51 protein-coding genes (1 of these 51 running past the window's edge) are annotated in these 56,927 nt (G+C 65.5%); 22 read left to right on the forward strand and 29 right to left on the reverse strand.

The genetic code is table 11. The features are described from left to right. From EPD80_RS11315 to EPD80_RS03145, 4 genes are all read left to right on the forward strand, one after another. Window positions 1-348 (forward strand): DUF6537 domain-containing protein (locus EPD80_RS11315; protein ID WP_185957689.1); only part of this gene is annotated, 348 nt, incomplete at its 5' end. A 43-nt stretch (window positions 349-391) separates the two neighbouring features. Then, a complete protein-coding gene (locus EPD80_RS03135; protein ID WP_142809388.1) occupies window positions 392-1,153 on the forward strand; it encodes a class I SAM-dependent methyltransferase in 762 nt (253 codons plus the stop codon). Window positions 1,154-1,243: 90 nt separating this feature from the next. Then, the gene (locus tag EPD80_RS03140) at window positions 1,244-1,939 is read left to right on the forward strand and encodes a nucleotide-binding protein (RefSeq protein WP_142809391.1); all 696 of its coding nucleotides are present in this window, start codon (window positions 1,244-1,246) and stop codon (window positions 1,937-1,939) included. A 72-nt stretch (window positions 1,940-2,011) separates the two neighbouring features. Further along, a complete protein-coding gene (locus tag EPD80_RS03145) occupies window positions 2,012-2,590 on the forward strand; it encodes a PhaM family polyhydroxyalkanoate granule multifunctional regulatory protein (protein WP_142809393.1) in 579 nt (192 codons plus the stop codon). Here the strand turns inward: EPD80_RS03145 and EPD80_RS03150 are convergent. From EPD80_RS03150 to EPD80_RS03185, 8 genes are all read right to left on the reverse strand, one after another. After that, window positions 2,587-3,669, reverse strand: coding sequence for a CaiB/BaiF CoA transferase family protein (locus tag EPD80_RS03150; RefSeq protein WP_221928809.1), 1,083 nt, complete (start codon window positions 3,667-3,669; stop codon window positions 2,587-2,589). The genes EPD80_RS03145 and EPD80_RS03150 overlap by 4 nt on opposite strands. Continuing rightward, window positions 3,662-4,924, reverse strand: a complete 1,263-nt coding sequence (locus tag EPD80_RS03155; protein ID WP_221928810.1) for a phenylacetate--CoA ligase family protein — start codon at window positions 4,922-4,924, stop codon at window positions 3,662-3,664. Before EPD80_RS03155 ends, EPD80_RS03150 begins: the two co-directional genes overlap by 8 nt. Before the next feature lie 22 nt (window positions 4,925-4,946). Next, window positions 4,947-5,780 (reverse strand): ABC transporter ATP-binding protein, encoded by an 834-nt coding sequence (locus EPD80_RS03160; RefSeq protein WP_142803882.1) that lies wholly within the window; start codon window positions 5,778-5,780, stop codon window positions 4,947-4,949. A 71-nt stretch (window positions 5,781-5,851) separates the two neighbouring features. Next, complete coding sequence (locus EPD80_RS03165; protein WP_142809395.1) at window positions 5,852-7,183, reverse strand: ABC transporter substrate-binding protein; 1,332 nt, start codon at window positions 7,181-7,183, stop codon at window positions 5,852-5,854. Between the two features lie 51 nt (window positions 7,184-7,234). Next, a complete protein-coding gene (locus tag EPD80_RS03170; RefSeq protein WP_142809397.1) occupies window positions 7,235-8,302 on the reverse strand; it encodes a branched-chain amino acid ABC transporter permease in 1,068 nt (355 codons plus the stop codon). 21 nt (window positions 8,303-8,323) lie between these two features. Continuing rightward, window positions 8,324-9,250, reverse strand: a complete 927-nt coding sequence (locus tag EPD80_RS03175; protein WP_142803885.1) for a branched-chain amino acid ABC transporter permease — start codon at window positions 9,248-9,250, stop codon at window positions 8,324-8,326. A gap of 13 nt (window positions 9,251-9,263) precedes the next feature. Further along, window positions 9,264-10,049, reverse strand: coding sequence for an ABC transporter ATP-binding protein (locus tag EPD80_RS03180; RefSeq protein ID WP_142803886.1), 786 nt, complete (start codon window positions 10,047-10,049; stop codon window positions 9,264-9,266). Between the two features lie 11 nt (window positions 10,050-10,060). After that, a complete protein-coding gene (locus EPD80_RS03185) occupies window positions 10,061-12,040 on the reverse strand; it encodes an AMP-dependent synthetase/ligase (protein ID WP_142803887.1) in 1,980 nt (659 codons plus the stop codon). A 247-nt stretch (window positions 12,041-12,287) separates the two neighbouring features. Between EPD80_RS03185 and EPD80_RS03190 the strand changes: the two genes are divergently transcribed. Genes EPD80_RS03190 through EPD80_RS03215 form a run of 6 tightly spaced genes read left to right on the forward strand, consistent with a single transcriptional unit; the run spans window position 12,288 to window position 18,130 of the window. Continuing rightward, window positions 12,288-12,989 carry an energy transducer TonB gene (locus EPD80_RS03190; RefSeq protein ID WP_142803888.1) on the forward strand — a complete coding sequence of 234 codons (702 nt, stop codon included), beginning with the start codon at window positions 12,288-12,290 and terminating at the stop codon, window positions 12,987-12,989. A 19-nt stretch (window positions 12,990-13,008) separates the two neighbouring features. Next, window positions 13,009-13,776, forward strand: coding sequence for a MotA/TolQ/ExbB proton channel family protein (locus EPD80_RS03195; protein WP_142803889.1), 768 nt, complete (start codon window positions 13,009-13,011; stop codon window positions 13,774-13,776). A 12-nt stretch (window positions 13,777-13,788) separates the two neighbouring features. Further along, complete coding sequence (locus EPD80_RS03200; RefSeq protein ID WP_142803890.1) at window positions 13,789-14,211, forward strand: ExbD/TolR family protein; 423 nt, start codon at window positions 13,789-13,791, stop codon at window positions 14,209-14,211. A 40-nt stretch (window positions 14,212-14,251) separates the two neighbouring features. Further along, on the forward strand, window positions 14,252-16,444 hold the full coding sequence (locus EPD80_RS03205) for a TonB-dependent receptor (RefSeq protein WP_142809399.1): 2,193 nt from the start codon (window positions 14,252-14,254) through the stop codon (window positions 16,442-16,444). Window positions 16,445-16,487: 43 nt separating this feature from the next. Beyond that, the gene (locus EPD80_RS03210) at window positions 16,488-17,168 is read left to right on the forward strand and encodes a Fe2+-dependent dioxygenase (protein ID WP_142809400.1); all 681 of its coding nucleotides are present in this window, start codon (window positions 16,488-16,490) and stop codon (window positions 17,166-17,168) included. A 2-nt stretch (window positions 17,169-17,170) separates the two neighbouring features. Next, on the forward strand, window positions 17,171-18,130 hold the full coding sequence (locus tag EPD80_RS03215; protein ID WP_185957690.1) for an alpha-hydroxy acid oxidase: 960 nt from the start codon (window positions 17,171-17,173) through the stop codon (window positions 18,128-18,130). A 132-nt stretch (window positions 18,131-18,262) separates the two neighbouring features. Here EPD80_RS03215 and EPD80_RS03225 read toward each other — a convergent pair whose 3' ends face one another. After that, complete coding sequence (locus EPD80_RS03225) at window positions 18,263-19,078, reverse strand: DUF2334 domain-containing protein (protein WP_142809404.1); 816 nt, start codon at window positions 19,076-19,078, stop codon at window positions 18,263-18,265. After that, window positions 19,075-20,226 carry a glycosyltransferase family 4 protein gene (locus tag EPD80_RS03230; protein WP_142809836.1) on the reverse strand — a complete coding sequence of 384 codons (1,152 nt, stop codon included), beginning with the start codon at window positions 20,224-20,226 and terminating at the stop codon, window positions 19,075-19,077. The genes EPD80_RS03225 and EPD80_RS03230 overlap by 4 nt, the downstream gene beginning before the upstream one ends. Before the next feature lie 201 nt (window positions 20,227-20,427). Here EPD80_RS03230 and EPD80_RS03235 point away from each other — a divergent pair, with 201 nt between their 5' ends. Further along, a complete protein-coding gene (locus tag EPD80_RS03235) occupies window positions 20,428-21,000 on the forward strand; it encodes a lipid-binding SYLF domain-containing protein (RefSeq protein WP_221928812.1) in 573 nt (190 codons plus the stop codon). A gap of 78 nt (window positions 21,001-21,078) precedes the next feature. Continuing rightward, a complete protein-coding gene (locus EPD80_RS03240; RefSeq protein ID WP_142809406.1) occupies window positions 21,079-21,294 on the forward strand; it encodes a glycine zipper 2TM domain-containing protein in 216 nt (71 codons plus the stop codon). Between the two features lie 16 nt (window positions 21,295-21,310). Here the strand turns inward: EPD80_RS03240 and EPD80_RS03245 are convergent, their stop codons facing one another. Beyond that, complete coding sequence (locus tag EPD80_RS03245) at window positions 21,311-22,624, reverse strand: hemolysin family protein (RefSeq protein ID WP_142809408.1); 1,314 nt, start codon at window positions 22,622-22,624, stop codon at window positions 21,311-21,313. Window positions 22,625-22,721: 97 nt separating this feature from the next. Here EPD80_RS03245 and cutA point away from each other — a divergent pair, with 97 nt between their 5' ends. Both cutA and dsbD read left to right on the forward strand, forming a co-directional pair. Next, a complete protein-coding gene (cutA, locus tag EPD80_RS03250; protein WP_142809410.1) occupies window positions 22,722-23,060 on the forward strand; it encodes a divalent-cation tolerance protein CutA in 339 nt (112 codons plus the stop codon). Continuing rightward, a complete protein-coding gene (gene dsbD / locus EPD80_RS03255; RefSeq protein ID WP_142809412.1) occupies window positions 23,057-24,901 on the forward strand; it encodes a protein-disulfide reductase DsbD in 1,845 nt (614 codons plus the stop codon). Before cutA ends, dsbD begins: the two co-directional genes overlap by 4 nt. On the opposite strand, the gene EPD80_RS03260 is transcribed toward dsbD, so the two are convergent. Next, window positions 24,898-26,892 (reverse strand): UvrD-helicase domain-containing protein, encoded by a 1,995-nt coding sequence (locus tag EPD80_RS03260; protein WP_221928813.1) that lies wholly within the window; start codon window positions 26,890-26,892, stop codon window positions 24,898-24,900. The two genes, dsbD and EPD80_RS03260, sit on opposite strands and share 4 nt — an antisense overlap. A 590-nt stretch (window positions 26,893-27,482) precedes the next feature. Between EPD80_RS03260 and EPD80_RS03265 the strand changes: the two genes are divergently transcribed. Then, the gene (locus EPD80_RS03265) at window positions 27,483-28,892 is read left to right on the forward strand and encodes an MFS transporter (RefSeq protein ID WP_142809414.1); all 1,410 of its coding nucleotides are present in this window, start codon (window positions 27,483-27,485) and stop codon (window positions 28,890-28,892) included. Window positions 28,893-28,925: 33 nt separating this feature from the next. On the opposite strand, the gene lipA is transcribed toward EPD80_RS03265, so the two are convergent. From lipA to EPD80_RS03310, 9 genes are read right to left on the reverse strand one after another with little or no spacing between them, the layout of a single operon-like run. Beyond that, entirely contained in the window at window positions 28,926-29,882 is a 957-nt protein-coding gene (gene lipA, locus EPD80_RS03270; RefSeq protein WP_142809416.1) for a lipoyl synthase, read from the reverse strand. Between the two features lie 12 nt (window positions 29,883-29,894). Further along, a complete protein-coding gene (lipB, locus tag EPD80_RS03275; RefSeq protein WP_221928814.1) occupies window positions 29,895-30,560 on the reverse strand; it encodes a lipoyl(octanoyl) transferase LipB in 666 nt (221 codons plus the stop codon). Continuing rightward, entirely contained in the window at window positions 30,557-31,699 is a 1,143-nt protein-coding gene (locus EPD80_RS03280) for a D-alanyl-D-alanine carboxypeptidase family protein (protein ID WP_221928815.1), read from the reverse strand. Before EPD80_RS03280 ends, lipB begins: the two co-directional genes overlap by 4 nt. 49 nt (window positions 31,700-31,748) lie before the next feature. After that, on the reverse strand, window positions 31,749-32,741 hold the full coding sequence (locus tag EPD80_RS03285) for a septal ring lytic transglycosylase RlpA family protein (protein WP_185957691.1): 993 nt from the start codon (window positions 32,739-32,741) through the stop codon (window positions 31,749-31,751). A 20-nt stretch (window positions 32,742-32,761) separates the two neighbouring features. Further along, the gene (gene rodA / locus EPD80_RS03290; RefSeq protein WP_142809844.1) at window positions 32,762-33,922 is read right to left on the reverse strand and encodes a rod shape-determining protein RodA; all 1,161 of its coding nucleotides are present in this window, start codon (window positions 33,920-33,922) and stop codon (window positions 32,762-32,764) included. Then, window positions 33,922-35,781, reverse strand: a complete 1,860-nt coding sequence (gene mrdA, locus EPD80_RS03295) for a penicillin-binding protein 2 (RefSeq protein WP_185957692.1) — start codon at window positions 35,779-35,781, stop codon at window positions 33,922-33,924. Before mrdA ends, rodA begins: the two co-directional genes overlap by 1 nt. Window positions 35,782-35,788: 7 nt before the next feature. After that, window positions 35,789-36,313, reverse strand: a complete 525-nt coding sequence (mreD, locus tag EPD80_RS03300; RefSeq protein ID WP_142803905.1) for a rod shape-determining protein MreD — start codon at window positions 36,311-36,313, stop codon at window positions 35,789-35,791. Beyond that, the gene (gene mreC / locus EPD80_RS03305) at window positions 36,313-37,179 is read right to left on the reverse strand and encodes a rod shape-determining protein MreC (RefSeq protein WP_142809424.1); all 867 of its coding nucleotides are present in this window, start codon (window positions 37,177-37,179) and stop codon (window positions 36,313-36,315) included. Before mreC ends, mreD begins: the two co-directional genes overlap by 1 nt. Window positions 37,180-37,201: 22 nt before the next feature. Continuing rightward, the gene (locus EPD80_RS03310) at window positions 37,202-38,242 is read right to left on the reverse strand and encodes a rod shape-determining protein (protein ID WP_142803907.1); all 1,041 of its coding nucleotides are present in this window, start codon (window positions 38,240-38,242) and stop codon (window positions 37,202-37,204) included. A gap of 332 nt (window positions 38,243-38,574) precedes the next feature. On the opposite strand from EPD80_RS03310, the gene gatC reads away from it, so the two are divergent. The 4 genes from gatC to EPD80_RS03330 all read left to right on the forward strand — a co-directional run bounded on the left by gatC (window position 38,575) and on the right by EPD80_RS03330 (window position 43,438). Continuing rightward, window positions 38,575-38,856, forward strand: coding sequence for an Asp-tRNA(Asn)/Glu-tRNA(Gln) amidotransferase subunit GatC (gene gatC, locus EPD80_RS03315; RefSeq protein ID WP_142809426.1), 282 nt, complete (start codon window positions 38,575-38,577; stop codon window positions 38,854-38,856). Beyond that, complete coding sequence (gene gatA, locus EPD80_RS03320) at window positions 38,853-40,331, forward strand: Asp-tRNA(Asn)/Glu-tRNA(Gln) amidotransferase subunit GatA (protein WP_142809428.1); 1,479 nt, start codon at window positions 38,853-38,855, stop codon at window positions 40,329-40,331. The genes gatC and gatA overlap by 4 nt, the downstream gene beginning before the upstream one ends. A gap of 14 nt (window positions 40,332-40,345) precedes the next feature. Then, the gene (gene gatB / locus EPD80_RS03325) at window positions 40,346-41,806 is read left to right on the forward strand and encodes an Asp-tRNA(Asn)/Glu-tRNA(Gln) amidotransferase subunit GatB (RefSeq protein ID WP_142809430.1); all 1,461 of its coding nucleotides are present in this window, start codon (window positions 40,346-40,348) and stop codon (window positions 41,804-41,806) included. Window positions 41,807-41,893: 87 nt separating this feature from the next. Beyond that, window positions 41,894-43,438 carry a hypothetical protein gene (locus EPD80_RS03330; RefSeq protein ID WP_142809432.1) on the forward strand — a complete coding sequence of 515 codons (1,545 nt, stop codon included), beginning with the start codon at window positions 41,894-41,896 and terminating at the stop codon, window positions 43,436-43,438. Here EPD80_RS03330 and EPD80_RS03335 read toward each other — a convergent pair. Together EPD80_RS03335 and phoB are read right to left on the reverse strand one after the other, a co-directional pair. Next, a complete protein-coding gene (locus EPD80_RS03335; RefSeq protein ID WP_142809434.1) occupies window positions 43,406-44,758 on the reverse strand; it encodes an ATP-binding protein in 1,353 nt (450 codons plus the stop codon). The two genes, EPD80_RS03330 and EPD80_RS03335, sit on opposite strands and share 33 nt — an antisense overlap. Further along, window positions 44,755-45,456: a phosphate regulon transcriptional regulator PhoB gene (gene phoB, locus EPD80_RS03340; protein ID WP_142803913.1), complete on the reverse strand. Its 702-nt coding sequence runs from the start codon at window positions 45,454-45,456 to the stop codon at window positions 44,755-44,757. The genes EPD80_RS03335 and phoB overlap by 4 nt, the downstream gene beginning before the upstream one ends. Window positions 45,457-46,163: 707 nt before the next feature. On the opposite strand from phoB, the gene EPD80_RS03350 reads away from it, so the two are divergent. Both EPD80_RS03350 and EPD80_RS03355 read left to right on the forward strand, forming a co-directional pair. Then, window positions 46,164-46,928: a TorF family putative porin gene (locus EPD80_RS03350; RefSeq protein ID WP_142809436.1), complete on the forward strand. Its 765-nt coding sequence runs from the start codon at window positions 46,164-46,166 to the stop codon at window positions 46,926-46,928. Between the two features lie 87 nt (window positions 46,929-47,015). Beyond that, on the forward strand, window positions 47,016-47,336 hold the full coding sequence (locus EPD80_RS03355) for a hypothetical protein (RefSeq protein WP_142809438.1): 321 nt from the start codon (window positions 47,016-47,018) through the stop codon (window positions 47,334-47,336). A 158-nt stretch (window positions 47,337-47,494) separates the two neighbouring features. Here the strand turns inward: EPD80_RS03355 and EPD80_RS03360 are convergent, their stop codons facing one another. Together EPD80_RS03360 and EPD80_RS03365 are read right to left on the reverse strand one after the other, a co-directional pair. Then, complete coding sequence (locus EPD80_RS03360) at window positions 47,495-49,624, reverse strand: methyl-accepting chemotaxis protein (protein WP_142809440.1); 2,130 nt, start codon at window positions 49,622-49,624, stop codon at window positions 47,495-47,497. An 83-nt stretch (window positions 49,625-49,707) separates the two neighbouring features. Continuing rightward, on the reverse strand, window positions 49,708-50,946 hold the full coding sequence (locus EPD80_RS03365) for an EAL domain-containing protein (RefSeq protein WP_142809442.1): 1,239 nt from the start codon (window positions 50,944-50,946) through the stop codon (window positions 49,708-49,710). A gap of 318 nt (window positions 50,947-51,264) precedes the next feature. On the opposite strand from EPD80_RS03365, the gene EPD80_RS03370 reads away from it, so the two are divergent. Further along, a complete protein-coding gene (locus EPD80_RS03370; protein WP_142809444.1) occupies window positions 51,265-53,106 on the forward strand; it encodes a GGDEF domain-containing protein in 1,842 nt (613 codons plus the stop codon). Here EPD80_RS03370 and EPD80_RS03375 read toward each other — a convergent pair. The 4 genes in view from EPD80_RS03375 to EPD80_RS03390 are tightly spaced (at most 10 nt apart) and all read right to left on the reverse strand, a layout consistent with a single transcriptional unit that may run on beyond the window. Beyond that, complete coding sequence (locus EPD80_RS03375) at window positions 53,050-53,889, reverse strand: UDP-2,3-diacylglucosamine diphosphatase (protein ID WP_142809446.1); 840 nt, start codon at window positions 53,887-53,889, stop codon at window positions 53,050-53,052. The two genes, EPD80_RS03370 and EPD80_RS03375, sit on opposite strands and share 57 nt — an antisense overlap. Window positions 53,890-53,899: 10 nt before the next feature. Then, complete coding sequence (locus tag EPD80_RS03380; protein WP_185957693.1) at window positions 53,900-55,072, reverse strand: glycosyltransferase family 4 protein; 1,173 nt, start codon at window positions 55,070-55,072, stop codon at window positions 53,900-53,902. Then, window positions 55,065-56,705 carry a PEP/pyruvate-binding domain-containing protein gene (locus EPD80_RS03385; RefSeq protein WP_142809450.1) on the reverse strand — a complete coding sequence of 547 codons (1,641 nt, stop codon included), beginning with the start codon at window positions 56,703-56,705 and terminating at the stop codon, window positions 55,065-55,067. The genes EPD80_RS03380 and EPD80_RS03385 overlap by 8 nt, the downstream gene beginning before the upstream one ends. Continuing rightward, on the reverse strand, window positions 56,702-56,927 hold the final stretch of the coding sequence (locus EPD80_RS03390; protein ID WP_142809451.1) for a phosphate transport regulator. Its footprint extends 1,721 nt past the window's final position; 226 of the gene's 1,947 nt are visible here — the last part of the coding sequence; its start codon lies off the right edge, out of view — the gene reads right to left on this strand; its stop codon occupies window positions 56,702-56,704. Before EPD80_RS03390 ends, EPD80_RS03385 begins: the two co-directional genes overlap by 4 nt.

Here is a 56,927-nt window from a genome sequence, read left to right on the forward strand (position 1 = left end):
GGCCCGGCCATGCGCCGCGCCTTCGCGCTGCTCGCCAAGATGAAACGGCTGCGCGGCACGGTGCTCGACCCCTTCGCCCGCACCGAGGAGCGGCGCTGGGAGCGCGCCCTCATCACCGAATTCGAAGGCGACGTGGAGCGGGTCTTGCGCGAACTCACCGCCGAGCGGCTGGCGCTCGCCACCGAACTGCTCGCCCTGCCGCAGCGTATCCGTGGATTTGGGCACGTCAAGCGAGCCCAGGGCGAAGAAGCCGAACGCCGCCGTGCCATTTTGTGGCGGCGGTGGAAGGAAATCGGCAAAGCCGGCGCGACGGAGCCTTCTGCGGCAGGGCACCCCGTGCCGGCTTGAGCACCGAAGCACACGAGGCGGCACGAGGTAGTATCATGAAAGCATGACGTTCCGCCTCTCGCGCTCGCCGCTCCTTGCCGCGGCGCTGGCCCAGCTGCTGGGCTGGCTGCTTGCCTTCGTCGCCGCGCATCTCGGCCTCGTGGCCGGGCTGTGGCCGCTCCTCGCCTTGCAGGCGATCGCGGCGGCAGGGATGGCCGCGTCCTTGCGCAGCCCCTGGTGGTGGATCCTCTTTCAGCTCATTTTCTCCCCTGCCCTCGTGCTCCTGCATGGCTTGGGGCTCGCGCCGGGGTGGTACCTCGCGGCCTTCGTGCTGCTCGCCCTCGTCTTCGGCAACCCGACGCGCACCCGGGTGCCCCTTTTCCTGTCGCACCGCACCACGGTGGATGCGCTCGCGGCGCTGCTGCCCGCCGATCGTCCTTTCCATTTCCTCGACGTGGGCAGCGGCACGGGCCGCGTCGTCGTCGCGCTCGCCCGCGCTTTTCCTCGAGGCGAATTCACCGGTATCGAGCAGGCGGTCCTGCCGCACCTGATCGCACGCTGGCGCGGCCGCGGCCTGCCAAACCTGCATCTGCGTCGAGGCGATGCCTTCGCGCTGCCTTGGGCAGGATACGACGTGCTCTACGCCTTCCTCTCACCCGTGCCCATGCCCGACTTGTGGCGCAAGGCTCGAGCGGAACTCCCGCCGGGATCGCTGGTCTGCAGCAACGAGTTCCCCATCCCCGGGATCGTGCCCGAAGCCCACATCGTGCCGCAAGGTACCCATCGTCCTCTCTGGCTCTACCGGGTGGGGCAGCGCGGGAATTGAAGGGTGAGGGGGTCGCTATTTCCCTCAAGATTTGGCGCGTACCTGCCGATAATCCTCTCAAGGCTGCCCTTCACCACGAGGTTCTTCGCCATGGCGATCCTGATTGCGATCATCGGCAACAAAGGCGGCACCGGCAAGACCACGCTCTCACACCTGCTCTGCCACGGGTTGGGGCTGCTGGGCCGGCGCTCGGCCTGCGTGCTCACCGATACCACCCGCCAGCCGCTCGACCCGCGCGGGCGACGCTACGTCATCGCCGACGCGCGCTCGCTCGACACGCTCAAGCGCATCATCGACAAGCTGCGCCCGCTGGATGACTGGATCGGCGTGATCGACGGCGGCGGCAACCGCCCCGACGTCGACCGGCGCCTCTATGCCCTGTCCGACCTCGTGTTGCTGCCGTTTCGCGAGTCGCACGAGGACATCCGCACGGTCACCGCCGACCTCGAGCAGTTCCCCCGCGCCTATGCTGTGCCCAGCCAGTGGCCGGTCAATGTCTGGCAGCGCGAGGCCGCCGATCGCGCGGTGGCCCAGCTGATGGCGCCTTACCTCGGCCGCATCCTGCGCCCCGTTCCGGCAGTCTCGGCAACCAAGCTGTTGCTGCAAAAGCACCTGCCGGCACAACTTCCCACCCCCCTCAACAACACCGCCCGGGCCTTCGCCCGCCAGCTGCTGGAAGTGCTCGATCTCGGCCGTGAGCTCCCCTCCTCATTCGACGAAGCAGAAGGTGAAGAAATCTACGAAGGCATTCCCGAAGAAGAAATGCCCTTGCGCCTCAGGCGCTGAGGTTCGCATCGCGCTACAATGCCATGAAAGAACAGCGGCTCATAGCGCAACACGCGACCGGAGAGGAAGACCATGACGCAGAATTTCTTCGAGGGTAATGACCCTTTCGCCTTCTTGCGGCAGATGTGCGCCAACATCGGCGTGCCGGTTCCGGGAATGGTGTTTCCGACGATGGATCTCGCCGACGTCGAGCGGCGCATCGCCGAATTCAAGGCGGTGGAGCAATGGCTGCAGATGAACCTGAGCACCCTGCAGATGACGCGTCAATCGCTGGAGATGCAGCGCGTCGCCATCCTCTCGCTCACGCAGATGGGCACGGCGAGTCAGGCCGCGGCGGCGGAAGCGGCCACCACCCCGGCCGGCAACCCCTTCGAGGCCATGGCACAGCTGTGGCAGACGATGCAGCAGGCCGCCCAGCAAACGGTCGAGGCCACCGCCACCGCCACCCAGGCGGCACATCAGGCCTTTGCTCAGCCCCCCTCGCCACCACCGCAAGCAGCCGATTCAACGGTCGCCCGGACTGCCGCAGAAACAGGACGGGAAGCCTCTCCTGCGCCTGACTCGTCTGCGGCGCCCAAACCCAAGCCGGCGCGACGGCGTCAGAAAACCGCGCCCTCGCCGAAAGGAGATAGCGGGAAAGAAGGTGCCTAACCCCGCCGTACCCGCAGCGGCGAACGGGGCCAGGGGCCGCCTTCTTCCGCCGCTTTCAGCGCCTTCCGCTCCCGGAAGAGCGGATGCTCCAGCGTTTCCTCGGGCGCGAGCACCGGCGTGACGCAGCAATCGTGCGGCGCGAAGAACGCCGCCCATTCGTCGCGCGTGCGCGTGCGCAGCACCGCCGCCAGTTCCGCCTTGGCCTTGACCCCTTCCTCGCCCACGGCGCGATGAAAAGGAACGAGATCGGGTCGTCCGATCGCCTCACACAACCGCACCCAAAATTTCTCTTCCAGTGCCCCCACGGCGAGATGCCGCCCGTCGGCGGTTTCATACACCCCGTAGCATGGCACTCCCCCGGTGAGCAAGCCCTCACCCCGCGGTTCACTGCGCCCCTCGACCAGGGCTTGCGCCAGAGGAAAGACCAGATGCGCCCAGCTGGCCTCGGTCATGGAGAGATCGACATGGGCACCGACCCCGTCGCGCCGCGCCGCATGCACCGCAGCGACCGTGGCGAGCGCCGCATGCAGCGCCCCGCCCAGTAAATCGGCGATCTGCAGGTTGCACTGCGCGGGCGGCCCACCGGCCGTACCGGTCTGGTGCAGCACCCCGGCGAGCGCCAGATAGTTGATGTCGTGCCCCGCCGCCTGCGCCATCGGGCCATCCTGACCGTAGCCGGAAATGGACACCAGCACGATGCGCGGATTGAGCCTGCGCATGGCCTCGAACCCCAGGCCAAGCCGCTCGAGCACGCCGGGACGGAAACCTTCGATCACGGCGTCGGCTTCGCGCAGGCGCGCCTCGAACCACGCCCGACCTTCTTCGCTCTTGAGGTCGATGCGGTGGATTTCCTTGCGTCCGTTGATACTTCGATAGAAAAAGGACGTTGCATCACCCGCTCGTCGAACCCCCATGCGCGCCGCGTCGTCCCCCTGCGGCGGCTCGACCTTGATCACGCGTGCACCAAGCTCGGCCAAATGCCAAGCAGCCATCGGCCCCGGCAACAGGAGCGAGAGATCGAGCACCGTCATGCCCCCGAGCAAGGGCAAGGTTCGTTTCTGCGGTTCGGTTTCAGTCATATTTTCTCCGATCATCGATCACTTTACCATCATTGGGCAGACTACCCGGTGGCACGAAGCGTACTTCGCCGCGCAGCTTGGTGATTTCACGCAGCGTCGTCTCGATCGCCAGGCGCAATCCCTCGTCACCTCCCGCCACTTCGCATTCGAGGATCATGACGTCGGACAAGTTCGGGTTCTCGACCACCAGCCGGGCCCGCCGCACTTCGGGATGGCGTGAGGCCACCGCCAGCACCTGCGAGGGATGCACGAACATCCCTTTGACCTTGGTCGTCTGATCCGCCCGCCCGAGCCAACCGCGGATGCGTGTGTTCGTGCGCCCGCAGGGCGAGATGCCAGGGAGGATGGCCGAGAGATCCCCGGTGCCGAAACGGATCAGAGGATAGACAGGGTTGAAGGTGGTGACCACTACTTCCCCCACCTCGCCCTCGGGCACCGGTTCCGTACCACCTGGGCGCACGATCTCGACGATGATGTGTTCGGCAAGCACCAAACCTTCTCGCGCCCACGTCTCGTAAGCGATGAGGCCCACGTCGGCAGTCCCATAGCTTTGATAGACGTCGATGCCGGCCTCGGCGAACTCTCGTTGCAGCGCGGGAGGACAGGCCTCGCCCGAAACGAGGGCCTTGCGAAAGGACATTTCCACGCCCGCCTCGCGGCATTTCTGGATCAAGATACGCAAAAAAGAAGGCGTTCCGGCATAGGCGGTTGGCTTCAAGTCGGCGATCGCCTGCACCTGCAGCTCGGTCTGTCCCACGCCACCGGGAAACACCGTGCACCCCAAAGCATGCGCCCCGCTTTCGATCATGACGCCAGCCGGCGTCAGATGATAAGAAAAAGTATTATGGACCAAATCGCCTTCGGCGAAGCCTGCGGCAAAGAGCGCTCGAGCTTGACCATAGGCATCCTCGCCTCGGCCTTCCGGCTCGTAAATCGGCCCGGGTGAAGAAAAGACACGCAACATGTCTCTTCCCCAGCCGACGGTTGCAAATCCACCAAAAGGGCGCGCTTGCTTTTGCAGCTCCAGCAGCTCGGACTTGCGTACCACCGGCAGTTGCGCAAGCGCCGCTCGCGAGGTGATCGCTTTTGGGTCGACGTGGGCGAGCAATTTGGCGTAGACCGGCGCGTGCGCTTTGGCATGCGCGATCTGCGCTGGCAAGCGGGCGAAGAGATCCGATTCGCGGCGCTGGGGATCCCACGTCTCCCGCTCGTCGTAATATCTTCCCCTGTTTCCTTGAGTCATTGCGGTTTCCATGTCACGCTCCTCCTGTGCCGTATCAGGACAGCCAACGCTTGCGCCGACGATAATGTTTCACCTCGCGGAAACTCTTACGTCCCTGTGACGAGAGGCCGAGGTAGAACTCCTTCACGTCCTCGTTCTCACGCAGTTCCCGGGCTTCGCCCTCCATCACCACCCGGCCGTTTTCCAGAATGTAGCCGAAGTTGGCGTAGCGCAGCGCCACCATGGTGTTCTGTTCGGCGAGCAGGAAGCTCACGTTTTCCTTAGCGTTGAGCTCGTGCACGATCTCGAAGATCTCTTCGACCACCTGGGGCGCCAACCCCATGGAGGGTTCGTCGAGCAGGATCATCTCGGGTGCGGCCATCAGAGCCCGGCCGATGGCACACATCTGCTGCTCGCCGCCTGAAGTGTAACCCGCCTGCGACTTGCGCCGCTCCTTGAGCCGGGGAAAATAGTGATAGACGCGCTCGAGCGCCTGGGCGAGCTGCGCGCGCGAAAGCTTGCGCGTATAGGCCCCCGTGAGGAGATTCTCCTCGATGGTGAGGTGCTCGAAACAATGCCGCCCTTCCATCACCTGGATGACCCCGCGGCGCACCAGCTCGTTGGGCGAGAGGGCATCGACGCGCTCTCCCTTGAAACTGACCGAACCCTTGGTCACCTCGCCGCGCTCGGCACGCAGCAGATTGGAGATGGCCTTGAGCGTGGTCGACTTGCCCGCGCCATTGGCGCCGAGCAGCGCGACGACGCCGCCACGCGGCACTTCGAGCGAGACGCCCTTGAGCACCAGGATCACGTGGTCGTAGATCACCTCGACGTTGTTGACGACGAGGTAGGGTTCGCCAACGGCGGCGCGGCCCGCTTCAGCGTTCATCGCACATTGACTCCGGTTTGGGACTAGCCGTACAGGGCGGGCGGCGGCCCGCGAAGGACCGCCGCCGTCGCTCACTGCTCCTTGCTGCAATCACGCGGCGTGATACCTTTTTCCTTGGCGTAGGCCGCCGCCGACTCTTCCACCAGCGCGCGCACCACCTCGCGATCCGGTTCGATCCAGTCGGAGACGGACACCCATTTCTCGCCGTCCCACTGCTGGAAGCGTACCCGGCCGGACCCCTCGTGGTCGGCGCACGACAGCGCCAGCTCGGGCATCAACCCTTTGGCGCCGATCGCCTCCAACCGCTTCTCGTCCAGCCGGAGATTTTCCAGCGCCCAGCGCATCTGCTCACCGTCAACCGGTTGCCCCTTGCCGAATTTCTCCTGGGCGAGGCGCAGCGCTTCCACGTAGATGATCCCGTGCCCCACGCCACGGTTGTAATAGGTACTGCCGACGCGCTTGGGATCTTGCATGTCACCCTGACCCTTGGCATAGACATGCTTCTGGATGTCCTGGATCACGGGGAAATCAGTACCCGCCGGGTTGAACGCTCCGGCCACGAACCCTTTGGCTGCATCGCCCGCCGGTACGACGTCCTCCTCGGCTCCGGCCCACCACCAGCCCACGATACGATCGGCCGGGAAGCCCGTACGCGCCGCGGTCTTCAGGGCCGTCGGGTTGGACACGCCATAAGTGAGGAGAATCACGTAGTCGGGCCGCATCTGCCGGATCTGCAGCCACTGCGCCTGCTGCTCGTTGCCGGGCATGGCCACGGCGATCTTCTCGGTGGTAAAGCCCCACTTCTGCGCCAAGCGGTCGAGCACGGGGAAAGGCTCCTTGCCCGGAGCGAAGTCGAGGTAGAGCACGGCGATCTTTTTGCCCTTGAGCTTGTCCATGCCGCCCTCACGCTGCCCGAGATAGCCGACGATGGCCGAGGCTTGCGACCAATAGGTGGCTATCATGGGAAAGACCCAAGGGAATACGCTCCCGTCGGCAGTATCCGAGCGGCCGATCCCGATCGAGAGCAGCGGGATTTTGTCCTGAGGTACGCGCTCGAACACCCCGAAAGTGATGCCGGTAGAGACCGGCGCGAAGAGCACATTGCGCTGGCCTCCCCGCTGTTTGAGCCGTTCGTAGCACTCCACGCCGCGCGCGTTGTTGTATTCCGTCTCGCACTCTTGCCACACGAGCTTGACGCCGTTCACGCCCCCGTCGCGCTCGTTGATGAGCTTCATGTAGTCGATCCAACCGCCGAAGACCCCCGTACCGCCGGCCGCATACGGCCCGACCCGGTAGCTCGGCAAACCGAGGTACTGTTCCGCCGCCTGGGCCGACCCCACGGCAGCCGCGCCCCAGACGGTGCTCGCCGCCACCGCCGCCAACCATATTTTCTTCAGTTTCATCGCCATGCCTCCTTTCGTGTGGAAAATCCCCGTGCCGTGCGTTCTTCCCGCTCAGTGCGGGAAAGGCCACAGGCGCAGTTTCTCCTTGCCGATCTGCCACAAGCGGGTGAGGCCGTGTGGCTCGACGATCAGGAAGAAGATGATGAGCACGCCGAACACGATCAACTCCAGGTTCGAGGCGAGCGTGGCCGGAACGAGCGCCCCGACCGAAGTGTGCATCAGCACGTTGATCCCCACCGGCAGCAGCAGGATGAAGGCCGCCCCGAGAAAGGCGCCCAGCACAGAGCCCATGCCGCCGATGATGATCATGAAGAGAATTTTGAAGGACAGATCGAGCCCGAAACCATCGGGTTCGACCGTGCCCAGATAGGTATAGGCGTACAGCCCGCCGGCGATGCCGCAGTAGAAGGACGAGACGGCAAAAGCCAGCAGCTTGGTCTTCATGAGGGGAATACCGATCACTTCGGCCGCCACGTCCATGTCGCGCACCGCCATCCACGAGCGGCCGGTGTTGGTGCGCGCGAGGTTCTTCGCCGCCAGCGCGAGGAGCGAAACGATGGCGAGCGTGAGCAGATACTTGCTCACCGGGGTGTCGAAGGCAAATCCCAGGATTTCGATGCGCTGCGCCGAAATGATGCCGGAAGAAGAGTAGTTCGAAAACCAGGGAAACTTGGTCAGGACCCAGATGATGAAAAACTGGGCCGCGAGCGTGGCCATGGCGAGATAGAACCCCTTGATGCGCAGCGAGGGCAACCCGAAGACGATACCCACGGCCGCCGCGCTCAGCCCGCCGAGGGCGAGTCCGACGAGAAAAGGCAGGCCGTCGAGACGCAGGAGGAAATTGTAGGTGGCATACGCCCCCACCGCCATGAACGCGCCGGTACCCAGCGACAGCTGCCCCGCGTAACCGGTGAGGATGTTGAGCCCCAGGGCTGCAAGCGCGAACACCAGCACCGGCGTGAGCACCGCTTGCAGCCAGTACTCGCTGGCCACGAAGGGCACGACGAGGAACGTCGCCACCACGAGCGTCGCCATCACGATCCGGTCTTGCTTGATCGGAAAAATCTGCTGATCTTCCTCGTAACTCGCTTTGAACTGCCCTGCCTCGCGATAAATCATCCTCAATCCCTCCCGAACCCGTCAGACGCGGTCGATGTGTTTTTCGCCGAAGAGCCCTTCCGGCCGGATCAGCAGGAAGACGAGTGCGAGCACGTAGGGGAACCACGAGTCGATCCCGCCGCCCACGTAAGGCCCGAGATACACTTCGGCCAGTTTTTCACTCGCCCCGATGATGAGCCCACCGACGATGGCGCCAGGCACCGAGGTTAGCCCGCCGAGGATGAGTACCGGCAATGCCTTGAGGGCCGTGAAGGTGAGGGCGAACTGCACACCGTTGCGCGACCCCCACACCAGACCGGCGACGATGGCCACGAACCCGGCCACCGCCCACACGATCACCCAGATGCGCTGCAGCGGGATGCCCACCGACAGCGCCGCCTGGTGATCGTCGGCCACCGCCCGCAGCGCCCGCCCTACTTTGGTATATTGGAAAAAGAACGCAAGCACGGCCACCAGGACGCCGGCCACCGCCGCCGCCACGAGGTCGAACTTGGAAATCATCAAATTGTGGCGCTCGAGCAGCCACATCACCGGCTCGTCCGAGATTCCCAGGTCGAGGCCACGCACCATCGCCCCCCACATGCCCTGCGCCACCCCTTCGATGAGATAGGTGAGCCCAATGGTGGCCATGAAGAGCGTGATCGCCGGCTGATTGACCAGCTTGCGCAGCATGAAACGCTCCACCAGCCAGGCAAACAGCACCATGATCGCGGCGGTGAGCAGCAGCGCGATCCAGAAAAGCCCCGCCCACTCGGGCGAGAACCCAAACCACTGGGGCAAACGCTCGGTCAGGCCGACGAAAGTGAGTGCGGCGAAGAAGACCATCGCCCCCTGGGCAAAGTTGAACACCCCCGAGGCCTTGAAGATGAGCACGAAACCGAGCGCCACCAAGGCATAGAGCATCCCCGCGAGCAGCCCACCGATGAGCACTTCCAGAAAGAATTGCATCGTCCCTTCTCCCTCAGTGGGCAGCGCCGCCGAGATAAGCTTCGATCACGACCGGGTCGTTGCGCACCTCGTCGGGCGATCCGTCGCCGATCTTGCGACCGTAATCGAGCACGACCACCCGGTCGGAGATGTCCATCACCACCCCCATGTCGTGCTCGATGAGCACGATGGTGGTCCCCAACTGCTCGTTCACGTCGAGGATGAAGCGGCACATGTCCTGTTTCTCCTCCACGTTCATCCCGGCCATGGGTTCGTCGAGCAAGAGCAGCGAGGGTTCGGCCGCCAGCGCCCGGGCGAGTTCCACCCGTTTTTGTAGTCCATAGGGCAGACGCCCCACCGGCGTCTTGCGGATGTTCTGGATCTCGAGGAAATCGATGATCTCCTCGACACGGCGCCGGTGCGCGATCTCCTCACGTCGACTCGGCCCCCAGTAGAGCGCATTCCACAGGAAGTTGCGCCGCATCAGGAGGTTGCGCCCGGTCATGATGTTGTCGAGCACCGTCATGCCTTTGAAAAGGGCGATGTTCTGGAACGTGCGGGCGATGCCCTGCGCCGCCGCCTCGTGGGGATTCATCCGTCGCCGCTCCTGGCCACGGAAGACGATGCGCCCCTGCTGCGGGTGATAGACGCCATTGATGACGTTGAGCATCGAGCTCTTGCCCGCCCCGTTGGGACCGATGATCGCGCGGATCTCGCCCTCGCGCACGTCGAAACTGATGTTGGTGAGCGCCTTGACCCCGCCGAACGACAGCGAGATGTTCTGCAGATCGAGGATCACGTCGCCGATGACTCGCGCCATTTCCTCCTCCTTCAAGCGTGCACGCGCGGTGAGGACGGGAAGACCTTTGCGTCGCGGATGCGCACATCGGCAGCGATCTTGCCGGTGCGCCCGTCTTCGTACTTGACCGCCGTCTCGATGTATTGGCTGTCCTTGCCGGCATAGAGCGCCTCGACGAGCACGGCATACTTCTCGGAAATGAAACGCCGACGCACCTTGCGCGTGCGGGTGAGCTCCTCGTCGTCGGCATCGAGCTCCTTGTGCAGGATGAGGAAACGCCGGATCTGCGAGCCGTTCATCTGCGGATCGTGGCTCAGGTCTTCATTGACCTCTTCCACGCACTGCTGGATCAAATCGTAGACGGCCGGCTGCTGCGCCAGATCGGTATAGCCCGAATAAGCGAGCCCGCGGCGCTCGGCCCAGTTGCCCACCGCCTCCAGGTCGATGTTGATGAAGGCGGTCACGTAAGGACGGTCGTGCCCGAAAGCCACCGCCTCCTTGATGAGAGGGAAGAACTTGAGCTTGTTCTCGATGAAATTGGGTGCAAACATCGAGCCGTCCTTGAGCCGCCCCACGTCCTTGGCCCGGTCGATGATCTTGAGGTGCCCGTCCTCGTCGAAGAAGCCCGCATCCCCCGTCATGAAATAGCCTTCCTCGTCGAAGGCCTCGGCCGTGTCCTGCGGCCGCTTGTAATAGGCTTTGAGCAGCATCGGGCCGCGTACGCGGATCTCGCCGTTGTCGGCGATCTTCACCTCCACCCCCGGCGCGGGTTTGCCCACCGAATCGAGCTTGACCTCCCCGTCTGGCTGCAGGCAGACGTAGGCGCAGGTCTCGGTCTGGCCATAGAGCTGCTTGAGGTTGATGCCAATCGAGCGGTAGAAACGGAAGAGATCCGGCCCGATCGCCGCCCCGGCCGTATAGGCCACGCGCAGGCGCGACAGACCCAGCACGTTGCGCAGCGGCCCATAGACCAGGATCTCACCCAAGGCATAGTGCAGGCGCTGCAGCAGCGGCACGGGACGCCCCTCGAGGATCTGGATACCACAGCGCTCGGCCACTTTCATGAAATGGCGAAACATCGCCTGCTTCAAACGGCCGGCATCCTCCATACGGATCCACACCTGGGTACGCAGGTTCTCGAACACGCGCGGCGGCGCGAAGTAGTACGTGGGCCCGATCTCGCGCAGATCGGTCATCACCGTCTCGCTCGACTCGGGGCAATTGATGGTGAAACCGGCGGCATAGGCCTGCGCATAGGAGAAGAGATGGTCCCCCACCCAGGCCATCGGCAGATAGGAGAGCACTTCCTCCTTGTCGGTGAGGCGGTCGAACTGTACCCCGCCCATGCCGGCGAAGAGAAAAGCCCGATGCGTCTGGCACACCCCTTTGGGCTTGCCGGTGGTGCCCGAGGTATAGAGCATGACCGAGACGTCGTCACTCTCCCCCTTCTCGATCTCCTCATCGACGAAATCGGGCTGGTTGCGATCGTGGATGCGCCCAGCCTCCAGGAGCTCGTCCAACCCTTGCAGCACCGGCAAGGTGTAGTGGCGCATCCCGCGCGGATCGTCATAGAAGATGCGCTCGAGCGAGGGCAGGCGATCGAGGATCTCGAGGAGCTTGTCGACCTGCTCCTGATCCTCCACCACCGCCATCTTGACCTCGGCGTCCTGCAGCACGTAGGCCATCTCCTCGGCGATCGCATCCTGGTAGAGCAGCACCGGGATGCCACCCAGGCATTGCGCCGCGGCCACCGCCAGGTAGAGGCGGGGCCGGTTGTCACCGACGATGGCCAAACGGTCGCCGCGCCGGAAACCCGCCTCGGCCAGCCCACAGGCGAGCGCGCGCACCTGGGCATAGCACTCCCCCCAGGTGTAGGTCTGCCAGATGCCGTATTCCTTCTCGCGGATCGCCGGCCGGTCGGCGCGCACGCGGGCATGATGCCGCAGCATGCGCGGGAAAGTCTCCAGTCCCGGGATGATCGCAGGGGCATGCGGTTTCGCGCCCTCGGCCATGCCAATCCTCCTCCAATACGATGAGTGTGTAGAACCCCGCCGTCGTTCTCGTTTTGCGGCGGGGCCGTCTCCCTCCACTCGACGGCTGCATTGTGCCGACGAAGTTTTGCAAGGGTTTGTCACGAACGTAACGTGAATGTAACGACGGATTACCGGATCCCGCGTGACGTGCGAAATATTTTTTTGCACTTGATACTGATTATCGTTTACCATATCATTTACAAAGGAACGTTTCCCACCCCGGACCATGACTCCAGACACTCATCGCGTCATCTCGCCCTGGTCGATTGTCGCCGCCCTCGCGCTGCACGGGGCGATCCTCTACGCTAGCGCACGCGCCCTGCCCGAAGTGCAGGCGCCTGCCGCGGCCCCGATCATGACGCTCGCCTGGGTCGCTCCGTCGCCCGAACCCGCTCCCGCAGTGGCGCCGGCGCCTGCCGCCGAACCCCCTCCGACCCCTCCCAAAGCGAAAGCGCCTGCCCGCTCGCAGCCAAAATCCCATGCGACGGCTCGGCCCACTCCAGCACCACCGCCACCGAAAATGGCAAACGCCGCCCCGGCCCCGGCCACCCCGGCAAACGAGGCGACGGCAGACTCCGCGCCGGCAGCGGACGCTTCCACCGCTGCCCACGGCAGCACCCCGAGCGCCGAAGCCGCGCCTTTCGTCGAACCGCGCTTCGATGTCGCCTACCTCGCCAACCCTCGACCCGCCTATCCCCCCGTCTCACGCCAACTCGGCGAACAAGGGAAGGTGATCCTGCGCGTACTGGTCGGAGCTGACGGGTCGCCTCGCCACGTCGAGATGGAGCGCTCCTCGGGCTACCCCCGGCTCGACCGGGCCGCGCGCGACGCCGTCGAACGTTGGAAATTCGTTCCCGCACGCCGCGGCGACACGCCGGTCGAGGCCACGGTACTCGTGCCCATCGCTTTTTCCCTTTCTTCTTCCTGATCTTTGCGGAGCCTTACCCATGAACGAACCCCTGCTGCATTTCTTTTCCCAAGGCGACGGCGTAAGCCGCTTCATCTTCCTGCTGCTCGCGCTGCTCTCCGTATCGAGCTGGGCCGTGATCCTCGCCAAAACGGCACTGCACCTGCGTCTGTCGCGGCGAGCCGCCCAGTTTCTGCGCCGATTCTGGAACGCGGGCGATCTGGCCGAGATCGCGCGCGACCTCAGGGAACACGGCGCGATCGATCCCGCCTCACACCTCGTCCATCACGGTCTCGAAGTTCTGGAGCGCATCGACCGGGCAGGAGAAAACGCCGCGACACGTCCCGGAGCACTCGGAGAACGAGACGAGCCGCAGGAACTCCTCACCCGGGCCTTGCGCCGTGCCATCGACGAAGCCCGCGCCCGCGACGAAGCCGGCATGACGCTCCTCGGTACTACCGCCTCCAGCGCCCCCTTCATCGGGCTCTTTGGCACCGTCTGGGGCATTTATCACGCACTGCAGGCGATCGCCGCCAGCGGGAGCGCCTCGCTCGACAAAGTGGCCGGCCCCATCGGTGAAGCCCTGGTGATGACCGGATTCGGTCTGGCCACCGCGATTCCGGCCGCGATCGCGTACAACGCCTTCAGCCGCATCCAGCGCCGCCGCACCCAGGAGCTGGAGTCCTTCGCCTATGACGTCTACACCTTCCTCGTCACCGGCATCAAACGTCCGACGACCCGGTCCGAACCCGCCGTCGTCGCGCTCGGTGTCGACGCCCCTCGCCCTGCCCGCAAGACTGCCTCCTGACGGAGATCTCTCATGGCCTTCGCTCGACTCGACAGCACCGGTGACACCGAACCGATCAACGAGATCAACATGGTGCCCTTCATCGACGTGATGCTGGTGCTGCTCATCATCTTCATCGTCACCGCCCCCTTGATGACCCACGCGGTGAAAGTCGACCTGCCTCAGGCGAGCAGCGTCCCCGACACCCAACGCGACGAAGAGCGCCTACGCCTGCGGCTCGCCGCCGACGGGCAGACCCTGCACTGGAACGACGAGGCGATCGACTGGACGGCGCTGGAGCCGCGCCTCGCCGAACTCACGCCCCAGACCACGCTGGAGCTGCAAGCCGATCGTGCCACCCCCTATGAGGCGATCGCCCGTTTGATGGCGGCCGCCTCGCGCCACGGCCTGGCGAAGATCGCCTTCGTGACCCTGCCGGGTGAGCCCTCGCCCTGAAAAACGACGACGCTTTTCCCAACCCCAAGGAGTGTTTTCGATGTCGACCGTCCCTCCGCACGAACCCCAGCCGCAAGCGGAAAACGCCGCGCTTCTTCGTCCCAAGGTCCTGCCGCTGGGTGCGGCGGTGCTCATCGGACTGGGTGCCGCGCAACCGGCGCTGGCTCAAAGCGCCGAAACCGGCGCTGCCGACGCCCAAGTCCTGCCCACCGTGACCGTGACCGATCAAGCCCCCGTTGCCGAAGAGGGGTACCTCAAGCGCACCACCCGCGTGGGCAAAACGCTGCAAGACCCGCAGGAGATTCCCCAGGCGATCACCATCCTCACCCGCGACCTGCTCGAAGACCAGCAAGTGGGTTCCTTGCGCGAGGCGCTGCGCAACGTCTCGGGACTCACCTTCAACGCCGCCGAGGGTGGGCGCTCCGGCGACAACATGATGCTGCGTGGTTTCTATACCTTCGGCGACATGTACCTCGACGGCATGCGCGACACGGCGCAATACAACCGCGAGACCTTCAATCTCGAGAGCGTGGAAGTGCTGCGCGGCGCCGCCGCCATGCTCTACGGCCGCGGCCAGGCGGGTGGCGTCATCAACCAGGTGAGCAAGACGCCGTTGCCCGTCGACAAGTACAAGCTCACCGGCTCGGTCGGTACCGAGGACTATCGCGAGGGCACGGCCGATCTCAACAAAACCCTGGGTGAGAACTCGGCGCTGCGCGTCAATCTCATGAAACGCGTGGAAGGCAGCTGGCGCAAGAACCCGGCCAACGGCGCCGAACCCGAGGTCGACCGCCAGGGTGCGGCCCTGAGTTTCGTCCACGGCATGGGCACGCGCGACGAAGTGCAGCTCAGCTACTACTATCTACAGACTCGCGACAATCCCGACTACGGCGTGCCCTTCGATGCCACGACCAAGCGGCCGCTCAAACGCTTTGGATCCTCCGCCTTCTGGGGCACCGACGATACCTTCGACGACTCGGACACACACATCGCCACCGCCACCTACACCCACCGTTTCCAACCGGGCACCGAGTGGCGCACGAGCCTTCGTTTCGCCGATTACGACCGCAGTTATTGGGCGCTCGCCCCTTCACGCACTAGCGCGCCCGCTGCCGACGGTTCGAGTGGCAGCTCGAAAACACGCAACACCGACTATCAAACCGTGGCGCTGCAATCCGATCTCACGCACGCCCTCACGCTCGCCGGCATGCGCCATGAACTGCTCCTGGGATTCGAATACCTCAACGAAGACAGTCACCGCCGCGCGCTGCGCAATCTCGCTCCCCAGGGGGCACCCGCTTTCTATCGTCCCGGTATCGAAGATCCCAGGGCGAGCGCCACCGATTTCACGGGCGATAGCTACGCGCTGCTCGCCCAAGACACGATCGAATTCCTGCCCGGTTGGAAACTCACCTTGGGCGCACGTCGCGACGAGCTCTCCGCCGACTATAGCAACGTCAATTCTCCCCGTCTCGACTACGGCGAGAACAGCTACCGCGCCGGCCTGTCGTGGATGCCCACCGCCAACCAACACTACTACCTCTCGTGGTCCGACAGTTTCAGCCCCACCGCCGACCTCTACCAGCTCTCCGGCGGCGAGTATCCGGCCGAGCGCAGCGACGTGGTCGAGCTCGGTGCCAAGTGGATGCTCTTCGAAGGCGATCTCTCGCTGCGCGCCGCCCTCTATCGTGCCACCAAAGACTGGGAACGCAACACCGATCTCGAGACCACTGGCGCCATCCTCAGCCGCAAGCGCCGCACCGATGGGTTGGAGCTCGAAGCCGCCGGCCGCATCACCGAGCGCTGGGAAGTTTTCGCCGGCCTATCCCTGATGGACGCCGAGATCCTCAAAGTCGCCCCCGGCGCCGATCCGCGATTCAAGGGGCAGCAGCCGCGCAATACGCCCGACTACACCTTCAACCTGTGGACCACCTACCGCTTCATGCCTCATTGGAAAGCCGGTCTGGGCGCCGAGACCAAGGGCGAGCGCTATGGCTACAACCCCATGGCCGCCAACGGACCCTTCGTGAACGGCAAGTTCTCGCCCAATGTCGCTCCCTCCTACACCCGCTGGGACGCGATGCTCGCCTACGAGCAGCCCTCTTACACGATACGCATGAACGTGCGCAACCTCTTCGACAAGGTCTATTATGATGCCCTCTACGACAACGGGGGCTTCGTCGTCCCCGGCACCGACCGGGCGGTGATCCTCACGGCCGAGTTCAAGTTCTGAATTTTCGGCGGGGCGCGAAGCCCCGCCTCTCACGGAAAATGCCATGCTCCTGACGATCGACGAAGTCCTCTCCGCCGCGGAAGTCGACCATGCCCGGGCACTGCTCGCGCAGGCGCGCTGGGTCGATGGCCGCAGTACCGCCGGGCCGCTCGCCCGCGAAGTCAAGAACAACCTGCAGATCGCCGAAGACTGCCCCACCCTCGCCCCCTTGCGCCAGCTGGTGCTGCAGGCGCTCGAGCGCGAGCCGCTCGTTTTTTCGGCCGTCCTGCCGCGCGACATCTTCCCGCCGCAGTTCAACCGCTATCGCGCCGTCGGCGAAGGCGAACGCTACGGGCCCCACGTCGATGCCGCCATCCGCCTCGTCGGCGAACGAAAACTGCGCACCGACGTCTCGGCCACTCTCTTTTTCAGCGCACCGGAGGAATACGACGGGGGCGAGCTCGTCATCCACGACCTCTTCGGCACGCAGCGCGTCAAGGAAAAGGCCGGCTCCATCGTCATCTACCCTGCGAGTTCGCTGCACGAGGTCACGCCGGTCACCCGGGGAGAGCGGCTCGCCTCTTTCATGTGGTTCCAGAGCCTGGTGCCCGATCCGGTCGAGCGGCGCATGCTGTTCGAACTCGACATGGCCACCCTCACACTGCGCAGCGAACACGGCGAAGGGGCACTCGCCGCCCGATTCTCCACCCTCTATCACAACCTGCTGCGGCGCTGGAGCGTCTAGCCGTGTCCGACGATGCGCTCGCGCCCGTATGCGCCGAAGACTACCTCGAGCTCGCGCAACGGCGGCTGGCGCCGGACGTCGCCGCGTACCTCTTCGGCGGGGCCGAAGCCGAACTGGCGGCGCGGCGCAACCGCGAGGCGCTGGACGCCACCACCCTCCTCCCCCGTTTCGTGCGCGACACCCCTTTTACCCCGCCGAGCGGGCCGATTCTGTTCGGCCGGCGCCACGCCTCGCCGCTGCTGCTCGCGCCGATCGCACACCAGCGGCTCTTCCATCCCGACGGCGAGGCGGCGAGCGTCCTCGCGGCGTTGGCGCAGGGCGTCACGCCCATCGTCTCCAGCCTGGCGAGCACCCCCTGGCCGCAACTGCGCCAGCTCGCCGAAGAAGAACCGCTGTGGTTCCAGATCTACTGGCAGGGCGATCGCGCCGCCACCGCGCGGCTCATCGATCGTGCCGCGCAGCTGCGCCCCGAAGCCTGGATGATCACTCTGGATGCGCCCATCGGAGGCTTGCGCTGGCGTCTGTGGCGCAGCGGTTTTCGCTTGCCGCCTCAGGCGGTACCGGCCAACCTCGACCCCCAGGTACCGACGCAGCGCACGCACGAACTGGCGGCCCTCCTTGCGCTCGCGCCGACACGCGATGATCTCGCCTGGCTACGCGATCGCGTACGGCAGCCGCTCCTTGCCAAAGGCGTGGTGCACGAAGCGGACGCCCAAGCGCTGGCGCGGCTGGGCTACGACGGTCTCGTCGTCTCCAATCACGGCGGGCGCACCTTCGACGCCGCCCCCGCGAGCCTTGCACGGCTTGCCCCGCTCGCACAGGCCGTGGGCAAACGGATGACGATCCTCTTCGATGGCGGCGTGCGCCGCGGCAGCGACGTCGCCAAAGCCTTGGCACTGGGCGCGTCGGCCGTGCTCGTCGGCCGCCCCTACGTGGCAGCGCTTGCCCTAGGGAAACGCTGAAGAAATGAGCGAGCGGGATGAAGCGCAAGGCGCACGGAGCGCAGCGACCGAGACATATCGAGTGGATAGGCGAGGGAGCGAGCACCGCGCAACGCAGCGATTCGCCCGCGCAGCCAATTATTCAGCGTTTCCCTAGAGGGCGCGCACGGCGTCGCCCGCTGCCTGCGCTTGCTGCGCGACGAGTACGCCGCCGTCGCTGCCTTGCTGTAACGCGGCCAGATGCCGCAATGCATCGACCTTGGTGCTCGGCATGCGTTCGGCCAGTAGCGCGCGCGTCGTCCGCTCCCAGAAACGGCGTGAGCGCTCGTGGCGCATGTCCACCGGGTGCAATCCCAGTCGCAGCCAAGGGCGGTTCGCGCTGCGTCTCAACCAGCGCTCATTGACCACCTGCGAAACGAGGCGACGCCAGCCGCTGCGGGCGCTCCACACGAGGCTGGGCGCCTCGATCGAGCGCCACCCCGCACCCGCACGGACATACACCCGCCGCGGCGAGCTGGTATAGCGCAAGGGAGTACGCGCGAGCGCACGCCAGGCGCCTTCTCCCAAAAGCCAACCCGGCGCGACGAAACCCTCCACCGGCCAACCCAGGCACGCGAAGAGCGCGAGGCCCTGCTCGAGCCGTGCCAGCGCCTCTTGCTCGGAGATCGCCGCGAATTCCCCCTCGTGGGTAAAGAGGCGCCGGCGCACGAAGTCGATCGGCCCATGGCAGGGCAGCTCGTCGGCGTGGTAATACCCGTGCAACACCGCCTCGCCGCCGCGGGCCAGTTCCCGCTCGATCGCCGCGCAAAAACGGGGATCGCGGTCGAACGTCCCTTGCCCGTGGTAGTCGGGTACCACCAAGAGCGTCAATGGCACGCCCAGCGCCGCTGCGCGCGCGGCAAAGTCGGCATAAAGCGGCCAGGTGGCCGGGGCCACGTCGTGCAGCACCACGGAAAAGAGCGCCTTCATCGCCCCCCCTGCCAGGCATCGGACACTTCTGCATCCACCGGCACCGGCAGCAATGCAGGCACCCCGCACAAAGCGCGGTAATGCTCCAGCAGTCCGGGAAGCACCGCCGGCCAGGCGTAGCGGCGTTCCACCCAGGCGCGCGCCTGCCGCCCGGCCTCTTCGAGATCGACTTCGCGCACGAAGTCGCGTACCGTCTGTGCAAAGACCGTCGCATCCAGGCTCGGCGCGATCCGGCCAGCCTCGGGCGGCACCAGTTCGGATACGGCCCCGCCGGCTACGCCGACCACGGGGATGCCGCTTGCCATCGCCTCGAGCACCACCAGGCCGAAGGTCTCCTGATTGCCGGCATGAACGAGCAGATCGGCACTGGCAAGAATACGGGCGACGTCTTCACGACCGACGAAGCGATCGACCACCGTCACGTTCTCCGGCACCCGCCGCGGCATGGCGCTGCCCACGAGCAGCAGATGAAAATCCTCGCCCAAGAGCCGCGCCGCCGCAAGCAGCACGTCGAGATTCTTCTCGCGCGAGCCGCGACCGGCGAAGACCATGAGGCAGCGCGCTTGAGGGATACCCAACTCGGCGCGCAGAGCGGGGTCGCGCCGCGCCGGCGAGAACGCGGCCGTGTCGACGCCCAAGGGCTGGGCGATCGCGCCCTCCACGCCGAGCGCCGCCAGATGCTCCACCATGGTGCGGCTGGGCGTGAGCACCCGGTCGAATCGCCGGTAGAGATGACGCACATAGGCGGCCGCCGCCTGCCCCCAGGTTCGCCCGAATCGTCGCTCGACGAGGCGGGGGAGATCCGAATGGTAAAAACCGATCACGGGTACGCCCAGCCGCTCCCCCGCGGCCAGCGCTGCCCAGGCAGGAACGTAGGGGTCTCCCGCCTCGATCACGTCGGGCGCCAAGGCAACGAGACGCTCCCCCCACGGCCCAGGGCGCAAGGGGAAGCGATAACCGGTGGAGAAAGGGATGGGCCAGGCCGAGATCATCTCGCAGCCGGGTGCGGAGCGATCTTCTGCTCCCGGCACCACCAGGGTATGCCGCACCCCCTCGATCGAAGAAAGAAAACGTCGCTTCGACTCCAGATACGTCCGTACGCCCCCGCTCGCTTCCGCGTAGAACATTGTGACGTCGGCAATATGCATGAATCGTCCGGTCGGCAAGAAAGTTCTATCAGTGTAGCGCTGCCGCCTCTTGCCTGCCACCCCCTGCAGGATCTCTCGCAGCGGCAAAAGCATCCCGTAAACACCTTGTTTCTTTTTTGGCCGATGCCAACGATTGATCTTCCTGGATCCGCAGACTAACCTGGTTCATACGAACGTCTTTTCGTCTCGAGGAGAAAAACGATGATCCCGTTCGACCGATCGTTTCACCGCGCTTGGTTCTACGTACTACTGATCGCGATGAGTCTCGTGCTACTCCTGCCACGAGCCCACGCAGCCACGTCACAAGAAGAGCTGATCCGCGACGCCCAGCAAGCTCTGGCCACGCTACGCAAAATCAACCCATCGGCAGACGCCATCGCCAAGTCGGCCAAAGGAGTCCTGGTCTTTCCCAACATCATCAAGGCTGGCTTCGTCTTCGGCGGCAGCTATGGCGAAGGCGTACTCTTCGTCGATGGCAAGGTACGGGGATTTTATAATTCGGTCTCCGCCTCCTGGGGTTTGCAGCTCGGCGCTCAATCGTACGGCTACGCCCTGTTCTTGATGAACGACAAAGCCCTGAAATATCTCGAAGAGAGTCAAGGCTGGGAATTGGGTTCCGGTCCAACCGTCACGCTAGTCGATACAGGGGTAGCGGCGAACATCTCCACCACCACGCTGCGTGACGACGCCTATGCGTTCATTTTCGACCAGCAGGGGCTCATGGGAGGCATCAACATCGAGGGCACGAAAATCACACGCATCAAACAGCCGTGACCCATTGACATCCCGAAACATCTACCATGCGTCGCGCACGATATAAATAAAACCCATCAATCACGAAGAGGAGCGACCATGAAACGAATCTTCCTTCTCGCGCTCACCGCATCCACCCTGAGTCTGCTGAGTGGTTGTGCCACGTGGGACAACATGTCGAGCCGAGAAAAGGCCGCGGTAGGGGGCGCTGCCGTGGGCGGCGTCATCGGTGCGGCCGTTTCGGACGGGCACCTGCTCGGCACGGTCGGAGGTGCCGCCATTGGAGGCGTCATCGGCGACCAGCTCGGCAAGTGATTCGAGCAACGCAGCGCTAGCCGCCATCGCCCGTCTTCTCCGTTCCCGCGGGAGCGGAGAGGCGGGTCACCAGCAATTGGTCGATGCGGTAGTTGTCGATATCGACCACTTCGAAACGGTAGCCTTTGTATTCGAGCGCATCGGTGCGCTTGGGCACCTTGCGCAGGTGATACATCATGAACCCGGCGATGGTCTCGAAGTGTTCCGATCCTTCGAACCCGTCGATCCCGAGCACCTCGGCCACTTCGGCGATCGGGGTGAGCCCATCGAGCAACCAGGAATCGGCGTCACGCCGAACGATCATCTCTTCGCGCCCCACGACGGGATCGACCGCCACGACCGTGTCCATCACGTCGCGAAGCGTGAGCAAACCCACAACTATGGCATATTCGTTGACGATGAGCGCGAAATCCTGCCCGGCACTGCGAAAGCGCTGCAGCGCCTCGAGCAGCGTGAGCGTATCCGGGAAGACCAACAAATCCCGCACTACCATCTCGGCGGTCAGCGAGACTTTTTCTCCGTCGATGATGGAGAGGAACAGATCGCGCGTGTCCACGTAGCCCACAGGACGGTCGAGCGAGCCGTCACACACGGGAAACTTGCCGTGGGGGTGGTTGCGCAACTTCTGCCGAATGTTTTCCTCGGGCTCACCAACCAAAAGATAGACGATCTCGTCGCGCGGCACCATGGCGGTACGCACGGTGCGCTCGTCGAGCTCGAAAACACGGGTCACCAGTTTCTGCTCCTCGGCGAGCAGCGTTCCGGCACGCGTGGCGGCGTCGGCCAGCGCCACGATTTCATCGACGGTGACCTCCTCGCGCCGGCGCTCCGGCGCCCCGGCCAGGCGCAGCACCCAGGAAGCAAGGGCGTCGATCACCCACACCAGGGGATGGAGCAGGCGCACGAGCAGCGTCATCGGCGGGGCCGCCACCAGCGCGATGCGCTCGGGCGCGAGTAGCGCGAGGCGTTTCGGCACCAGGTCGGCGAACACGACGAAGAGCAACGTGACACCGAGAAACGCAAGGGAAGAGGCGACGGAGCGGACATACTCCGGCGGCAACAAGAGCGCCACGAACGGTTCGAGCCAAGGCGTGACGGAAGACTCTCCCACCGCACCGCCGAGGATCGCAACCGCATTGAGGCCGATCTGCACCACCGTGAAATAGTGCCCCGGCTGATCCTGGAGCGTCAACACCCGCTGGGCCCTGACGTCTCCTTGCTTGGCCAGCATCTCGAGGCGCAAGCGGCGCGACGCCGCGAGCGATATCTCCGACATGGAAAAGAAAGCACTCGTGAGCACGAGCGCCAAGAGGGCGACAAGGATCGACATGTTGGTTTTTTTCGTCCGAGACTTCCTCATTATAGCGAGGAAGTCCGTCGCGACCCGATGGATATAATGGGACTTTTACGCAGAGGGAGCAACGGCGATGGATTCGATCCTGCTCGTATATTGCACGGTCCCCGACCTCAATACCGCGCGCTCGCTCGCCCGAACCCTGGTCGAAGAGCGGCTGGCTGCCTGTGTGAACCTCGTGCCGGGACTGACGTCCTTTTACCGCTGGCAGGGCACGGTACAGGAAGACGCGGAGACGCTGCTGCTCATCAAAACCGCGGCGGCACGCCATCGCGCACTACAGGAACGTTTACGCGCCCTGCATCCTTATGAACTCCCGGAAATCATCGCGGTCCCAGTGTCGGCGGGTCTGCCCGCCTATCTGGAGTGGGTCGCCACGGAAACCCTTAGCCCTCCCGAGGATCCCACATGAGCCGTCTTCGTTCTCGGTTACGCCTGCCGTTTTTCCTGTCGTTCCTCATCTTCTTCCTGCTCGCGCCGCTCCCGAGCCGCGCCGCCGACCCCGTTCCACCGGAAGAAGCCTTCGTGCCCCACGCTTACCGTGGAGAAAACGGCACGATCGTCGTCGAATTCACGATTCGCGAGGGCTATTATCTCTACCGGGACAAACTGAGATTCACCGTCCTCTCCCCGCAAGAAACCCGCCTCTTGCCCGAACTGCCACCGGGCGAATCGAAGCAGGACGAGTTCTTTGGCGAGGTTCAGATCTTCCGTAACCGCCTCGGCTTGCCGCTGAGATACGAGGGCGAGACGCCACAGCGCCTGCGCATCACCCATCAAGGCTGCTGGGACGGGGGAATCTGCTACCCCCCAGTGATCTCCGACCTCGAAGTGACCGCCACCCCGCCCGCCCCCAGCTTGTTACAGCGTCTGCGTGGTGTCACGCCCACATACACGCCGGCCCAGGCTTCGGCCTCGATCGCAGCGGAGTCCACGCCACCTTCGAGCCCGCTGCCGGGCGACGAGAGCGGGCGGCTGGCACAAGCGCTCGCCGGCAGCCACTGGGCGCCCATGCTCGCCACGTTTTTCGGCCTGGGGCTGTTGCTCGCCTTCACGCCCTGCACCTTCCCCATGATCCCCATCATCTCGGGCATCATCGTCGGCAGCAAGGAGCACGTCTCACGCGGACGGGCGTTCGGCTTATCCCTCGCCTACGTCATGGCCATGGCCGCCACCTATGCGATCGCCGGAGCGCTCGCCGGACTCTCGGGAACACTGCTCTCCGCCACTCTGCAGACTCCTTGGGTGCTCGGAGGTCTCGCGCTGGTATTCGTGCTGCTCTCCCTGTCGATGTTTGGTTTCTACGAGCTGCAGCTACCCGCTTCGTGGCAGACACGGCTCGATGCTGCCGCGGGACGCCTGCCGGGGGGACGCTATCTCGGCGTCGCGCTCATGGGTGCGATCTCGGCGCTGGTAGTCGGCCCCTGCGTGGCCGCGCCGCTCGCGGGCGCGCTGCTCTACATCGCCCGCACGGGGGACGCCTGGCTCGGAGGCTGGGCGCTCTTCGCCCTGGGATTGGGGATGGGGGCTCCACTCGTGGCGGTGGGCTTGGGCGCGCGTGAGCTGCTGCCGCGCTCCGGACCCTGGCTCAAAGGCGTGAAGCGCATCTTCGGCGTGCTGATGCTGGCGCTCGCTTGGTGGATCGTGCGGCCGGTGGCGCCGGATTGGCTATGGCTGCTCGGCTGGGCCCTGCTCGCGCTGGGCACCAGCGTCTTCCTGCATGCGCTCGATCCGCTGCCACCGCAAGCGCCGGCCATGCGGCGCCTGGGTAAGGCCCTGGGCCTTGCGCTTGCCACCTACGGCATCGTCGCCCTGGTGGGGCTGTTGGGCGGGGCGCGTGATCCCTTGCAGCCGCTCGCGCTGCGCCTCTCGGCTGCCTCTTCCGCCTCGGCGCCGGCGCAGCCGGTTCCCACCGTGCGCACGCTCGCCGAGCTGGAGTCGGCGGTGCGCGCGAGCGATCGCCCCGTGCTGGTCGACGTGCGGGCCGACTGGTGCATCTCCTGCCTGGAACTGGAGCGCGCCCTCGAAGACCCTCGCCTGCGCCCGCACCTCGCCGACGTGACCCGCCTCGGCGCGGACGTAACCGCCGCCGACGAATCCGCCCGCGCGCTGTTGCGCCGTTTCGAACTCTTCGGCCCGCCGGCCCTGCTCTTCTTCGCGCCCGGAGGAGAAGAGCATAGCGAGTTGCGCGTGGCAGGCTACCTCGGCCCCGATGAATTGCTGCCGCGATTCGAGCGCTGGCTGGGGCGTTAGCCGCCTTCGAGCATCGCGCGCAAGCGCGCAAGCCGCGCCTTGGCGTCTTCCTTGGCCACGGGCTCATCGCGCCGCCGCATCTGTACCCCCTCGCCCATCTCGGCGATGAAGCGTGATGGCTCCACGCTGCGCCACTCCTTGCCCTCACGCCGCCGCTCACACCAGGTGATCGTCAGGCTGCGCTGCGCGCGCGTGATGCCCACGTACATGAGGCGGCGCTCTTCCTCGACCCGCTCTTCCTCGAGGCTCGCCTGATGCGGCAGGATGCCCTCCTCCACGCCGACGAGGAAGACATGCTTGAACTCCAACCCCTTGGCCGCATGCAGGGTGGCGAGTTGCACCGCGTCGGCATCGTCCTCGCCGTCGTCGAGCCGGGCGACGAGGTTGAGCGTCTGCGCGAGCTCCAATAGCGTCTTTCCTTCCTCCTCGCCCTTGCGCCCCACCCAGGCGGCGAAGTCGCGCAGCGAGCGCGCCCGGGTCTCGGCCTCACGCGCCTCGCCGTGCGCGAGATACCAGCCTTCGAGGTCGATCGCCGCAAGCAGCTCTTCGAGGAGCCGGGCGGCCGGCTCGCGTTCGGCCCGCCAGCGCAGTCGGTCGAGGAATTCGGCGAAGGTATGCATACCCGCCAGCGCCGCGGCCGGCACGTGCGCCGCCGCGCCTTCTTCGCGCAGCGCCGCCGACAGGCTCAGGTGGCGCAGTCCGGCGTAGCGCGACAGGGCCTCGATGCTCGCCGGGCCGATGCCGCGCCGTGGCGTGGTGATGGCGCGCACGAAGGCCGGATCGTCGTCCTCGTTGAGCAGCAGCCGCAGGTAGGCCATGACGTCGCGGATCTCGACGCGATCGAAGTAGGATTGCCCCCCCGTGAGGGTGTAGGGGATCTTGTGCTGGCGCAGGGCCTGCTCGAAGAGCCGACCCTGGTGATTGCTGCGATAGAGGATGGCATAGTCGCGCCAACGGCCGCGGTGCTGGAAGCGGTGGGCGTCGAGCCGCGCCGCCACCCATTCGGCCTCGTGCTCGGGATCACGGCAAGCGAACACGGTGACCGCCTCCCCCTCGCCGTGCTCGGACCACAGACGCTTGTCGAACAGCTTGTCGTTGTGCGCGATCAGGGTGTTGGCGGCGGCAAGGATGCGCCGGCTGGAGCGGTAATTTTGCTCCAGCTTGATGACCCGCAGCCGGGGATAATCCTGCGCGAGCAGCCGTAGGTTCTCGACGTCGGCGCCGCGCCAGCCGTAGATCGCCTGATCGTCGTCCCCCACGGCGGTGAAGGCTTCGCGCGGCCCGGCGAGCAGCTTCAGGAGCTCGTACTGGGTGCGGTTGGTGTCCTGGTATTCATCGACGAGGAGGTAACGCAGCCGGTTCTGCCAGCGCTCGCGCACCTCGGCCTCGCGCCGTAGCAGGCGCAGGGGCAGCAGGATCAGGTCGTCGAAGTCGACGGCGTGGTAGGCGCGCAGCGTGCGCTCGTAGTCGCGGTAGGCGGCGGCCGCGGCGGCGGCGAGTTCATCGCCGGCGAGCTGCTCGGCCTCCTCCGGTTCGACCGCTGCGTTCTTCCATTGCGAGATGCGCCAGTGCAGCTGGCGCACGATGCCGCGCTCGGCCGCGGGCAGGAGCTCGGCGAGCACGTTCTGCGCGTCGGCCGGATCGAGGATGGAGAAGCGCGGCTTGAGCCCCAGGTGCGGCGCCTCCTCGCGCAGCAGGCGCACGCCGAGCGCGTGGAAGGTGCTCACGGTGAGCCCGCCGGGGAGCCGCCCGCCCAAGAGCGCCGCCACCCGTTCCTGCATCTCGCGAGCGGCCTTGTTGGTGAAGGTGATGGCGGCGATGTGCCGGGGGGCGAGCCCCACCTTTTGGATGAGGTGGGCGATCTTGTGCGTGATGACGCGCGTCTTGCCGCTGCCGGCCCCGGCGAGCACCAGGCAGGGGCCGTCGAGGTGGGTGATCGCGCTTCGCTGTTCGGCATTCAAAGACATGAGCACGGGAAAATGGGGGTCCATCGGGAGACTGCAAAAAAACCGTCACACCCGGCCGAAGGACGAGGCGCTCCGGGCACAGGATACGACACCCATCGGGGGCACGAGCGGGCAACCGAATACCGTCCGCGACGCCGTGCAGGCGCGCAAAGGGCCATTTAGGGCTCCCGTGAGATTGTACCCTCGTGGGCTGGCGCCGCCTTACTGCTCCTGCGCCTCTCGTACGAAATCATCGTGCACAATCGCATGGCAAGGCACCCGGCGTACCGAATGCAAGGCATGTCTCCGAGTAGGCGAGCATCCGAGCACAGGAGAACGTCGCCACGCAAACGCGCGGAGCGTCATGCAGAGGATCCTCCCGTTGGCCGGTTTGCGCCGCACCGCGGGACAGGCTATCCTTAGGGAAACGCTGAAGAAATGAGCGAGCGGGATGAAGCGCAAGGCGCACGGAGCGCAGCGACCGAGACATATCGAGTGGATAGGCGAGGGAGCGAGCACCGCGCAACGCAGCGATTCGCCCGCGCAGCCAATTATTCAGCGTTTCCTTAGCACGACGAGGGCGGCGCACCGATCCCTGCCGCCTTCGCTTTTTTGCGACCCTTGCGGGAGGCTCCATGCGTAGCATTCTGTTTCCCATTACCGCTCTGATGCTCGGGGTGGCCTCGTTACTGCTCGGTACGGGGCTACTCAACTCTCTCATCGCATTGCGTGGAGGGCTCGAGGGGTTCAGCGATCAACTGCTGGGGCTGATGGGGTCGAGCTATTTCGTGGGGTTCTTCGCCGGCACCTGGATCACCCCTTACCTCATCCGGCGCATGGGACACATCCGGGCCTTTGCTTTTTTCTGCGCGACGATCACCGCCTGCGTGCTCCTGCACCTGCTTTACGTACATGCCGAAATTTGGATCGTGCTGCGCTTCCTCACTGGCGTGTCCATCGTCGGTTTCTATGCCGTGATCGAGAGCTGGCTCGGAGGGAGTGCCCCACCCGAGCGACGGGGCTTCATATTCGCCGTCTACATGATCGTCAATCTCGTGGCGCTGGGCTGTGCCCAGCTTTTCCTGCGCTGGAATAGCCCGGGCGTCTTCAACCTGTTCGCGGTCTCGGCCATCTTCGCGGTGCTGGCGATCTTGCCCGTGACGGCCACACGCTTACAGCCACCGGCCATCGTCGAAGTGGCGCGAATGTCCCTGCGCCGCCTGTGGTTGAGCGCCCCGGTCGCGGCCATGGGAGCCGTCTCCTCCGGCTTGGCGATGGGTTCATTCTGGACCCTCTCCGCAGCCTACCTCAACCGTTTGGGTTTGGGCAATGCCGAAATCGGCACTTTTCTCTCGCTCACCATCCTAGCGGGCGCCCTGTTCCAGTGGCCCATCGGTTGGCTTTCGGACCGGTTCGATCGCCGCCTCACCTTGGCCTGGGTCGGAGGGCTGGCCTGCATCACGGCCTGCCTGCTGGCGCTCGCACCCAGTCTGAAATTGCCCCTCTTGATGATGGGGCCGATCTTCGGTCTCTTCCTGCTCGCCGTCTATCCCATCGTGGTCGCGCATCTGGTCGATCATCTGCACCGCGACGAGATTCTCGCAGGCAACACGGCTTTGCTGATGTTGCATGGCATCGCCGCGGCGCTGGGCCCCTCGCTGGCCGGCTGGGCCATGACGGATTTCGGGCCGAACGCTTTCCCGGCCTTCCTCGCGGTGGCCCTCTTGCCGATGACGGTGCTCGCCGCACTGCAGTACCGCCGCAGCATGGACGTGATCGTCGAAGAACCGGCGCACTTCAAACCCATGGTACGTACTTCGCCCGCCGTCCTCGAACTGATGGCCGAAGCGGAACCCGCCCAGATGCAGGACACACCCATCCCCCGGGCAGACTCCCCCTCGACGGAAGAAGAGATCGCCGACGCTCGAGAAAACGCGCAAACGACCGAAGGCACCCCATCCAGCAGTTCCGAGGAAACCGATGCCGAGCGCTCGAACCGTGAAACCGGCAACGAGGCCCCCGGGGCGACCGCTCGCCCCTCCTGATCGGATGGGAAAAACCGACGGAAACGGCGCGACTCAGGCCACGCCGGCCTCGTGCGCCTGACGATCGGCCCAGTAGGAGGAACGCACGAGCGGCCCGCAGGCAGCGTGCCTGAACCCCAGCGCGAGTGCCTCGCGCTCGAAGGCGGCGAAGGTCTCGGGTGGAACGTAACGCTCCACCGGCAGGTGTCCGGACGAAGGCTGCAGGTACTGGCCGATGGTGAGCATGTCGCAGCCGTGCGCCCGCAGGTCGCGCATCACCTGCACGATCTCCTCGTCGGTTTCGCCCAACCCGACCATCAGGCCAGACTTGGTCGCCACCTCGGGATGGCGCGCCTTGAATTCCGCCAACAGCCGCAAGGAATGGGCATAGTCGGCCCCGGGCCGCGCCTGGCGGTAGAGCCGGGGCACGGTTTCCAGGTTGTGGTTCATCACGTCGGGCAGATCCTGGGCGAAGGCTTCCAGCGCCGCCTCCAGCCGGCCGCGGAAGTCCGGCACCAGCACTTCGATGCGGGTGGAAGGCGAGTGTGCACGCACGGCGCGGATGCAGGCGGCGAAGTGCGCCGCGCCGCCGTCGCGCAGATCGTCGCGGTCGACGCTGGTGATGACCACGTAGCGCAGGCGCATGGCCGCCACCGTGTGCGCGAGATGCTCGGGTTCAGCCGGATCCGGCGGCAAGGGCTTGCCGTGGGCCACGTCGCAGAAGGGACAGCGGCGCGTGCAGACGTCGCCCAGGATCATGAAGGTGGCCGTTCCCTTGCCGAAACACTCGTGGATGTTGGGGCAGGAGGCTTCCTCGCACACGGTGTGCAGCCGATGGGCGCGCAAAGTGGCCTTGATTTGCTGGAAACGCTCGGCCTCTTCACCCCCGGCCAGGCGCACGCGGATCCACTCGGGTTTGGGCAGCGGCGCCCTGGGGACGATCTTGATCGGGATACGGGCGGTCTTCTGGGCGCCACGGGCTTTCTCGGGGGCATCGACGGGTCGGTCCATGATCGGCTCCTTTCAGGAAGAGGGCGGGGCCCAGGGGTCGCAAGTAGTGCTCCAGGCAAGCGGCCCGAGCCAGGTCTGCAGCGGCTCGAGCAGCCGCTCGGCGGTCTCGCGCACGCTCCAATCGAGGCCATGATCGCGCAGGCGGGTGGTGGCGAGCCCCGCATGGCCACAGGGGTTGATGCCGGCAAAAGGCGAGAGGTCGAGGTCCACGTTGAGCGAGAGTCCGTGGTACGTGCAGCCATTCTTCACCCGTAGCCCCAGCGCGGCGATCTTGGCGCCGGCAAGGTAGACCCCGGGCGCCCCCTCGCGCCGTTCACCTTGCAGCCCGCAGCTGGCGAGCAGGTCGATCACGCTCTGTTCGATGTGGTGCACCAGAGCGCGCACGCTCGAGCGCCGGCGGCGCAGGTCGAGGAGGAAATAGACGACGAGCTGACCCGGCCCATGGTAGGTGATTTGGCCGCCGCGGTCGATGTGCACCAGAGGAATGCCCGTGGCCCGCCCCTGGGGCAGCAGGTGCTCGGGACGGCCGGCGAGCCCCAGGGTATAAACCGGCTCGTGTTCGAGGCACCACAGCCGGTCGAGGGTGTCAGGCCCGCGCTCGGCCGTGGCGCGCTGCATTGCGCGCCATACCGGCTCGTAAGGCTGCCGGTCGAGCCAGAAAACCGGCGTGCAGCTCACCAGCTCTTGATCCACAACACCAGCGCATCCCAGGCACGACCGAACCAGCCCGCTTGCGGCACATCGTCGAGCGCCACCGCCGTGAGCGTGGTGAGCGGTTTGCCCTCGACGCTCACTTCTACCTTGCCCACCGGCTGCCCCTTGCTCACCGGCGCGAGCAGCGGCTCTTCGCCGATGAAGCGCGCCTCGGCGTGCTTGACGTCTTCACGCGGCAGGGTCAGCACCACGTCGGTGGTAAAGCCCACCGGAATCTCGCGTTTGGCCCCTTTCCATACGCGCAGCGTGGCCACCGCCTGGTTGGCGTCGTAGAGTTTGACGGCGTCGAAGAACTGGAAGCCGTAATTGAGCAGCTTCAGCGACTCCTGCACCCGCACCTCGTCGGAGGGCGCGCCCAGCACCACGGCGATCAGACGCCGTCCCTCGCGCCGAGCCGAAGAGGCCAGGCAATAGCCGGCAGAGGAGGTATGCCCGGTCTTGATCCCATCGACGCTGGGATCGAGCCAAAGCAGGCGATTACGGTTGGGCTGACGGATGCCGTTGAAAACGTACTCCTTTTCCGAATAGAGGGCGTAGAACTGCGGAAACTCTTCGATGATGGCACGCGCGAGGAGCGCGATGTCGTGCGCACTCATGTAGTGCTGCGGATCGGGCATGCCGGTCGAATTCATGAAATGCGAGTTCTTCAGGCCGAGTTTCTTCGCCGCATCGTTCATGAGGGCGGTAAAAGCCTCTTCGCTGCCGGCGACCGCCTCGGCCAGGGCCACGGAAGCGTCGTTCCCCGACTGGATGATCATGCCGCGCAGCAACTCTTCCACCGTAGGCGTCATCTTGGGGTCGATGAACATGCGCGACCCCCCCATCTTCCACGCCGTCGTGGACACTGGAACTTGCTGCTCCAGCTTGAGCCGCCCGTCACGCAGTGCGCCAAACACGACATAGGCTGTCATGAGTTTGGTGATGGAAGCCGGCTCGGCCGGCTGATCGGCATCCTTGCTAGCGAGCACCTCGCCGGTGCGGGCATCGATCAACACCCACTGCCGGGCATTGAGCGTGATGGGCGGCACCGCCGCCTGCGCTACCGTGACCCAACACGCGATGAACAGGACACACCAAACCTGAATCGAACGAACGAACCTCACGTCCCAACTCCTGAATCGCTTCGAGAAGCGTCCCATTATACGCGGCGGCTCAGGGGGCGGTCACCAAGAAAGCACTACCGCCCAGGCGCGCCGTGACGATCCGAGCCGCCGCGCGCGCCGCCGCCTCGTCGGCGAACGGCCCGACCCAGACCCGGATTTTGTCCGTGGCCGGAATCACGTGCAGATCGACTTCCGGCAACAACGTAGCGGCGTGCCGCCGGAAGGAATCCGCATTGTCGGCCAAGGCAAAAGCGCCCAACTGGAGATAATAGCCCGGAGCCGGAGAACGACGTTCGTCCGCAACCGGCTCGAGGGGCTCCATCGCCACCACCGCTTTGCTCGACTCTGACTGCTCGAGCGCAGACCCTGGCGCAGCCGACGACACGGAGACGATGGGTGCGTCGTTCCGCGACGACGACGTTCGCTCTTCCCCCTGCAACCGCGCTGACAGCATACGCGCCACCACCAGCGCTGGCCCAGCCTCGGCGCCGCGCGCGCGTATGACCTCGCCCCGCGCCTCGGCCTGGCGGATTTCCTCGGGCAGGATCAGCTCCACCTCCACGCTGGTCGTACCCTGGTTGACGAAACCGAGTCGATCCGCCGCAGCAAAGGAGAGATCGATGAGTCGATCCGACACGAAAGGACCGCGATCGTTCACCCGCACGATCACCTGACGGCCGTTGGAGAGATTGGTCACTCGAGCATAACTGGGGAGAGGGAGCGTCTTGTGTGCGGCCGTGAAGGAATACATGTCGTAGCGTTCTCCCGTGGCCGTGGGCTGGCCATGGAACTGACGGCCGTACCACGAAGCCACGCCGATCTCCCGATAGGGAGCGAAATCGGTCATGGGAAAATAGGTACGGCCGAGCACGGTGTAGGCGCGCGCGTTGGCCGGACGCAAAGGTTCGATGCGCGGAACCGGTTCTTCTCCGGAGACCAAGGCGCCAAGCCCCCCCGTTTCCACGAGCGAGGAACGCTTCGTCCGTGGAGCAGTGCCACAGGCCGCCAGCCCCAGGGCGACGAGGAGCAGCACACCGGTCACGCGCCATCTCGTTCCTGATGTCATATCCCTCTCCGCTGGCCGGAAAAACCACCGCGAGGCGCCGATCGGACCGCTGCGCTCAAGAGCAATCCCAGCCCCGTGGCGAGCGTCACCAGAGCCGTGCCGCCATAGCTGATGAAGGGCAAAGGCACTCCCACCACCGGCAACATGCCACTGACCATCGCCACGTTCACGAAGACATAGACGAACGTGGTCCCCACCACTGCGCCGCCCAGCAGCATCCCCGGCCACGAGGGGCTCCTGATGGCGAGCCACGCACCGCGCAGCAGCAGCGCGGTATATACGCTCAATAATAGCGCGACACCGAAGAATCCGAACTCCTCGGCAAGCACCGCAAAAATGAAATCGGTGTGGCGCTCGGGAACGAAGGAGAGTTGGGATTGCGTGCCCTCGCGCCATCCTTTGCCCCAAGCGCCCCCCGAACCGATGGCGATCGTGGCCTGGATCGTGTGGAAGCCTTTACCGAGAGGGTCCCGGTGCGGATCGAGCAAGGTGCACACGCGCTGTTTCTGATATTCGTGTAGCATTGGCCATTCCACGCCGGGCGTACACCAGCGATCTCCTTGCACGAGGAGCGCACCGATCCCGACGGCCAAGACCAACACGAGCGGCACGATGAACCGCCATGAAAACCCGGCGAAGAAGAGCACGAATCCCCCGGCCGCCACCACGAGGATGGTCGTACCCAAGTCCGGCTCTTTCAGGATCAAGATTGCGGGGATCGCCAAGAGCATCAGCGCCACGACATGATCCCACCACGCGAGCGAATGCCGTCGCAACGCAAAATACCAGGAAAGCATCATCGGCGCCGCCAGTTTCATCAGCTCGGAAGGCTGGATGCGAACCACCCCCAGGTCGAGCCATCGCGTTGCCCCTTTGGTCGTCTCGCCGAAGAGGAGCACCGCCAGCAGCAGGAGGACACCGAGGAGATACAACGGCAAGGCCAGGCGCAGCCACCAGCGAAACGGGACCAGCGCCGCCGTCAAGAGCGCGGTCAGTGCCAGCGCCTGGTGCCCCCACAAGGTCTCGACCCGCTCGGGGGAGGCGCTCATCAACACCACTTGCCCGGCGGCAAAGAGCAGCAGCACGCAGACGATCAGAGGGAAATCCCAGCGTCGCATCGCGTGGGCGATCATCGCGAGCCAATACGCCTTCTTCATCATTTTTCCTTTCCAGCGGCAACGGAAAAATGATAGTCAAATATTTGGCGCATCAGCGGCGCCGCCGTCCTGCCTCCCGGCCCTCCGTTCTCCACGATGATCGCGGCGACGATGCGCGGCTCTTCGGCCGGGGCGAAGGCGATGAACCACGAATGATCGAGTAGATCTTCGTCCGTGGCGTCGGGGTCGTACCTGCGCCCCTGCAGGGAGAATACCTGTGCCGTTCCCGTTTTCCCTCCCAGGGAATAGGCTGCGCCGGCAAACGCACGCGCCGAGGTGCCGATGCGTGCGCCATCGACCATTGCCCGCAGCACGGCATCGACGTGCGCGGGATCGAGCTTGACGAAACCGGTCACTTCACCGGCGACGGGAACACGCTCCCCCGTGAGTGGATCGATCGAAGCCGCCAGCACGTGCGGCTTGCGTATCACGCCGCCATTGACGAGGATGCTCAAGGCGTGGGCCATCTTCAAGGGCGTGTAGGCATTGTACCCCTGGCCGATCGCGGTAGAAAGCGTTTCGCCACCAAACCACAGCTGCTGATTCGCTTGGTTGAATCGCTGCCTTTTCCACTCGCGCGAGGGCAGCACGCCTGCCGCCTCTCCCGGCAGGTCGATTCCGGTACGTCGCCCGAACCCTAGCTGCTCCATGAAAGCACTGATGGCATCGATCCCCAGCTCGTTGCCCAGCGAGTAGAAATACACGTTGCAAGAGAAAGCCAGAGCCCGGTGCAAATCGACGCCACTTTGACAATTCCGCTTGCGGTCGTACAGTCTCACGCCGGAGTACTCGAACATCCCTTGCCGATCGAAGCGCTGGCCCGGTTGCCGACTCCCCGAGGCCAGGCCCAGCATCGCCATGAAGGGCTTGAAGGTCGAACCAGGCGGGTAGGTACCGCGTAGCGCGCGATTGAACAAGGGTTTATCATCGCTCAGCGCGAGCCGCTCCCAGTCGGCCTGCGTCAAGCCACCGAGAAACAGGTTCGGGTCGAAAGACGGTGAAGAGACCATGGCGATCACGCCTCCGTCACGCGGATCGAGCGCGACGAAAGCCCCGCGCCGCCCGGCAAACGCCTCGAGCACGAAACGCTGCAGTCGCGCGTCGATCGTCAGCACCAGATCCCGGCCCCGCACCGCTTCCTGCCGCCCGAGCAAACGCACCGCCCGGCCCGCCGCATTCACTTCCAACAATTCCCAACCCGGGATACCATGAAGCAGCCGTTCGTACTGCGCCTCCACCCCTTCTTTCCCGATGCTCTCGGTACCCCGATAGATCCCCGTCAGCCCCTCGGCCTCGAGTCGCTCCTGTTCCTGCGCGTTGATCCGCCCGAGATAGCCAACCACGTGTGCCGTCACCTCCGCCTGCGGATACTCCCGAATGAGTCTGGCCTGCACTTCGACTCCGGGGAAGGCAAACTTCTTCGCGACGAAGCGCGCCACCTCCTCGTCGGAGAGATGCTGACGGATCACGACACTGCCCAGACCGCGCTGATCACGCATCTGACGCAGGAAGCGCTTGTGGTCACTCTCCTCGATGCGCACCACCTCGGAGAGACGCGCGATCGTCCCTTCGACATCCTTCACCTGGGCCGGATCGAGTTCCAGGGTGTAGGTGCGCACGTTACGCGCGAGGGCTTCGCCGCGCACGTCGAAAATCTGCCCGCGATGCGGCGCAATCGGCACGAAAGCCTGGCGATTGTCGTCAGCCAGGGTACGAAATCGCTCGTGCTCACCGATCTGCAGCTGGTACATGCGTCCGAGCAGCAGACCGAAACCGACCAGCATGACGACCACCAGCACCCACAGCCGACGGTGCGTACGCGCGATTTCCGATCCCTCCCCCAACGCGCTCTTGGGCATACGCACCTCAGGACAAAGACGCGGACCCGCCGGCACGCGCAGCGCGCCACTGCGGCCACAGCAGCCCATGGCTCAAGATCGGCCACAAGAGGACGAGGGTCACGGCGGATCCGAAATATCCCCACCCGGGCCAATCTCCGCCCGCAACCAGACGTACCGCGGCCTGCAAGGCCAGCGCCAACGACCACAACGGCAACAACAGCAAGGCCTGCCCCCAAGCACCAAACCACAGGATGCGTGCGGCACGGCGCTGGGCCAGATAAACCACCCACACGAAAGCGAGCGCCTCCTGCCCCAAGGCCGCGCCTCGCCCGACGTCGAGCATCACGCCCAAGGTGAACGCCGCGCCCACGCCCACCCGCTGCGGATCGCGCAATGCCCAGAACGTAAGCACCGCCATGGTCATCTCGGGCCAAAACCCGCCTCCCCCCTTGGGAATGAGATCCCAGAAGAAGGCGAGTGCCAGCGTGCTCAGAATGAAGCGCAGCCGCGGCGGCTGCAGTACGCGGGTCGTACGGGACGATTCGTGCATCAAGACCCCTCCCCTGGCTCCCCTTTGGGCGGGATCCGCTCGACCACCAGCAAATGCCGGCGGCGTTCCCCGAACGACGTCGGCCGACAAACGATGCGCAAAAAGACTCCTCCGGCGTCTACCGACACCACCTGAGCCACGGGAATTCCCGGGGGAAACACGCCATCGAGGCCGGAGGTGACGAGCACGTCGTCGGTGCGGACGTCGGCCTCGACCAACAGATGACGCAATTCGAGATAACCGTCGCCCAGGCCATAGACCACGCCACGTACCCCGTTGCGCTGTACCATCACGGGGATTGCATGATCGCGCTGCGTGATCAGCGTCACCTCCGACACCAGCGGCTGGGTACGCGTCACCTGACCGACGAGACCCTCGGCATCGACCACCGCCAATCCCGGCCGTACGCCGGCGTTCGCCCCGCGATCGACGACGATGCGCCGACTGAAGGGATCGGGCGCGTCGTACAAGACCTCGACTCCGATCCGACGCAATTCGAAGCGCCTGGCCATGCCCAGGAGGCGCCGCAACTCGGTGTTCTCCGCCTCCAGAGCCGCCAGGGTCGCCGCTCGCAGACGGTCTTCCATTTCGATGCGTCGCAGGCGTGCATTCTCCGCTTGTACCTCGGCGAGGGTGGCGAAATAGATCGACCCATCGACCACGAGCTTCACCGGCCAGTGCGCCGCCTCCTGTACGGGGCGCAACACCACAGAGATCGCGTCGCGCACCACGTCCAATGCGCCGAAACGCAGGTCGAGCACCAGCAGCGACACGGCAGCCAGCGTCGCCAACCCCAAGCGCTGCCCGGGCGACATCGTCCGATGAAAGCGCGGGACGTTGGGCGAATCGCCGAGCGGGGAATTCATCGCGCTCCCCCGGTGCGTGGGGTCATTCCGTGGCGAAGAGGGTGTCGAGCATGTCGACCTTTTCCAGCGCCATGCCGCAGCCACGGGCCACGCACGTGAGCGGGTCTTCGGCCACGATCACCGGCAGCCCCGTCTCTTCCTGGATCAAGCGATCGAGATCGCGCAACAGGGCCCCGCCGCCCGTGAGCACGATGCCGCGCTCGGCGATGTCGGAACCCAATTCCGGCGGCGTCTGCTCCAGGGCGATCTTGATCGCCGAGACGATTTGATTCAAGGGATCGGCGATCGCCTCCCGAATCTCGTTCGAGGAAACGGTGAAGCTACGCGGAATCCCCTCGGCCAGGTTGCGCCCCTTGACTTCCACTTCGAGCACTTCGGGGGAAGGAAAGGCGATCGCCACCTGCTTCTTGATCAATTCGGCCGTTGCCTCTCCGATCAACATGCCGTAATTGCGCCGAATGTAGTTGACGATCGCATCATCGAATTTATCGCCCCCCACCCGGATCGAACCCGAGTACACCATCCCGCCCAGGGCGATCACGCCGACTTCCGTGGTCCCCCCGCCGATGTCGACCACCATGGAGCCCGTTGCCTCGGCCACCGGCAATCCCGCACCGATCGCCGCCGCCATCGGTTCTTCGATGAGGAACACCTTACTCGCGCCGGCGGCGAGCGCCGCGTCGCGGATGGCGCGGCGCTCGACTTGAGTCGAACCACAGGGAACGCAGATGATGATGCGAGGGCTAGGCGAGAGCAGGCTGGACGCGTGTACTTTCTTGATGAACTGCTTGATCATCTGCTCGGTGACCACGAAGTCGGCGATCACGCCGTCTTTCATCGGCCGGATCGCCTGCAGGTTTCCCGGCGTTTTGCCCAGCATCTGCTTGGCCGTCTGCCCAACGGCCTGGATCACCTTCTTCCCCGAGGAAGGATCGACGCGGATCGCCACCACCGAAGGCTCGTTGAGCACGATACCGCGCCCCCGCATATAGATGAGCGTATTGGCCGTCCCCAGGTCGATCGCCAGATCGTTGGAGAACAAAGAGCGCAAAAAACCGAACATGTTGAGTCCTCGAGAAACGCAATATTCGCGGAAATGAGGGTGCCACCGAGGCGGCAGCCCGAGCCCCAGCAGCGCAGGACCGCCATCACCTGCCCGAGCAAGTCCCGAGGGCGCATCGAAGAACCCACTGCGCAACTACATGGCGGCGTTGCGCGATGCTCGACGACTCACCCTTCTCGGTGAGATGTCTCGCACCCTGCGCACCGGGCGCCTTGCCCTACAAGCGCGCAACGGCTTTTCGAGGCACCCTTGAGACTTTGCGGCCGACGGCACGGCAAAACGACCACGATTATGATACTCTACAATGCTTTGGACGCGACAGAGACTGCCGTATGCCCGCCATCGATCTCGACCGCATCGCCGAGCTCGCCCGCATCGAATTGACTCCCGACAGCGCCGCGGCGTTCCGCGCCGACCTCGAACGGGTCCTCGCCCTCGTGGATCGGCTACAAGCCGTCGACGCCACCGGGGTGGCCCCCATGAGCCATCCGCTCGATTTGCCCCAGCGCCTGCGCGAGGACATCGTCACCGAATCGGATCAGCGCGACGCCCTGCTCGCCCTCGCGCCCGCGGCCGAAAACGGCCTTTATCTCGTACCCAAGGTGATCGAATGAGCGCAGAACCGCTCCTCACCTCCTCTCTGCGCGAGCTCGCTGCCGCCCTCGCCGAGAGGCGCATCCGCGCCGAAGCCTTGGCCGAGGCGGCGCTCGAACGCGCACAAAGTCTACAGGAACGGCTCAACGCCTTCATCACCCTCACCCCCGAGTCGGCGCTCGCGGCCGCGCGTGCCGCCGACGAGCGACGCCGCGCCGGAAACGTCTCGTTACTCTCTGGTATCCCGCTCGCGCACAAAGACCTCTTCTGCACCCGGGGCGTGCGCACCACCGCCGCCTCGCGCATGCTCGCCGAGTTCGCCCCCCCTTACGACGCCTTCGTGGTCGAACGGCTGGCCGATGCCGGAGCCGTGAGCATCGGCAAGACCAACCTCGACGAATTCGCCATGGGCTCGGCGAACGAACACTCCCACTTCGGCCCCTGCCGCAATCCCTGGGATACGAGCCGCATCGCCGGCGGCTCCTCGGGCGGCTCAGCCGCGGCCGTGGCCGCCGGTATCGTGCCCGTGGCCACCGGCACCGACACTGGCGGCAGCGTGCGCCAGCCGGCCGCCATGTGCGGCGTCACCGGCATCAAGCCGAGCTACGGGCGGGTGAGCCGCTACGGCATCATCGCCTACGCCTCCTCGCTCGATCAGGCCGGCGTGATCGCGCGCAGCGCCGAAGACTGCGCGCTCGCCCTCACGGCCATCGAAGGCTTCGATCCGCGCGACTCCACTTCGCTGGATCGGCCGGTCGAAGACCATGCCGCGGCGCTCGCCGCCGCCGACGGGCGACTCGACGGGCTGCGCCTGGGTCTGCCGCGCGAATTCTTCGCCGTCGAGGGGATCGACGCCGACGTGCGCCGTGCCGTCGAATCGGCCGCCCGCATTTACGAATCCCTGGGCGCGCGCCTGGTCGACGTGTCCCTGCCGCGCGCCGAACTCGCCATTCCCGCCTACTACGTCATCGCCCCGGCGGAAGCCTCGAGCAACCTCGCCCGCTACGACGGCGTGCGCTACGGCTACCGCGCTCCCGACTATGCCGACCTCGACGACATGTACCGCAAGACGCGCGCCCAAGGATTCGGCGACGAAGTCAAGCGCCGCATCCTCGTCGGCACCTACGTGCTCTCGCACGGCTACTACGACGCCTACTACCTGCAGGCGCAAAAACTGCGTCGTCTGATCGCCGAAGACTACCGCCAAGCCTTCGACTCCTGCGACCTCATCCTCGCCCCGACCGCGCCCACCACCGCCTGGCGCCTGGGTGAGAAGGGCCAGGATCCGGTGCAGGAATACCTGCAGGACATCTATACCATCGGGGCCAACCTCGCCGGGCTGCCGGCGCTGTCGCACCCCTGCGGGTTCGACTCGGCTGGGCTGCCCATCGGCTGCCAGCTCATCGGACCCTATCTCGCCGAGACGCGGCTGCTGCTCGCCGCCCACGCCTTCCAGGGCAAAACCGATTGGCACCGGCAGCTGCCGCCGCTCTGAACCACGGAACCGCCATGAACCGCACCGACTGGGAAACCGTCATCGGCCTCGAGATCCACGCGCAGCTCACCACGCGCAGCAAGATCTTTTCCGGCGCCTCCACCGCCTTCGGCGCCGAACCCAACCGCCAGGCCTGCGCCATCGACGTGGCCTTGCCCGGCACGCTGCCCGTGCTCAACCGCGGGGCCGTCGAGCGCGCCATCCGCCTGGGGCTGGCGATCGAAGCCGAGATCGCCGAGCGCAGCGTCTTCGCGCGCAAGAACTACTTCTACCCCGACCTGCCCAAGGGCTACCAGATCAGCCAATACGAGCTGCCAGTGGTGAAAAACGGCGCCATCACCGTGCAGGTGGGCGAGGGCGAAGCCGCCTACGAGAAAACCGTGCGCATCACGCGCGCGCACCTCGAAGAAGACGCGGGCAAGAGTCTGCACGAAGACTTCCACGGCATGACGGGGATCGACCTCAACCGCGCCGGCACGCCGCTGCTCGAGATCGTCTCCGAGCCCGACATGCGCTCGGCCGAAGAGGCGGTGGCCTACGCCCGGGCGCTGCATACCCTGGTGCGCTGGATCGGGGTGTGCGACGGCAATATGCAGGAAGGCTCGTTTCGCATCGACGCCAACGTCTCGGTGCGCCCCAAGGGCGAGACACGCCTGGGCACGCGCCGCGAGATCAAGAATCTCAATTCCTTCCGCTTCCTGCAGCAGGCGATCGACTACGAAGTCCGCTGGCAGATCGAAACGCTCGAAGAAGGCGGCACCGTCCAGCAGGCCACCGTGCTCTTCGATCCCGAGCGCGGCGAGACCCGCGTCATGCGCACCAAGGAAGACGCGCACGACTACCGCTATTTTCCCGATCCCGACCTTCTACCGCTCGTCATCGACCGTGCCTGGATCGAAGAGGTCCGATCGAATCTCCCCGAGCTGCCGCAGGCGCTACGCCGGCGGCTCGTGGAAGCGCACGGCCTCACCCCCTACGACGCCAACCTCCTCACGGCGAGCAAAGAACTGGCCGACTACTATCTGGCCGCCGTCGCCGCAGCCGGTCAGGCACTCGCCAAACCCTGCGCCAACTGGATCCTCGGCGAGCTCGCCGCCAGGCTCAACCGCAGCGGGATAGAGATCGGCGAGAGCCCCGTGCGGCCAACACACATCGCCGCCCTGGTGCAGCGCGTGCACGACGGCACGATCTCGCATGCCGGAGCCAAGAAGGTGTTCGAGGCGCTATGGACCGGTGAAGGCCAGGACGTCGACGCGATCATCGAGGCACAGGGTCTCGAGCAGGTGAGCGACGAGAGCGCCCTGGAATCCCTGGTGGATGCAGCGATCGCCGCCAATCCGAAGTCGGTGGAGGAATTCCGCGCTGGCAAGGAGAAGGCCTTGAACGCCCTCGTCGGCCAGGTGATGAAAGCCTCGCGCGGAGCGGCCAATCCGCAACGCGTGACCGAACTGCTGCGGCGCAAGCTCACCGGCTGAGGATTTCTTTCCCGCGCGCGAACCCGAAAAACCATCCGGGTAATCGGCTAAAATGCCCTCTCCGTCGGTATCGTAGAGAGACCAGCCATGCAGGATACGATCGAAGCCATCGATGAGCGCTTGCGACACCTGCTCGCCGTCTCTCCCGACCCGGCCCCGCCCGCCGCCGAATTCGAACTGTTGGCCGACAGCCTTCTAGACTACGAATTTTCTACCTTGAGCCAGCTCGTCGACCGTGCCGATCTACTGCGCACGGCGCTGCATCGCGTCGGCTGGCCGCGCCGCGCTCCCCCGGTGCGCGAATCCCCCTACCTGAAAGTGTGGGGCAAACTGATCAAGATCTACACCAAGGCAACGAAACACCCTGCCGCCACTCCCTCCTCGCCCTACAGCGCCCACGTCCACGAACGGCAGATCTGGTGTCTGCTGCGCATGATGATCATCTTCTGGTTCGAACTCACCCGCATACCCGATACGCTCTGGGGTGGATTGCACCAAGCATTCCTGCGAGCCGAGCGAGCCAACGTCGCCAATCGGCGCATCGACGATGGTCTCTTCGGCACGCCCGCTCGCCTCAGCTGCCGCGAAGTGCACCACGCGGCCGCGCTCATTCACCTCGCCAACCCCAATGCACTTCCCATGTCGATGCTACCGCGGGTCGTGACGTTCGCCCTCGAGTTGGCGCCCTACGCCCAATTCGTCCCGCCCGAGTGGCTCGATCGGGTCGACGATCGCTACGGAATCGATCTCGCCGGCAATTCCCCTCCCATTCCCGCGCTGGCGCTCGCCGACGCCAAGATTTTGCGCCTCTATGATGCCGGCGCGCTGATTCCCAAGGTTTATGAACGTCTCGCCCAACCCGGCCTGCCGACCGATGAGCGCCTGCTGCTCGAGACGCTGTCACAACGCTGGACGGGGGAGCCCCCCAAACGGCAGGAGCCTCGTGCACCGAGCAGCGAAGGACTACACGTGGTCACTGACTGGCCAGCGATCTATTTCTATTTCACGGGACGCCCCTTCGACCCCCCCACCGCCGTATCGGTTCGCCGCACTTTCGAGGAAGCGCAACGCATCCAGCTCTTCGGCGGCACCATCAGCGAGGTCGACCTCGCCGAGCGCGAGCGCGAAAAAAATGAACTCCTCTATTCCCCCCACCTCAGCCAGTGGGACGCGATGGACCGCAGCCCAAGGGGATGGCGCATCCGCCGCAGCGGCGCACGCAGCGAGCTCACCCGCTGGCCACCGGGACGACTGCTTCTCGTGCGCAAGAGCCCCAAAGTCTACGGCGGCATGCTCGCCCGTGTGCGCTGGCGCCAGGCCACGTTCGACGGCGAAATCCATCTCGGGCTCGAACAGATCCCCGGCATTGCCCGCCCCACGGCCGTACAGCACTTCCCCGTGGTGGGCGCTCCGCCCAGCCCCTGGCACCCTGCTTTCTGGTTCCCCGACACGGCCCGCGGTGACGAAGGCACGCACCGCCTGCTCGCCCCGCTCGAGATCGGCACCGAAGCCAAGCTGCTCAACCTGTGGGTCGAACACAAGACGCGCGGCGCCCGCGTCAAGGAAGTCCTCGAAAAAGGCGAGGACTATATCCTCCTTTCATTCTTCTGGATCGATCCCGTCATCCTCTGATCGATTCGCTTCGCTCCGACGCCAGCGTGTGGCAGGAAAGCGCAGCCGGAACTCGCTCCCCTGCCCCAGCGTGCTCTCGATGAGGAGTCGCGCCCCGTGGCGCTGCGCCACGTGGTTGACGATCGCCAACCCCAGTCCGGTCCCCCCGCGATCACGAGAGCGCGCCCGGTCGACCCGGTAGAATCGCTCCGTGAGCCTCGGCAGGTGCTCCGGAGCGATGCCGATCCCGGTGTCGCGCACGAACAGCTCTCCTTCTGCGTTTTTCACGCTGCGGGCGCCGATCACCACCCGTCCCGGTGCCGGGGTGTAGCGCACCGCGTTGAGCGCGAGATTGCCCAAGGCCGATTCCAACTCCGTGCGCACTCCCAGGATGGCGCAAGGTTCCGGCGGCAAAGCCACCTCCACCGTCAGACCATCCGGCGCCACGCTTCTGGCCTGGGTCGCTACCGTCTCCAACAGCTCGGCCACCTCCACCCAGCGTGCCGGTGCCGGCTGTGTGCCCTCGAGTTGCGCCAGCGTCAGCAGATCCTCCACCAGCCGCTGCATGCGCACTGCCTGAGCATGGACCTGCTCCAGATAGCTCGACACCGAAGGAGGAAGTGGCATCTGCGCATCCAGTGCCATCTCGAGGTAGCCACGCACGATGGTGAGCGGCGTGCGCAGCTCGTGCGAGACGTTGGCGACGAAGTCGCGCCGCATCCGCTCCAGGCGTATCGCCTCGGTGCGATCCTCGACGAGCAGCAGCGCCTCCCCTTCTTCGAGTGGCACCCACTGTAGGCGGCAGTAGAGCGCCTCACCGCGCCGGGGTACTTCACCGGTAAAACCAGCCTCGCCCGCCGCGCGGATGCGTTCGACCCAACGCGGCTCGGGCAGAAAGAGCGCCAAGGGCTGCCCTGCATGCAAACGGGGCTGCAATTGCAGCAATTCCTCGGCGCGACGGTTGAGCCTACGGATCGTTCCATCGTCGCGCAACCATACGACCCCGACCGGCAGTCGATCCCAAGCCGCGATCAGGCGCTCCCGATCGCGCCGTGCCGCCTCCACCCGACGTCGCCATACCCGCTCCTGCGCCCGCAACGGCTCGAGTATCAGGCGCGACCGTGCGGACACCTCCTCCAAGGGGCTCCCGGAAAACGCCTGCTCCAGAACCTCGGCAAATTCGCGCTCGAGCCGCCACCATGCCCAGCCCAGGCCGAGCACGAGCACCCCCAACCCCGCCTGCCAGGAAAAGAAGGAAACCGGCACCACGAGCGCCCCGACGCCAAGCAATCGCCGCCACGCAAAGCGCCCATGCCGCCGCAGGCGCTGCGCCGTTTTCATGCTTCCTGCGCCATCTGCACCGAGAATCGATATCCTGCTCCGCGCACCGTCTGGATCAGACCCGCGAGACCATGAGGTTCGAGCGCTGCACGCAGGCGGCGCACGTGCACATCCACCGTGCGCTCCTCGACGAAGACGTGATCCCCCCAGACGCGATCGAGCAGCTGAGAGCGGCTATGCACCCGTTCCGGATGGGTCATGAGAAAATGCAGCAAGCGAAATTCGGTCGGGCCCAGCGCCACGACCCGACCTTGCACCAGCACCCGCCGCGCCGCCGGATCGAGTTTCAATCCGCCCGCTTCGAGCACCTCCTCGCCCACCTCCGGCCGGCGGCGCCGCAGCACCGCCCGGATACGCGCCACCAGCTCGCGGGGCGAAAAAGGCTTGGTCACGTAGTCGTCCGCCCCGGCCTCCAGCCCGAGCACCTTATCCACTTCTGCCCCACGCGCCGTGAGCAGGATGAGCGGCAGAGCCCGGGTCCGCTCCTCTCGCCGCAAACGCCGCACCAGTTCGATGCCCGACAGCCCCGGCAGCATCCAATCGATGAGCATCAAATCCGGCAAGGCTTCGCCGATCAAGCGCAATGCACTTTCCGCGTCGGCCGCGCGCAGCACGTGAAATCCCGCTTGCTCCAGATTCACCGCGATCAATTCCAGGATCGCCGGCTCGTCCTCGACCACCAGCACGTTGGCCCCCATGCTCCCTCCGCTTGCCTGAAGAACGTTGCCGTTATATCGCGAAATGGTGACGTTTTCGTGACAATTCATTCCTGGAAATGTTCTGGTCCCCTCGTGTCGGATCCCCACTGGACGTTCCCGTGCAACGAGGGAGCATATTAGGCTCGTGTCGGCCAAAAACGAACGACAAAAACGCGGAATGCGCGGCTCATTACGAGACTGGGGAGCCTCCGGAAACCGGAGCACGTCGCCATGGTAGCGCCGGGTGCTCCTTCCACGAGAGTAGAGTATAGATGCAGGCACTGCGTCTCTACTATGGCACGCCGGAATCGGCCGAAGGGATGCATGCGTTCCAGGAGAAGCGCAAGCCCGATTGCCGCAAATACGTCGAATGAGAGCGTGCCGATGATCCGGGACGAGGAAACCTTGGCTCACCTCTACGAGGGGACGACGCAGCACCAGAGCCAGCAGCTGGTGATGGCGCGCGCTCCGATGCGGAAGAAACGCTACGGGTGAGACCGTTCGTGGCGCGACGAGCGCGGAGTACGGACCGAAGCGCCCGGATCTCGGCACAGCCGGCCTGGGAGGACGACGAAAGTGGTGCGCCGTTGCGCCACGATGGGGCGAATGATCACTGGCGCCCCGACGCCACTGCTTGAAAAACAAAGAAAAAATGTTGGTACGCTCTTTGCTTACCCTTGTCCGGTATCCTCGACCGGAGAACTTCCATGAAATCCTTTGCCCTACCCCTGACGGCTATGTTTTGCGCACTCCACGTAATTCCTTCCGCCCACGCCGAAGAGTCGCCCCAAAGCCCCTATTCGCTGAGCTTCTCGCTTGGCGCCACCAGCGACTACGTCTTTCGCGGCGTGTCGCAGACACAAAACGAACCCGCAGTCCAAGGCGGCCTGGAATTCGCTCACGCCAGTGGCATCTACATCGGCTTGTGGGGCTCGAACGTCGCCTGGGTGAAAGATGGCGGCTACAAAGACGACAACAGTCTCGAAGTCGATCTCTACGGCGGTTTTCGTGGCAATTTCACCGAAGATTTCGGTTACGATGCAGGGATCATCACCTATTACTATCCTGGCAACAAGATTTCGGGGGCAACCGACCCGGATACGACGGAAGTCTACGCCGGCGTATCGTGGCGGACGATCTCCTTCAAGTATTCGCATGCGGTCTCCAAACACTTGTTTGGCTGGACGGCCGATGATGGAGGCAAAACGCGCGGCAGCTACTACCTCGATCTTTCCGGCACTTACGATTTAGGGAGCGGCTGGAGTGTGCTCGCGCACGTTGGGTACCAAGACATAAAGGACAACGACGAGGCCTCCTACACCGATTGGAAGCTCGGTGTGAGCAAGGATCTCGGTTTCGGTATCGTGTCATTGGCATATACGGACACCGATGCCAGCAAGTCGGCCTATACGTGGGATGGTGAAAAAGTAGCCGATGCGAGAGTCATCCTTTCGTTCCAAACGGGCTTTTGACCATCGCCCTCCCCCGGCTGGGGTTCGTACCACACCGAAGCGCGGTGGGAGGGAGTTTCGACAAGCCATGCTGAATCAGGACGGCACATGATCGACGCCAAAGACCCAGAATTCGTTCGCTTGCTGGCACGGCTCAAACTCAACGTCCGTCGCCACCTAGGACACAGCATCGATCTATCGCGCCTGCAAGCAGACGCCCAGCAGCTTTTGGACGCCCTCGCGGAGATCGAAAATCTCGCCGAAGAGGAAGAACTGATGACGCTCGTTCTCCAAGTACGCGCATTGGTCATACAAAAATCATCACGAACCGTCGCGGACAACCCACCCGATCCTCCCCTCGCCGAGCAAGCAAGCGCGAAAAACTCCTTCCTCGTCCATTCATACCGCTTCGGCGCACGAGGGGGATGAATCACTCGAGTCGCGCGAACCACTCCTCCACCACCTCCCCCTGCCGGCCGTCGCAAGCCCACGCCACGCCTCCGAGCTTGTACCCGCAGCGCCTCCGGGCGTGGGCTGCAGAGCGAGCGCAAGCGACGAGGGGCGATCGGGTGTGGAGTGAGCGAGCCTCACCGTACGCCGGTCACACGAAAACGCCGCATCGACGCGCCCAGTTTGCCAGCGGCGTGTTTGACCCGGTCGACACTCGCCGCAACTGCCGCCAAGGAGGCGCGCACGCCATCGGCGATCGCCGCCACGCGCTGCATCACGGCCCCGTTCGCGCGGCTGCGATCGGCCACGCGCTCGATCACGCCCAGCAGTCGTTCGGCGAGTTCGTGTACCTCGCCCTGTTCGGAAACGGCTTCTTCGGCGAGCCGCAGACCATTCTCGACGTCGGCCACGCCCGATTCCATGATCGCGACCGCCTCGCGCGCTCCGTGCTGGATGCCCTCGATCTTGCCACGGATGTCGCTGGTGGCGCTGGCCGTGCGTTGCGCCAGCTTACGCACCTCGTCGGCCACCACGGCGAAACCGCGTCCATGCTCGCCAGCGCGCGCTGCCTCGATCGCCGCGTTGAGCGCAAGCAGATTCGTCTGGGAAGCGATGTCGCTGATCACCGCCACGATGTCGCCGATCTCTTCGGTGCGCTGATTGAGCGCCTGGATGGTGCGACTGGCGGTATCGATCGAATCGCGGATCGCCTGGGTCTGGGTGCGTACCGTCTGAAACTGGGTTTGGGCGTTCTCCACCACCGCGCCGAGCGCGCTGCGCACTTCCTCGGCGGTGTGGGTGGCCGTGTCGATCTCGGCAAGTTGCGCGCCGAGCGAGTCGAGCAGGCGCTGCACCTCGGCGAGCAGCTCATTGGCCGTACCGGCAGCCGCGGTGTTCTTGTCGATCATCTCGCCATGCGTCTGGCGCACCTCGTCGGTGGTGCGTACCACCTGCCCCAAGGTGCCGTCGAGCGAATCGATGAAGCTGTCGATCCAGCGCCCGAGTTCGCCGCTCTCGTCTTCGGCGAGCAGGCGGCGATCGAAGCGCTGGGTGAGGTTCGCCTCGCCCTCGGCGAGCGAGCGCATCACCTCGGCCATGGCGTCGAGCCGTCCGGTGAATGCCCGCACGCGGCGCTGCAGCAGCGGTGCGTAGCCAAGGAGCAGCAAGGCGGCCATCGTCAGTACCCCGGTGGGCGCCGCAGGTGCAGCATAGAGCGCGAGTGCCCCCGATAACAGCGCGCAAAAACCCACGAGCAGCAGAAAATCGCGCGTGAGCTGGAAACCCAGTGGGCGGTGACGATAGACCTCCTCGAGATCGGCCTCGCACATCATCCCCCAGCGATCGGGCGAACCGGGTAGCTGAAACGTGACCCCCTTGCCGATCACCGGGATGTGACGATAGTCCGAATAACCGGGATAGGTGACGAAGAGGTTTTCGCCGCAGCGAATCGTCTCGCGCACGCCAGGGTGCAGTTGCCCCGTGGCCGGGTCGACGAAGCGCAGCTCGAGCTCGGTATGCCGCTGCACGCGCACGGTGCCGTAGGGGGTGGCGACGCCGCGCTTGAGATTGTCACCGAGGGTGAAGGTTTCATCTTCGAAGCGCGAACGCGACAGGGCCATACCCGGGGCGATCGTCGGGTCGAAACGTGACTCCACCATGAAGAGGTAGTTGTCGCCCGAATCGCGGTAGACGTGTCCGGCCTCGCGCTGGATGAGATCCCCGATCACGTCGTTGGGCACACGGGCGCAGACGCAGCCGAGCGTTACCCCCTCACGCACGACGGGGTGGTAAAATATCAGCGTGACTTCGTCATGGAAACGGGAAGTGGTCGGTCCCAGCGCCTCGGTGAGGGGATCGGCGTAGGGTCCGTGCAGAAAGGGGCCGCACAGCCCGGCGGCGACGGCTTTCTCGGACAGATCCTGCTTGCCGACATGCTGCGGAGCGGTCGAGGCGAGCACCCGCCCTGCCGGATCGATGACGAAGAGTTCGGAGCAATCGGTAGCGAGCAACCGTTTCTGGCGCAAGGGTTCGGGATCGAGCGGTTCGTCGAACCGGTCAGCGTAGATCTGGGCCAAGTCGGCGAGGTGCGCCCACTGCGTCCGCGTCCAGTCTTCGAGCAGACGCACGCGGGTGGCGGCGATGCTCTCGAAGGTGCGCTCGATCGCCGGATAGCGGTGGCGGTTGAGCCAGCAGGCCCAGCCCATGGCGAGCTTGCCGGTGCGTCCGAACCAGGGCAGCCAGCGCCGCTCGGCCGGAGTGAGCGCCATGCGGCGGCTCGCGAGCTCGCCGCGAGGATAGGTCGGTAAGGCGTTTGCACCAAAATGGTTCGATGAGTTCAAAGTTTGGGCAATCATGGTGCGTTCTCCGGATCGAGGGCGTCGGCGGCCAGGTCGGCGCACACGACGAAGGTGCCGGTTTCTCCATGGGCCGTGGCTGAGAGAGTACATACCCAGGTGCCGTCGGGCACCGAGAGGTAGGGGTCGCTCAGATGAAGGCGTCCGGGCAGGGCGATGGCGCGGCGAAAGTACGGCCGGGCGCTCCATAGGGCGCCGGCACCGTCGGCCAGCGGCAGGTAGCGCAGCTGCGTCACCGGCACGCGCGAGGCGCTGTGCCCGAGCTGGCGGCCGTGCGCGTCGAGCAGATAGGCGCGATAAACCTCGGGGCGGTCGATCAACTCGGCGCTCGCTCGAGGGAAAGCCTCACCCAAGGCGACACGGCGCAGCGTCTGCCGAAAGATTCGGTCGAGGTCTTCGGGCAGTCGGCGGGTGTGTTGGCGCCGGGGATGCGCCCGCAGCGGGCCGTGCAGTTTCTCCCGCGCACCCCAAGTGCTCTTGAGGGCGAAGGCGCGCGGCTGCGGCCGGGCGTAGTGAAATCCCTGCACGAGATCGGCCTCGGCCTCCACGGCGAGCCGGGCCTGGGCTGCGGTTTCCACACCCTCGAAAAGTACCAGGGCACCCGTGTCACGGATGAGCGCCACCAGCCGATGAAGGCTGCGGCGCACCCGCGCGTCCTCGTCGGCGAGCAGGATCAGCTTGCGATCGAGCTTGACGATGTCCGGCGCGAGCGTGAAGAGCCGGTCGAGGTTCGAGTGACGGGCACCGAAGTCGTCGAGCGCGACCAAATGGCCGAGCGCCCGGTAGCGGGCCACGAGCTCACGCAGCAACCCGGAATCGGTGCTCTCGCCCTCGGTGAACTCGATCACGACCTGGTGCGGATCGAGACCGGGCGGCAATTCGTCTTCTGTCGCGATATCCGCCAGCGGCACCCGATTGACGAAGAGCCACAGATCGTCGCCCGACAACGGCCGGAAGTTCTCGTAATGCAAGCAGCGGGCAAGCCGGTCACGCCAGGAAAGTTCTGTCAGGGGCAACTTTGCGCACAAGAAGTGCAACGGAGACACGTCTTCGCCGGCATGCCGGGGTCTGAGCAGAGCCTCCAGCCCGACGAGGCGCCCGTGCGCGATGCTGAAGATCGGCTGGAAATGGCTCATGAGCCGCCAATCGCGGTAGTCGAGGGTCGTATCCTCGGGGTGGCGGTACCAGCGTACCGTCTCTTCGGCACACTCTGGCCCAGGGTGCACGCCCTTCATGTCGGGTTTTCTCCTTTTTGTCGTCGGATGCGGCAGGTCGCCCTTGGATGCAGCAAGACCGATGCCACATCTGGGATGCGACCCAGCGTCACACCGCCGTCACACGCCATCCATACAATGGTGAATCCATCCGCCCTCTCCACGAAGCCTTCTCGTGGCATCTGTAACCAAACCGTCCAGCGTGGCTGCGGTACTCGGGATGTGCGACTGATCGAGCCGATGGGCGGACATGTGGGCGCCAGAATGGACCACATTTCTCCGTTGGATAGATCGTCTGCAAAAGCGCTTGACGCATGAACACGTGGAATCGAACGACTCATGGCCCCTCCCTATCCCAATGACCTCTTTCCCGAGCTGGATCGTCTGTTGCAAAATCGGCTGCTCACGGCCCGCTTTCAGCCCGTCGTCGCACTCGAAGACGGCGCGCTCTTCGGCTTCGAAGGGCTCATCCGCGGTCCCAGCGACAGCTCTCTGCACGCTCCCCTGGTGCTTTTCGATGCGGCACGCCGGCTGGGTCGCTTGAGCGAGCTCGAATATCTGTGCCGCGAGACGGTGATCACCGCCTTTGCCGCCCAAGAGAGCAAAGGGAAACTGTTGCTCAACGTCGACCCCGGCGCGATGGTGGTCCAGCCCGGTGACCAGAGCCGAACGCTCGCCTGGATCGAGCGCGCGGGGCTGTCGCCGCGCGAGGTGGTGATCGAACTCACGGAGGCGACGCCGGGTCTGGACTACGCGCAATTGCGCCGCGCCGTCGAGCACTATCGCAGCCTCGGCTTTGCCATCGCCATCGACGACCTGGGTGAAGGGTTTTCCTCGCTGCGGCTGTGGTCGGAGCTCGAACCGGATTTCGTCAAGATCGACAAACACTTCGTGCAAGGGGCGCACGCCGACCCGATCAAGTGGCAATTCCTGGAATCGATCGTACGCATCGCGCGCAACAGTCGCACCCGGGTGATCGCCGAAGGAATCGAGACCCCGGCCGAACTCGCGGTGGTGCGCGAATGCGGCATTCCTCTCGGGCAAGGCTATCTCTTCGGACGCCCCGAGCCCCGGCCCGAGTATCGGCCCGAGCCGGCACATTTCCGCGCTGAACCCGAGCCCGAGCCAGCCATGTCGTCGAGCGCGGAAGCGAGCGTGGCCTCGCTCGTGCACTACGTCGCCCCCGTCGCGCCCGAGACGACGAACGAGCAGGTTTTCTCCCGTTTCGAGCACGACCCGGAGCTCTATGCTATACCCGTCGTCGCTGATGGCGTGCCATTGGGCCTCATCGCGCGCAACCACTTCATGGACGCCTATGCCCGCCCCTACCGGCGCGAGCTCTACGGGCACCGCCCCTGCACCATGTACCTCGATCGCAACGCCCTGGTGATCGACCGGCGCATGAGCCTGCAGCAACTGTCGGATCTCATCACCCAGCTTGATGCCAAGCACTTGGTTCAAGGGTTCATCATCACCGACGCCGGCCGCTACCTCGGTCTGGGCAACGGCCACGCGCTGCTGCGCGAGATCACTCGCTTGCAGCTCGAAGCCGCCCGCCATGCCAATCCGCTCACCAACCTGCCGGGCAACGTGCCGATCCAGCGGGAAATCGACACCCGACTCAAACGCGGCGAGCCGTTCGTGGCTGCCTATTTCGATCTCGACCACTTCAAGCCGTACAACGACGTCTATGGCTTTCGCCGGGGCGACGACATCCTGCGCCTGGTAGGCGAGCTGTTGCGTCAGTACACCGATCCGGCCAGGGATTTCGTCGGTCACATCGGCGGGGACGACTTCATCGCACTCTGGGGCAGCCCCGACTGGCAGGAGCGCACCGAAGCGCTACTGCGCGCGTTCGACGCCCGCATCCCCGAGTTCTACCGTCCCGAAGACCGCGCCCGCAGCGGCATCGAGGCCGAAGATCGACAAGGGCGCACGGTATTCTTTCCGCTGTGCGCCTTGTCGGTCGGTGCTGTCGTCATCGACGAGCCGCAGCGCTACGAGAGTTACCACGCCGTGGCCGAGGCCGCCTCGGTGGCGAAGAAGATGGCGAAGAAGACACCCGGCAGCTCACTCTTCATCGAGCGCCGCCATGCCTCCACGCAGCAGGGCGCTCGCGGTGCCCTACAGGATGCCGTCGGCACGATGGAGCACGTCGGCGAGTTCGACCTCGGGCGGTAGTGGCTCGAGCGCTCGGCGCGGTGCCTGGGGCGGTTGCGGCGGAGCGATCTCCCGGTGCCAATCCACCAGCTCCAGCCGACCGTCGATGTGTTCGACGATGGCCGTGCAGGAATCCACCCAGTCGCCGCAATTGACATAGAGCAACCCTTCTACCTCCTTGATCGCCGCCCAGTGGATGTGGCCGCAGATCACGCCGTCCAGACCCCGCTCGCGCACGCTGCGCATCACCGCGTCTTCGAAGCCGTACTTGAACTCCAGGGCTTTCTTCACCTTGCGCTTGACGTGGCCGGCGAGCGACCAATAGCCCGGTCGTCCCATCTGTCGGCGAGCCCAGGCCCAGACGACGTTGGCGCGCACGAGTGCGCCGTAGGCGGCGTCCCCGAGCAGGGCCACCCAGCGGTGGTGACGCGTCACCTCGTCGAACTCGTCGCCGTGGATGAGCAGGAACCGCCGGCCGTCGGCCGTCTCGTGCACATACTCGGCGTGCAGCGTGATGTCGCCGAAGGAAGCGCCGACGTAATCGCGCAGGGCCTCGTCGTGGTTGCCCGGAATGAAAATCACCCGTTCGCCATGCCGCGCCCGCCGCAGAATCTTCTGCACCACGGTGTTCTGCGCCGCGCTCCAGTGGATGCCGCGGCGCATCGCCCAGAAATCGACGATGTCGCCGACGAGATAGAGGTACTGCGCCGGATATTCGCGTAGGAAATCGATCAGGAGTTCGGCCTTGCAGGCGCGCGTCCCGAGATGGATGTCCGAGAGAAAAACGGAACGAACCGCTGGCATCGCCAACCTCCTAGGGGGCCCGGCAGAGGATCGGCTCCTCCGCCGCGCGCAAAACGTCGTGAATCGCGGTTTCCGCTCGGCGGAAAATGTCCGACCAGGAACGTTCGGATGCCGAAGCCCGCGCCGCAATCCCCAAGCGCAGTCGCAGCGACGCATCCGTCGCCAGCTGGCACGCCTGCGCGATGAACGCCTCTTCGTCGCCCGGTGGGCAGGAAAGGCCATTGACTCCATCTTCAATGCATTCGGCCACGGCCGCCTCGTCGTAGCCCACCACGGGCAGACCGCTCGCCATCGCCTCGAGCACGACGTTGCCGAACGTCTCGGTGAGGCTGGGAAAAAGAAAGCAATCGGCCGAAGCGTAGTGCGCCGCCAGATCCTCGCCCTGGCGCGGGCCGCAGAAGACGAATTCCGGATGCTCGCGCCGCCAGCGGGCGGCGAGCGGCCCATCGCCGACCACGACGAGTTTCGCCCGAGGCTGCTGCCCGGCAAGGGCACGAAACGCCCGCGCGAGCAGACCGAGATTCTTCTCCGGTGCGAGACGTCCGACGTAGAGCACCGCCACTCCTTCTTCCCCGACGCCCCACTGCGCCCGCAGCGACGGATCGCGCCGGGCAGGCGTGAAGAGCGCCGTATCGACGCCCCGTGCGAGCACCTCGACGCGACGGTAGCCTTGGGCCCGCAAGGATTCGCTCTGGCGCCGCGTCGGCACGAACGTGAGCGCCGTGGCGTTGTGGAAGGCGCGCAGATACGCCGCGATCGCGCCGCGCATCCAACCCAGGCCGTAATGCGCTCCATAGGCGTCGAAATTGGTGTGCAAGGCCGAAGTGAGCGGAATGCCCAGACGGCGCGCCGCCAACAGCGCTGCCAGACCCAGCGGCCCTTCGGTGACCAGATGGACCAGATCCGGCCGACGTTCCCGCCAGCGGCGCACGAGCCGCCCGTGGGCCGGCCAACCCATGTGCAAGCCCGGATAGCGCGGCAGGGCGATCGCGCGCACCCATACCGTCTCCACGCCCGCCGGCACTTCATGCTCTTCCTCGCCCTGATGCGGTCGCACCACTTCGAGCTCGTGCCCGGCGGCGAGCGCCTCCTGCAACATCCGCCCCACGGTCCGTGCCACCCCGTTGATCTCGGGCGGATGGGTCTCGGTGACCACGGTCAGACGCAACCGGCGCTCAGGCATCGGCGCACTCCGCGGCAAAGCGTGCCCGCAGCGCCATGATCTGCGCTTGCAGCGCCGCATCGGGCACGGTCTGCGTGCGCACCAGACCGGCATAGACGCCGCCCTCGTTGCCATCGAGCGTGATCGTCTCCCCCTCGGCCACGACGCGCTCGCCGAAGCGCACGGCGCGCTGCTCGGGCAGGATCGTCAAGGTCTCGCAGCCGACCACGCACACCTTGCCCATCTGGCGTGCGACCACCGCCGCGTGCGAGGTGCGCGCCCCGCGCCGCGTGAGCAACCCCTCGGCCTGACGCAGCGCAGCGACGTCGGCCGTCTCGGCATCCTGACGTACCAGAATGACCTTGGCTCCCTGCGCCGCCCGTTGCGCCACCCGTTCGGCATCGAGCGCGAGCTCGCCGCCGGCGATGCCGGGCGAAGCCGGAATCCCGCTCCCGAGCCGCTGCGGCGCCTCGCCCTCGGCAGTAGCCAGGCACACCGTCGCCAGCTCCTCCAAGGCAAGGTCGCGCGTGCGCTCCCAGGCGGTCCGCGCGTCGATCACCCCCTCCGCGAGCAAATCGAGGGCGATGCGCGCGGCCGCCCGCGGCGTGCGCTTGCCCGCGCGCGCCTGCAGCCAGAAGAGCGTGCCCTCCTCCACCGTAAACTCGAAATCCTGCATGTCGGCGAACAGCCGCTCCAAGCGCGCTGCGCCCTCGCCCAGTTCCGCCCACACCTGGGGCAGACGAGCCGCCAGTCGCTCATGCCCGACAGCGCTGCGCCGCCCCGAGACCACGTCCTCGCCCTGCGCCTCGAAGAGGAAATCCACCCACGGCCGCGGCGTGCCGTCGGTGGGATCGCGCGTGAATCCCACCCCGGCCCCAGAGCGCCGATCCGCGTTGCCAAAAACCATCTGCTGGATCGTCACCGCCGTGCCCAGCGCATCGTCGATCCCCTGATGCCGCCGGTAATCCACGGCCTTGGGCGCGTTCCACGAAGCGAACACCGCCCGCACCGACTCGCGCAGTTGCACCCGCACCGATTGCGGAAAAGGTTCGCCCGCCTGCTCGCGGTAGCATTCCAGATAACGGCGCGTGAGGGCGCGCAAAGCATCGAACGCGAGCGTCTGCTCCTCCTGCCCCTGGGCGAGCTCGGCAAGCGCCGCCTCGAACACCCCCGGATCGATGCCGGCCACCACCTCGCCATAGCCCGCCACCAACCGCCGGTACGAATCCCACACCAGTCGCGGATTGCCGGTCAGGCGCAACATCCCCGGCACCGTCTCGTTGCACAACCCCACGTCGAGCACCGTCTCCATCATCCCCGGCATCGACACCGGCGCTCCCGAGCGCACCGACACGAGCAAGGGACGACGCGCATCCCCCAGGCGCCGGCCAGTGATCCGCTCCAACTCCGGCAGCCCCGCGGAGAAGAGCGCCTCGTCCCAATCGGACGCTGGCCGGTGCGCGTAGCGGGTGCCCAGCACCAACGCCGGCGGCACGCGCAAGCCGGCTTGCGCCATCCGCCACAGGTTCCACGCCTTGTTGCCGAGCTGCAACGCGCCCTCGCTCTGCGGAGGATGCGCCTTGCGCGGCAACGACTCCAGATCGTCGCGACCGGCGATCAGGTAACACGCCTCGGGCCAATGACGCACGCTCATGACGTCACCCCCGTGCGCGCCATCACCCTCTGGCGCAAGGCATACCCCACGGCGAGCAGTCCGTCGGATGCTTTCTCCACCGCGGACGCCATCTGCCCGGCGATCTGCGCTCCCGTGGGCGTCCCGGCCATGGTCGCGACGATGGCGCGATACGCCTCGCGCGCGAGCTGGTCGCACAGCCGCTCGGCACGCAGGATGCGCCACAGCGTCTGCAGGAACGCG

It is taken from the genome of Tepidiphilus olei (assembly GCF_006980705.1).
GTDB lineage: Bacteria > Pseudomonadota > Gammaproteobacteria > Burkholderiales > Rhodocyclaceae > Tepidiphilus > Tepidiphilus olei.

Bases quoted from the DNA above. Each gene is read 5' to 3' on its own strand.
- EPD80_RS03135 (WP_142809388.1), top strand. From the start codon at position 392: ATGACGTTCCGCCTCTCGCGCTCGCCGCTCCTTGCCGCGGCGCTGGCC.
- EPD80_RS03140 (WP_142809391.1), top strand. From the start codon at position 1,244: ATGGCGATCCTGATTGCGATCATCGGCAACAAAGGCGGCACCGGCAAG.
- EPD80_RS03145 (WP_142809393.1), top strand. From the start codon at position 2,012: ATGACGCAGAATTTCTTCGAGGGTAATGACCCTTTCGCCTTCTTGCGG.
- EPD80_RS03150 (WP_221928809.1), bottom strand. From the start codon at position 3,669: ATGACTGAAACCGAACCGCAGAAACGAACCTTGCCCTTGCTCGGGGGC.
- EPD80_RS03155 (WP_221928810.1), bottom strand. From the start codon at position 4,924: ATGGAAACCGCAATGACTCAAGGAAACAGGGGAAGATATTACGACGAG.
- EPD80_RS03160 (WP_142803882.1), bottom strand. From the start codon at position 5,780: ATGAACGCTGAAGCGGGCCGCGCCGCCGTTGGCGAACCCTACCTCGTC.
- EPD80_RS03165 (WP_142809395.1), bottom strand. From the start codon at position 7,183: ATGAAACTGAAGAAAATATGGTTGGCGGCGGTGGCGGCGAGCACCGTC.
- EPD80_RS03170 (WP_142809397.1), bottom strand. From the start codon at position 8,302: ATGATTTATCGCGAGGCAGGGCAGTTCAAAGCGAGTTACGAGGAAGAT.
- EPD80_RS03175 (WP_142803885.1), bottom strand. From the start codon at position 9,250: ATGCAATTCTTTCTGGAAGTGCTCATCGGTGGGCTGCTCGCGGGGATG.
- EPD80_RS03180 (WP_142803886.1), bottom strand. From the start codon at position 10,049: ATGGCGCGAGTCATCGGCGACGTGATCCTCGATCTGCAGAACATCTCG.
- EPD80_RS03185 (WP_142803887.1), bottom strand. From the start codon at position 12,040: ATGGCCGAGGGCGCGAAACCGCATGCCCCTGCGATCATCCCGGGACTG.
- EPD80_RS03190 (WP_142803888.1), top strand. From the start codon at position 12,288: ATGACTCCAGACACTCATCGCGTCATCTCGCCCTGGTCGATTGTCGCC.
- EPD80_RS03195 (WP_142803889.1), top strand. From the start codon at position 13,009: ATGAACGAACCCCTGCTGCATTTCTTTTCCCAAGGCGACGGCGTAAGC.
- EPD80_RS03200 (WP_142803890.1), top strand. From the start codon at position 13,789: ATGGCCTTCGCTCGACTCGACAGCACCGGTGACACCGAACCGATCAAC.
- EPD80_RS03205 (WP_142809399.1), top strand. From the start codon at position 14,252: ATGTCGACCGTCCCTCCGCACGAACCCCAGCCGCAAGCGGAAAACGCC.
- EPD80_RS03210 (WP_142809400.1), top strand. From the start codon at position 16,488: ATGCTCCTGACGATCGACGAAGTCCTCTCCGCCGCGGAAGTCGACCAT.
- EPD80_RS03225 (WP_142809404.1), bottom strand. From the start codon at position 19,078: ATGAAGGCGCTCTTTTCCGTGGTGCTGCACGACGTGGCCCCGGCCACC.
- EPD80_RS03230 (WP_142809836.1), bottom strand. From the start codon at position 20,226: ATGCATATTGCCGACGTCACAATGTTCTACGCGGAAGCGAGCGGGGGC.
- EPD80_RS03235 (WP_221928812.1), top strand. From the start codon at position 20,428: ATGATCCCGTTCGACCGATCGTTTCACCGCGCTTGGTTCTACGTACTA.
- EPD80_RS03240 (WP_142809406.1), top strand. From the start codon at position 21,079: ATGAAACGAATCTTCCTTCTCGCGCTCACCGCATCCACCCTGAGTCTG.
- EPD80_RS03245 (WP_142809408.1), bottom strand. From the start codon at position 22,624: ATGTCGATCCTTGTCGCCCTCTTGGCGCTCGTGCTCACGAGTGCTTTC.
- cutA (WP_142809410.1), top strand. From the start codon at position 22,722: ATGGATTCGATCCTGCTCGTATATTGCACGGTCCCCGACCTCAATACC.
- dsbD (WP_142809412.1), top strand. From the start codon at position 23,057: ATGAGCCGTCTTCGTTCTCGGTTACGCCTGCCGTTTTTCCTGTCGTTC.
- EPD80_RS03260 (WP_221928813.1), bottom strand. From the start codon at position 26,892: ATGGACCCCCATTTTCCCGTGCTCATGTCTTTGAATGCCGAACAGCGA.
- EPD80_RS03265 (WP_142809414.1), top strand. From the start codon at position 27,483: ATGCGTAGCATTCTGTTTCCCATTACCGCTCTGATGCTCGGGGTGGCC.
- lipA (WP_142809416.1), bottom strand. From the start codon at position 29,882: ATGGACCGACCCGTCGATGCCCCCGAGAAAGCCCGTGGCGCCCAGAAG.
- rodA (WP_142809844.1), bottom strand. From the start codon at position 33,922: ATGAAGAAGGCGTATTGGCTCGCGATGATCGCCCACGCGATGCGACGC.
- mrdA (WP_185957692.1), bottom strand. From the start codon at position 35,781: ATGCCCAAGAGCGCGTTGGGGGAGGGATCGGAAATCGCGCGTACGCAC.
- mreD (WP_142803905.1), bottom strand. From the start codon at position 36,313: ATGCACGAATCGTCCCGTACGACCCGCGTACTGCAGCCGCCGCGGCTG.
- mreC (WP_142809424.1), bottom strand. From the start codon at position 37,179: ATGAATTCCCCGCTCGGCGATTCGCCCAACGTCCCGCGCTTTCATCGG.
- EPD80_RS03310 (WP_142803907.1), bottom strand. From the start codon at position 38,242: ATGTTCGGTTTTTTGCGCTCTTTGTTCTCCAACGATCTGGCGATCGAC.
- gatC (WP_142809426.1), top strand. From the start codon at position 38,575: ATGCCCGCCATCGATCTCGACCGCATCGCCGAGCTCGCCCGCATCGAA.
- gatA (WP_142809428.1), top strand. From the start codon at position 38,853: ATGAGCGCAGAACCGCTCCTCACCTCCTCTCTGCGCGAGCTCGCTGCC.
- gatB (WP_142809430.1), top strand. From the start codon at position 40,346: ATGAACCGCACCGACTGGGAAACCGTCATCGGCCTCGAGATCCACGCG.
- EPD80_RS03330 (WP_142809432.1), top strand. From the start codon at position 41,894: ATGCAGGATACGATCGAAGCCATCGATGAGCGCTTGCGACACCTGCTC.
- EPD80_RS03335 (WP_142809434.1), bottom strand. From the start codon at position 44,758: ATGAAAACGGCGCAGCGCCTGCGGCGGCATGGGCGCTTTGCGTGGCGG.
- phoB (WP_142803913.1), bottom strand. From the start codon at position 45,456: ATGGGGGCCAACGTGCTGGTGGTCGAGGACGAGCCGGCGATCCTGGAA.
- EPD80_RS03350 (WP_142809436.1), top strand. From the start codon at position 46,164: ATGAAATCCTTTGCCCTACCCCTGACGGCTATGTTTTGCGCACTCCAC.
- EPD80_RS03355 (WP_142809438.1), top strand. From the start codon at position 47,016: ATGATCGACGCCAAAGACCCAGAATTCGTTCGCTTGCTGGCACGGCTC.
- EPD80_RS03360 (WP_142809440.1), bottom strand. From the start codon at position 49,624: ATGGCGCTCACTCCGGCCGAGCGGCGCTGGCTGCCCTGGTTCGGACGC.
- EPD80_RS03365 (WP_142809442.1), bottom strand. From the start codon at position 50,946: ATGAAGGGCGTGCACCCTGGGCCAGAGTGTGCCGAAGAGACGGTACGC.
- EPD80_RS03370 (WP_142809444.1), top strand. From the start codon at position 51,265: ATGGCCCCTCCCTATCCCAATGACCTCTTTCCCGAGCTGGATCGTCTG.
- EPD80_RS03375 (WP_142809446.1), bottom strand. From the start codon at position 53,889: ATGCCAGCGGTTCGTTCCGTTTTTCTCTCGGACATCCATCTCGGGACG.
- EPD80_RS03380 (WP_185957693.1), bottom strand. From the start codon at position 55,072: ATGCCTGAGCGCCGGTTGCGTCTGACCGTGGTCACCGAGACCCATCCG.
- EPD80_RS03385 (WP_142809450.1), bottom strand. From the start codon at position 56,705: ATGAGCGTGCGTCATTGGCCCGAGGCGTGTTACCTGATCGCCGGTCGC.